We start from the raw sequence: 57,194 nt of genomic DNA on the forward strand, positions 1-57,194 counted from the left end.
AGCAGCGCCGCCTGCGCGTACGCGACGAACGACGGGACGATGTCCACTTCGGCCTCCTCGTCCTGGGCTGCTGCCTGATGCTCTTCCGTCGCCTTCAATCCTGACTTTTGTTAGGCGCTCTTAGAGGGAATTGCTGGGCATGCTCCCCACGAGCCGAGCATGAGCCAGGGGCGAGAGGCCTGGCATGGGCGGAAGGAGTCCCGGAGTGGGAGAGGCGTACAAATCGACCTGGGTCTTCCCTGGCGCAGTGCCTGAGTTGCACACCGTCACGGCCGCGATGAATGAGCCAGGAATCGTGCTCGGGGGCCCGCTCACCTCCGTCACCACGAAGTCCGGCCGCACGCCCAGGCCGAAGCGCCCGTCCACCTTGCTGTTGTTGTCCTCTTGAAGTTCGGGCGTGGTGTGGCCCGGATCTGCCACAGCGCCCAGGACGTACACCCCCGCGGCCACTCCACGCAGCCAACCCCTCACCGGTTGCGTCTGGCACTGTCCCGGGGGGAGGAACCCGATGGACAGGGTCGCGATGGGCAGGGAGGGCGACGAGGAGCCGCCCTGCTCCCAGGTCGCGTGCACCTCGACCTCGGTACTGCCTCCCACTGTCCCCTGGTTACACACGGTGACCGAGCCATTGAAGGGGCCCAGGCTCGTGCTCGGAGGCCCGGCCACCGCCTTCAGCAGCCCACAACCGCCACCAGTGCCACGACTCCGAGGATGCCCCGAAGGCTCCCGTCTCTTCGCTGCAGAATGTTCCACCTCACGGAGATATGCGATCCGCGCTCTCGAGTCTGGCATGCTCCGGGCCAGAGGGCGCGGACACCCTACGTCGAGCCAGGGCGAAGAAGCTGGTTGGAACCTCACTTGCTCTTGTGCTCAGTTCCCACTGTGGGGCCTGCTCATGCGGGAGGGCACGGTGCTGATCATTCGAGACGCTCAACGGGCCCGGTTCGAGCACGAGGCCTTGGACTCCTACAAGGAACACCTCGCCACGAGCCTCAAGAAACATTGGCCTCGCCACTGCTCGTCGCTTGGCGACGCGGAGCTGCGCTTCACCGTGGACAAGCTCATCAACCGGGCCCTCAGCTATGGCTTCACAGCCCGAAGGGATCTGTTCCGCTACCTCAATGTGGCCTTCCTGCTCGGCGCTGGCTTCGACACCGCGGAGGACTGGGCACGCGCCCTTCTGAACGACGCGAAGCTGAGTCCCGCGGACAAGATCGAGCGGCTCGTGGCACGCGCGCGCGCGGAGCGCCGCTGACCTGCCCTTTCGTGGCCTGGAGAGAGAGACGCCATGTACCAGGTGCCCAAGGACCTCGAGAGCTTCGAAAGCATGGAGTCCGCCGCCGTCAAGGAGGACACCACCTCCGCGAAGCAAGTGGTCGTGCCTTGCCAGACCGAGAAGCCCCGGGTGACGGCCCGGATCCTCGAGGCACCCCGGGCGACCTTGATCCTGCGGCCCTCTCGCGAGGGAGTCTCCACACTGGTGCTGCATTCGACCGCCGTGTCTCCCGCAGGAGGAACCTTCGAATGGAGGATCACCCAGGGGCGGATCGTCGATTGGGACAACATCGCCGGTGACAAGATCACCTTGAAGGCCCTGAAGCCCGGGGGCCTCGACATCCACCTGGTCTACACCTGGAGCGGTCAACAGGCCTCGGACTCCATCCATGTCGTGGTCCAGGGCCATCCGCAGATCGACGTTGTCGCGCCGGGTGACTTCGGCGACGTGCTCGTCGATGCGGCCTCCCCTGCTCAGAACATCCGCCTGAAGAACACCGGCACGGCGCCTCTCATCGTCGAGAACCTGGAGATGACCGGGGAGCATGCCGACTGCTTCTCGTTCGTGCCGAAGTACCCCGTCATCGAGCCGGATCAGGAGTCCACGATCGCCGTCCACTTCGCCCCGAAGAAATCATTCGGGAACAGGACCGCGGCGCTGACGATCACATCGAATGCCCAGAACAAGGCCGAGTGGCCAGTCAAGCTCACGGGCAAGGCAACCCAGCCGTTGATCGAGGTCACCTCCGGGAGCGCACCCGTCGAGAAGCTCTCGTTCGCGGACCTGCTCTGGAGCGAGGTGAAGGAAGGCCGCTTCGGCAAGGCCGAGCAGCTCCAGATCAAGAACACCGGCAACGCACCCCTGGAGGTGGAACTCGCGGTGCAAGCGCCGTTCTCGTTCGTGAAGGAAACGCAGCCCAAGCTCACGATCGGCGCGGGCTCATCCAAGACCGTGGGCCTCGAGTTCAGGCCCGACACGCCCGGCATCAAGGACGGCCGGCTCGAGATCTCCTCGAACGCGCACAACACCCCGAAGGTTGCCGTCGCCCTGCACGGTGAGCTGATCAAGCTCTTCGAGATCACTCCCACCTTGCAACCGGAGAAGGCCGTGGGCTGGCATGACACGGAGAGCGCACCCCACTGTGCGGCGGCGGTCCTGAAGGTGGGCTTGCAGGAGACGCCCGAGCGGTCGGCGTACAGCGGAAAGGGGCACGTGGAGGTTGTCGAGGGCAACCCCAAGCTCTACCGGGACGAGGCATGCACGATCGAGGCGAAGTCGTTCGAAGCGGACGAGCTCCGTGAGGGCAAGCCCCTCTATGTGAAGGGAGGCGCAGCCAGGAAGGGCAAGGTGCTCTTGCGGCTGGATCCTCCTACCGACCCGCGCATCACAGCCAAGGGTCCCGTCCAGGAACCCATCGAGATCAAGCCCGTCAACGTCGTCACGCCTCTCATCGAGCTGGAATACAAGGCCGTGCTGTTCGACAAGCAGTTGGCCAACCACCAGGATGGCGGAGAGACGAAGGTCCTCACCGACTTGACGCGCGTGGAGCTCAGCCTTCAGGAGACCATCAAGGGGCAGCCATTCCAGAAGGGCGCGTTCTTCACCGCCTCGCCCGGCGTCGAGATCTACCTCGACGACAAGGGCAAGGACCTGCATGACCCGCTGAAGGCGCTCACGTACCAGGAGCTCACGGGCCCCGAGAAGAAAAAGCTCTACCTCAAGGGCAAGACCGCCGGTGAGGTGGAGTTGACGCTCACACCCGAGAAGGCGGTAGGCCCTGGCTTCCGCGTCACGGAGAAGGTCACCCAGAAGATCATCGTCGTGCAGCTCGGTCTGGAGCCGTACACCCTCGCGGCGGCCAAGCCCCATGCGGAGTCCGTCATCTCGGACACCGACAAGGTGAAGCTCGGCAGGCTGCTTCACGCACAGGACGGGGGCAACTTCGGCCGCGCGAAGGTGGTCGTGAAGAAGCCCGACGACAAGCTGTGGAGCGTGGGCGGCGCCGACTACAAGGTCATGGTCAAGGTCCATGCGGACAGCGGAGGCGTGGAGCTCTGCCAGGCTGCGGCCGGCGGGGGCGGGGCGGCGGAGATCGCGCTCGATCAAGCCCGTTTCAATGCCGGCGACGTGACGCTCTGGGTGCAGGGCTCCACCGCGGGCAAGGCGCTTCGCCACGCTCGCGTCGACGTGGGACTCGACCGGGGCGCGGGCGGGCTCGCCAAGGAGATCAAGCGCAACGGAGACTGGGCGCGCTTCACCGTCGTGAAGCTCACCAAGGTGACGCCGGACACAGCGGGCTACAAGCAGAAGGTCAACGAGCCCGCAGCGCCGCTGAACCCCGAGAAGGGTCCCAAGTACAAGGCCAGCGCCCATCTCAGCGAGAAGCTCCAGGGGATCCGGCTCCACTTCCGCCTGGTCGCCCACGAGGACAACGCGACGACGCTTCCGGACGTGTGGAAACACGTCAACCCCGACACTCCTATCACCTGCCTCACGGATGTGAACGGGGTCGCCACGGGAGAGTTGGAGCTCTCCGGTGTCCATGCGCAACACAAGTCGGGCTACAACAAGAACATCTTTCTCGCGGCGGCCTATGTCGACGGGGAGCTCATCGCGGACGACCCGAAGCGCAACGATCCGTCACCGAAGTACAGGGTCGAGTCCAATCCCATCGAGATCGATGCGCCTGCACTGCCGTGTCCCTGCTGCGGCGTCAACCCCGGCCACTCGGCGGGATTCCCGATGAGCATGGACGACTGGTACAGGACCGTCGACTTCAAGACCCCGCCCACCGCCGCTGCACATGCCGGAACGTACAACACGCTCATGGCGGACGTTGGGAACCGGGTGGCTCGAGGCTGTACATGTGCTGGGGTCACTCACGTGATCCCCTACAATCCATGCAGCCGCTTCTTCCGCCCCGTCACCGATGCCGAGTACAACACGGTCATCTCCGAATGGAATGCACAGCGTAAGGCCGTGCAGAGGCGCCTCCGGATCCCGAAGGAGAGCGTCGTCCGCAACAGTCTGACACGGCATCTGGGCTACGCCCCCTCCCAGAAAGAGATCCAGGACGAGCGTCAGGTGAATCACCTGGTTCCCAAGGGAGCGGGGGCGTGCCCGGCCAATGTGGGCAATCTCCAGGCCCATGGCAGTCTCTGTGCTTATTGCAGGGGACTGGACGGCCGGTTCGGGCCGCTGCAGTTGAGGATCAGCAAATAGAAGGACCACGCGTTCACGAGGCGGCGACTGGTGACGAGCGAATTCGAGGAGCAGGGGATCGACTGGCAAGGGAAAGGGTACTTCGGTTGCCCCGAGCCGGTGGCTGGGGTGGCACCGGACGAACTCAGCGCTGACCCATGGCTGCGGTGGGCGGCCATCCAGGCCGCGGCCCGGAAGGGGGACTTTGCTCCCACGGCTCATCTGGTACGCATCTATGACGAGGCGCCTTCTCCCATCCTCGAGGGGCTGTGCGGCACGCTCCTGGGAGATGCCGCGCCCTCCTCGATCATCAATGATGTCGCCCTGATGCTCGATGCGACGGACAGCTTCGAGGCCACGCTGGACTTCAGTGACGTTGTGCAGTCACGCGGTCTGCTCGCGGACGTTCCACTCCTGCTCCGGGCCTACAAGCAGGTGGCGGAGTTCGAGGACGCGGCCATCCTGCCCATCCACCTCTCCTGGCTGCTCGAACCCAAGCCGGGGCCTCTCAGCCGCCCCGACTCCTTCGCCTCGCTCAAGGAGTATCTCGACGCGGTGACGCGGCGTTATCACGAGCGCACCGAGAAGTTCGGAACCGATAGGGTGCTGCTCCTCCGAGGAGAGCGGTTCGGCGTGGTACGGCTCGCCGAACGCCTCCTCCTCGAGCTGAGGGGGCAGCAATTCCCATTCACGCTGCGCCGCAAGTTCGAAGCGTCGACTGGGATCGACTGCTCGGCGTTCTACCGTGACCGCGTCATCCAGCCAGGAGACGCGGCGAAGATCGTGGAGCGCTTCCTCGAGAGTCACGAGTCGGAGCGCTACCAGGACGGCGCGCGCTACTTCTTCGGGCACGCCGTCCCAGAGTGAAGCACTCCCGGGCTCAGCGCCCCAGCGTCTGCGCCAGCTCCTCGTACAGGTGGATGGCCGCGCGGATCGCCTTCTCCCAGTCACCCACGTGCAGGCTCTCGTTCTCCGAGTGCGCGTTGGTGTACGGATCCTCCACGCCAATCAACAGCGCAGGCACTCCGCCCAGCTCCTTCGCGAACGGCTCCACGAACGGAATCGAGCCACCGCACCCAATCGTCACCGCGTCCTTCCCGTAGCCCTTCTTCAACGCGCGGAACGCCGCCTGGAACGCCGGGTGCCCCGAGTCCGTGTACCACCAGCCCGAGGGCGCATCCTGCTTGATGTTCAGCTCCAGCCCCCACGGCGTCACCTTCTTCAGGTGCTCCACCAGCTTCTTCTGCACGTCCGCCGCGTCCATGTCCGGCACCACCCGGATCCCCACCCGCGACCATGCCGAATCACAGACAATGTTACGCGCGTCCTTCCGGCTGCTCGCCTGGATCGCGTTGATCGAGATGGACGGCTGCCGCCAGTTCGTCTCCCACGGGTGCCGCCCCCCTCCCATCATCTGCACCCCCTGCAGCAACCCCACCTGCTGACGGAAGTACGCGTCGTCCCCCGGCAGCGACTGGATGCTCTGCTTCTCCGCCTCCGTCAGCGGCTTCACCTTGTCCAGCACACCCGGGATGGCAATCGTCCCGTCCGGGTTCGTCAGCGTCGCCAGCATCCGGCACAGCCCCATCACCGGATCCGGAATCGGCCCACCCCACATCCCCGAGTGCACCGCCTGCTTCAGCGCCCGCACCTCGACTTCGATCGTCACCAGCCCGCGCAGCGCCGTGGTGATCGACGGCAACCCCACGTCGAAGTTCGACGTGTCCGTCAGCACGATGGCGTCCGCCTTCATCAGGTCCTTGTGCTTCTGCAGGAACGCCGTGAGGTGATCGCTGCCCACCTCCTCCTCGCCCTCGATGATCACCTTCACGTTGAGTGGTAGTGAACCCACACCCTTGAGCCATGCGTCCACCGCCGACGTGTGCACAACAATCCCCGCCTTGTCGTCCGCCGCGCCGCGGCCGTAGAGCCGCCCGTCTCGCAACTCCGGCTCGAACGGCGCGCTCTTCCACGCCCCCGCATCCCCCGGCGGCTGCACGTCGTGGTGCGCGTACAACAGCAGCGTGGGCTTGCCCGGCGCTTTCAGCACTTCGCCGAACACGTACGGATGCGCTCCCTCGATTTCGAGGAGCTGCACATTTTCAAAACCACGGTCCTTGAGCAGCTTCGCGGTGGCTTCGGCACTCCTGCGCACCTGGGCCGGATCAAACCCCGAAAAGGAAACACTCGGGATGCGTACCAGGGTCTTCAGATCCTCCAAGTACGCGTTCTTCTGAGACTCGAAACGGGTCAACGCCTGGTCGATGGGCATGGAACGTTCCATATCGCAAAAGCGCGCCGCCGTGCGCTCACCCCGCTGGGCGAAGGCCGGGTTCTCCTGGTTATCATGGGGCCATGTCCGACGCTCCGACCCTCCTCCTCGTGGACGATGACAACTTCGTGCGGCGCATCCTCAAAGACACCCTGGCGGAAACCGGCATCGAGCTGAGGTTGCTCGAGGCCTCGGACGGCGAGGAAGGCCTCGCCATCGCCGAGCGCGAGCAGCCCGCGCTGATGTTCCTGGACCTGTTCATGCCCCGCCGCAGCGGCCTGGAGGTGCTCGCGGCGATGAAGAAGACGTCCCCCCGTACGCGGGTGCTCGTCATCAGCAGCATGGATGCCGAGCCCGTGGTGGAGCAGGCCCTGGCCGCCGGCGCGGTGGGCTTCGTGGGCAAGCCCTTCCACCCCTTGGAGATCGCCTCGGCCGTACGCCAAGCCCTTGCTCAGTAGGAGGCCTCCCCATGGCGAACTACTGGATTGGCGATACCGCCGGCCGTGTCCTCGGCCCCCTCACCCTCCAGGCGATGCGGGACTTGATCGGCTCGGGGCGCTTGAAGGCCGTCACCCGCGCCTCGCGGGACGGCAACACGTGGATCCCCCTCGCGGACTTCGAGGAGGTGAGGGATCTCGTCGCCGCCGCCAGGCCCGTGGCTGGCGCCGACAAGCAGCAGGCCGAGCAGATCCGCTCCCGGCTCCGGGAACTGCAGGCGCTCAAGACTCCGAATGAAGTCTTCGGAGTGAAGCCGGGCGCCTCCCTGGATGAGCTGCGCCTGGCCTTCTTCCGCATGGCCAAGCGCTTCTCGCCAGAGCACCTGCAGCCGGACACCTCGCAGGAGCTGCGCAGGGCCTCGCAGGAGATGTTCGACTTCCTCTCACAGAAGATGCGTGAGTCGGAGACGCGCCCCGCCCAGGGCACCCCGGTCCGCGGTACGCCCGTGCCGGTGCTCGCCCAGGGCACCCCGGTCCGCGGCACACCCGTGCCGGTGAAGGGCCCTGCGCCCGTGGCACCCGTCGCCCGCGGTGTTCCACCCCCCGGCTCCACGGCGCCCTTCCAGCCCGCCGCTGCCGTGGCGACGGCCGTCCGCAAGCACGTGGCCGCGCCGACCTACTCGAGCGAGGAGTTCGTCGGCTTGTCGGTGCGCACCCTCAACGATCAGGTGCACGCGGACATCCACGTCACCGATCGCAACCTGGGCATGTTCACCGATCACCGGCTGATCAACCTGGCCTCGGGCGGGCTCTTCATCACCACCCGCCGGCCCCTGAAGCTGGGCACGAAGGTGAACCTGCGGCTGCACTTCGAGCAGCCGTCTCGCTCCATCGAGCTGCGCTGCGCCGTCATCTGGGAGCACGCGCTGGATGACGGGAAGCAGCCCCAGGGCTACGGGCTGGGCCTCGCGGGCCTGCGCGCGGAGGAGAAAACCTTCCTCCAGGAGTACGTGCGCAGCCACGCCCCCAAGGTCTGAGGACGGCGCACAGCCCTCGAGCGTATCGCGCGGCACGCTTGCGCCCCGAGCGCGGGCCCTTCAGGATTGGGCCCGTGTCCGGCGCCTCCGAGTACCAGCCACTCGAGGGTCTCCCCATCCCGGTGGCCATCGTGCGCGCCGAGCGAGTGGTGTACGCCAACCCCGCGCTGACGGCCCTGCTGGGCGCCGCCACGGAGGAGCTGTCGCAGCTCTCCATGGCGGAGTTCATCCGCCAGTTCATGCCACAGGAGCACCCCTGGCTGGGGCCTCTCTACGAGACGCGAGCCCCCGGCGAGCGGATGCCCGACTCAGGATTCTGGCTGCGCCTGCGGAGCGCGAACGGGCGGGAGCGCATGTGCCACTTCCAGGCCACCCCCGGTCCCCGGCCGGACGAGCACCTGGTGGTGGTGCTCGACATGGAGCGGGAGGACAGCGTGCGCCGCCTCACCGAGACGCTGGTGAGCACCGCGGCGAAGATGATGCGCTGCCGGGACGAGCGGTCCGTGCTGGAGATGGCGGTGGAGGCCATCCACCAGCAGGGCTTCCACGCCTCGGTGCTGCGACTGGACGGTGACGCGTTCGTCAACTCCGCCGTGCGGCAGGATCCGGTGGTCCTCGCCTTCAGCGAGAAGCACTATGGCCGCCCCCTCCAGGAGGTGCGCCTCCCCCGTGGCAGCCTGCCCCACATGGAGGCCGTGCTCACGGAGCGCAAGGCGTCCTACGCCCAGGACATCCACCCCACGCTGGAGCAGTTCCGCGACTCGGAGCTGGCCGAGTTCCTCTGGCGCACCTTCCCCAACACGCGCTCCCTGGACGCGCCCATCTTCATTGGAGGCACGGCCTACGGCATCCTCGCGGTGCACGGCCAGGCGTTGACTCCCGCGAGCGCGAGCACGCTGGAGCTGTTCGCCAGCATCATTGGCAGCGCGTTGGAGAACGTGCGTCACCACCACGAGGCGGCGCACCGCCTGGCCGAGGTCTCCCGGCTCCAGTCCGATCGGGTGGAGCAGGAGCGGCTCACGGTGCTGGGCGAGGCCGCGGGTGTGGTTGCCCACGAGGTGCGCAACCCTCTGGGCGCGATCCTCAATGTGGCCACGGTGCTCAAGCGCGAGCCGCGGCTCAGCTCCATCGGCGCCAGCGCGGTGTCCATGCTGGAGGAGGAAGTGACCCGGCTCGAGGACATCGTCCGGGATCTACTGGACGTGGTCCGCCCCTTCGAGCTGCGCCCTCGGCCCCTGCACGTGGGAGAGGTGGCGCGGCGCTCGGTGGAGAGCCTGCAACCCGTCTCGGAGGCCACCCAGGCCCAGGTCGAAATCCTCGAGGAGCCAGAGCTGCCCCTGGTCCAAGCGGACGAGACGTTGGTGCAACTGGCGATGTCCAACCTGCTGCGCTACGCGCTCCGCTCCTCCCCCTTGGGAGGCAAGGTGCGGCTGGTGCTGGCGCGCGTGCCCGGCGGCGTCTCCGTCGTGGTGGAGGATCAGGGCGCGGGTCTGTCGGGCGTGGACTCGCAGCGTGTCTTCGAGCCCTTCTTCACCAGCCGCGCCACGGGGGCCGGGCTGGGCCTGGCCGTGGTGCGGCGCGTGGCCCTGGCGCACGGCGGCACCGTGGGCGTGAGTGAGCGCCCCGGAGGCGGAGCGCGCTTCGAGCTCAAGCTGCCCGAATCCCTGGACAGCTGACGGCGCGGGGCCGTGCGTTAGATCTCGATGCCGAGCGAGCTCAGGCTGCTGTAGATGCCGTTGTCCCCGGCCAGGTTGCCGTAGGCCCCCACGTCGAGGTTGAAGCCGGAGGCCTTCCCGGTCAGATCCCGCTGGATGCGCTCGCCCAGCGCGTCGACCGTCTTCTCCTCCAGCTGCGAGTCACCATCGCCCGTCGTGGCAGCGTGGCCCAGCTCGTGAGCCAACGTGTGGATCAGATCAGGGCTGCTGGGATCCGCGATGTCGATGCGCGTGCTCCCGTTGCCCCAGGTCGTCAGGCCCTCGGTGCCGGAGCCCCCGTCCGGGTTCAGGCCGGAGTCGGCGGAGATGCTGTTCAGCCCGTTGGCCTTGGCCGCCGCGAGCAGCTTGGCCCCATCCGGGTGGCTGGCGATCTTCTCGAGCGCGTCGCGCAGCCGCGGATCCGTGACCTTGATGCCCGCGACCATGTCCCCGCCCGTCTCGTTCGAGGAGTTGGCCTTCGAAGCCTTGGCCGGGCCACTGGAACCATCCAGCGAGGGCAGTCCACTCGGTGCCGCCTTCTGGCTGCTGGGGGTGAAGCTGTCCTTCTTGGAGCACCCCGACGAGCCGCCCACGGCCTTGGCCGAACCCGAGCCGGAACCCGACGAGCCGCCCGACTCCGAACCGCCCAGCGAGTTGACCTTCCCACCGCTCAGCTTCTGCACGAGCTGCTCGAGGATCTGCTCCAGCGAGCCCAGCACCTTCTGCAGGGACTCGGCGTCCTTCGAATCCAACCCCTTCGCCGCGCCGGCCTTTGCCTCTCCCTTGGGAGCCTGGCCTCGCGAGCCCAGAGACTGAATCGGGTTCGAACCAACGCGAGGGGAGATGGACGACAGCATGGGCAGCTCCTCTCCGACCACAATGTCGGAAACGACGGGGTATGACCCACATTATCGGACCATGTGCGAAGGAGTTGCGTGCTGTCTTACAAAAAGTGAGAAGCCATGAGGAGCCGACACCTCAGGCCACCGTTCCGCACTCGCAAGCTCTTGATCTCCTTGAGTCCCAGCTCGCGGATGAGCGCCTCGTCGTCGGGGACGAGCAGCGCCACACGCCAGCCCTGGAAGGACCGGCGCAGGGTGGCCCCCAACGCCCGGTAGAGCGCGGGGAGTTCACCGCCCTCCCCCACCCTCTTTCCATAGGGCGGGTTGGCCACCACCAGCCCCAATCCCGGCACGGGTGCATCGAGCGTCTTCACGTCCCGCCGCTCCAGCGCCAGCGTCAACCCGGCCCGCCTCGCGTTGCGCCGGGCCGTGCCCAGTGCCCCCGCGTTGATGTCAAAGCCATGGAAGGAGCCCCGGGGGGCCGTCAGCGACTCCGCCCGGGCGCGGGCCCGGCGCTGATCCCAGGCCGCCGCATCGAAGCGGGGGAAGTGCTCGAAGGCGAAGGTGCGCTCCAGGCCCGGCGCCCGGCGCATGGACTTCCACGCCCCCTCGATGAGGAACGTGCCCGAACCGCACATCGGATCCACCAGCGGCTCCACCCCGTCATAGCCCGCGAGCTCCAGGATGCCCGCTGCCAGCGTCTCCCGTAGCGGGGCCCGGCCGATCTCCTGCCGGTAGCCGCGCCGATGGAGGGACGCTCCGCTGGTGTCCGCGCTCACGGTGCACTCCACGCCCTCGAGCCGGAGCAGGAGCGTAAGGCCTTCGCTCTCCTCCTCCTCGTCCAGCGGGCCCGCCTTCCCCACACTGGAGAGCCGCCAGGCCCGCGCCGCCGCAGACGGCACCGCGTTCGTCGGCACCCGCGAATCGTGCGCCGCCACGGAGAGCCTGGGCGTCTCCTGGCCATTCCACACGCTCGACAGGTCCAGTTCCCCGAGCCCGCGTGTCAGGGCACCCACGTCCGGGGCGCGGAAGGTGCCCAGGCGCAGCAGCACCCGGCTGGCGGTGCGCAAGCGGAGGTTGGCCTCCTGGTGCAGCCCGGTGGGGCCTTCCAACTCCACACCGCCCTCCACGCGCCGGGGCGCCAGGCCCAGGGCCGCAGCCTCCGCCTCCAGCGCGGGTTCCAGCCCGGGAGGGGCTACGGCGAAGACCTGCTCCTTCTTTGGAATGCTCGTCACGCGCGGCCCATTGTGGGCGCCCGGCCCGAGGCCGCAATCCCTATCGGCGAACGCCCTGCTTTTGCGTTAAGGGGAGGGCCCATGAGCACCGCCGCCCCCACCGTCACCCCTGTCCGCAAGAAGCCCCTGGACTACGAAGTCACCGTCACCGAGGTGCGGCAGGAGACGCACGACACCGCCAGCCTCCTCCTGGACTTCGGGGGCGCGCCGGTGGAGTACAAGGCCGGCCAGTTCATCAACATCGACCCGCACCAGTTCCCCGCCCTGCGCTGCCTCACCGGATTCCTGCAGGAGCAGAAGGGCCGCCGGGAGCTGTTCCGCTCCTACTCGATGTCCTCGGCGCCCCACGAGTCCCAGGTGGCCATCACCGTGAAGGACGAGGAGTTCATCGCTGGAATTACGAAGTACCCGGCGCTGCTGGCGCCCTACCTCATCCACGGCCGGCTGAAAGGCGCTCGCATCAAGGTCCAGGGTTTCATGGGCCCCTACCACCTGCCGGACGACGTGCAGGAGCGCACGGACCATCTGGTCCACATCGTCGCGGGCTCGGGGGCCGTGCCCAACTTCGCCATCCTCAAGGACGCGCTGCACCGCGGGCTGAAGCTGCGCCACACCGTGCTCTGCTCCAACAAGACCTGGACGGACATGCTCTTCCGCGAGGAGTTGGACAAGCTGGAGGCCGCGAACCCGGACACCGTCCGCGTGTTTCACACCCTCACCCGGGAGACGGACGAGTCGCGGTTCGGCCCGAAGGTGCGCAAGGGGCGCATCAGCCAGGCCCTCCTGGAGGAGCTCATCCCGGACCGGCCTACGTGCCTGGTCTACGCATGCGGCCCGGCCATCAGCCCGTGGGAACGCAAGAAGGCCCTGGAGACGCGCACGCCCGCCACGCCCCGCTTCATGGAGACGGTGCTGGGCCACCTCCACACCGTGGGAGTGGAGGACAAGCGCATCAAACGGGAGACGTACGGGTAGCGCCCGCGGGCTCCACGCCCAGCAGCCGCGTCAGCTTGGGCTGCACCCCGAAGGAGCCCAGCAACGCCTCCAGCTTCGCCCGCGCCGGGCGGCTCTCCTTGTGCACGCGGCGGCCGAGGATGAGCTCGTTCTTCAGCGAGTGCTCCCACCCCGTCAGCTCCGTCACCGTCACCTGGTAGCCGAAGGCCTCCAGCGTCATGGCGCGGATGACATTGGTGAGGTGCGAGCCGAACTCGCGCCGGTGCCACGGGTGCTGGAAGAGCATCCCCAATGAGGTGTCCACCTCGGGCCGCTTGCCCTTGAGCTGCGCGGCGACCTCCGCCTGGCAGCACGGCACCACCGCCACATGGTCCGCTCCGTGTTGGATGGCCGCCGCCAGCGCGTCATCCGTCGCCGTGTCGCACGCGTGCAGTGCCGTCAGCAGGTGGATGCGCTCCGGCCAGGTGGCCGCCTCCAGGTGCGCCGTCTGGAACTGCATCCGCGTGAAGCCCAGGCGCTGGGCGCGCTCCCGGGCCCGATCGGTCAGCTCCGGACGACCCTCGATGGATAGCAGCGTCCCGGCCGGCGCGTCCTTGTCGGGCGCCGCGTCCTTGAGGAACAGCTCATAGAGGATGAAACCCAGGTACGCGTTGCCACTGCCCGCATCCACCACCACGGGCGAGGGATGCCGCGCGAGGATGTCCTCCATCGCTGGCCGCAGCAGGCCCATGAGGTGGTTGACCTGCTTGAGCTTGCGCAGGGCATCCGCGTTGAGGTTCCCCTCGCGCGTGAGCAGGTGCAGCTCGCGCAGGAGCGCCGGCGACTGGTCCGGCAGCAGCTCGCGCCGGACCTGCGGGGCCTTGACGTTGCGCCTCAGACGGACACCACCTCGGTCACCTCGGGGATGAGCTCCCGCAGGCGCCCTTCAATGCCCATCTTCAGCGTCGCCGTGGAGGACGGGCAGCCCGCGCACGAGCCCTGCATGTGCAGGTAGACGATGCCGCCGTCGAACCGGTCCAGGGTGATGTCCCCGCCGTCCTGCGCCACCGCCGGGCGGATCTCCGTATCCAGGATGTCGCGGATCCGCTGTTCCACCGAGCCCGCATCCGAGCTGCTGGCCACCGCCGCACGAGCCGCCGCCACCGCCTCCTCGTCCACCACGGGCTCGTTGGCCCCCAGGTGCGAGTCCAGCGTGGCCATCACCGCGTCATTGAGCTCGTCCCACTCGCCCTCATCGCCCTTCGTCACGGTGACGAAGTTGAGGCCCACCATCACCGCCGTGACGCCCTTGACGTCCATCAGCTTGGTGGCCAGCGGGGACTTCTTCTGTGCGTCGTCGCGGTGGGTGAAGTTCACCGCGCCGCTGGAGAGCAGGCGCCGGTCCACCACGTACTTCAGGGTGCTGGGGTTCGGGGTCCACTCGAGCTGGATGTTCACCGACATTCGGAATCTCCTATCCCTCTTCTCCTAAGGCGATCGCGGCCCCATAGCAACCCGGAGCCCAAGGAAGCAAACGGGCCGTCCCCTGCCACCCCTTTTCCGGGAATGGCTCGGTCCAGTGGGCCACATCCCGGATCCGAATGTAGTGCGAGGCGCAAAGATCGGTGTATGACAGCCCGTCCGAGGACTTTCACACATGGAGACGAAGCTTCCCACCCGCCCTCCGATCGAGCCCCGATCGCTGCCGCGCATCCCGGTCAGCGTGATGGAGGGGCTCTTCGTGCGAGGCCTCAAGGCCCAGGGGAAGCTGGCCGAACGGCTCCTGTCCTACGGCTATGACATCAAAAAGCCCGAGGTGAGCTACTCGGTGCTCACCTACCAGCGCTGCGTCAACGCGGCCCGCCAGGAAGTCTACGGAAACCTCAGTGATGACGAGGCGTACCGGCTCCTGGGCCGCAAGCTGGTGGACGGCTTCCTGGAAACGCTGGTGGGCAAGGTGGTGGCGGTGGCCATGCCGATGATTGGCCCCGCCCGCGTGGTGGAGCGGCTGCCCCGCTACTGCGCGATGATGGGCCGCGGAGAGATGGAAGTCCGCATCATGCCGGCCGGCGAGACGGCCCGGCGCATCTACTTCGGCGACATCTACAACCGCCCGGAGTTCCTCGCGGGCGCCCTGGAAGTTGGCCTGGAGCGGGCCCACGTCAAACCCATCGTCACGGTGGAGGAGCGGACCTCGGAGGGCTACCGGCTCTACCTGCGCTGGTAGGTGGCCGGAGCCGTCCCTGGCGAGTACCCGACCGGGCCGTTATAGGCTCGGCTTCGACCCGGCCCGCCCGATGTCCAGCTCGCTCCCTCTGACGCTGCGCGTCTATCGCTCCATCACCGAGCTCCCTCGAGGGGCCTGGGATGCGTTGCTCGACGAAGCGGCGGTGCCTTTCCTGGAGTGGGAGTTCCTGGCGGCGCTGGAGGAGAGTGGCTGTGCCGTGCCCGAGCGGGGCTGGCACCCGCGGCACCTGACGCTGTGGCGGGGAGCGCGCCTGGTGGCCGCCGCGCCCGCGTACCTGCGGGACGACAGTGACGGCGAGTTCGTCTTCGATGGCTCGTGGGCCACGGCCGCCGGACGCGTGGGGCTGCGCTACTACCCGAAGCTCGTGCTGGCCGTGCCCTTCACCCCGGCCATGGGCCGCCGCGTCCTCGTGGCGCCCGGAGAGGACCGGTCCGCTCGCGAGGCGGAGCTGTACGCCGCCGCCCTGGAGTACGCCCGCGCCGAGGGCGTCTCGGGCATTCACGTCCTCTTCCACACCGAGGACGAGGCCGCGGGCCTGGAGGCCGCGGGGTTCGCGCTGCGCATCGGCGTGCAGTACCAGTGGACCAACCCCGGCTACAGCACGTGGGAGGACTTCCTCGCTCGCTTCCACTCCAAGCGGCGCATCCAGCTGCGGCGCGAGCTGCGCACTCCGGAGCGCCAGGGCATCACCGTGCGCACGCTGCGCAGCGAGGAGTTGGCGGAGTTGGATCCGGACGAGCTCTTCCGGCTGTACGCCTCCACGGTGGATAAGTATCCGTGGGGGCGGCGCTTCCTCACCCCGGCCTTCTTCGCTCGGATGCTGGCTCGCTTCCGGCACCGCTGCGAGCTCGTGGAAGCCCGTCGGGGAGGACAACGCATCGCTGGAGCGTTCAACTTCACCGGCCCGGACGTCCTCTACGGACGCTACTGGGGCTGCTTCGAGGAGCATGCCTTCCTGCACTTCAACGTCTGCCTCTACCACCCCCTCCAGGAAGCCATCCGCCTGGGCCTCAAGCGCTTCGAGCCCGGCGCGGGAGGGGAGCACAAATTGACGCGGGGGTTCGAGCCCCGGCTTACCTACAGCGCGCACCTGCTCCTTCACCCTGGACTCGACCGGGCTGTGCGTGCCTTCCTGCTCCAGGAGCAGTCGGCCGTCCGCGCGGGCCTGCCTCGGTGGCAGGCGGAGACAGGTTTCAAGGAGGAGGGCTGAAGCGCTCGCCCCGCTTCAGCATCTGAGAGAGAGCCCATGGCCCAGAAGTTCGAAAACGACGAGAACGTCGTCACAGAGACCAAGCCGGAGAAGAAGCTCAAGAAGCCGACGCTCTACAAGGTGCTCCTGCACAACGACAACTACACCACGCGAGAGTTCGTGGTGGCCGTACTCAAGGAGGTCTTCCACAAGTCCGAGACGGATGCCGTGCAGATCATGCTCCACGTTCATTACAACGGCATCGGAGTGGCCGGCGTTTATACGTATGAAGTGGCCGAGACGAAGATCAAGATTGTGGAGGCTGCGGCGAAGGACAATGGGTTCCCGCTGCGTCTCTCGATGGAACCAGAGGAAGGTTGAACCGTGGCTGGACCGCTGATTGCCAAGGAGTTGCAGACGAGCTTCCGCAATGCGCTCGAAGAGGCGCGGAAGATGCGGCACGAGTACCTGACGCTGGAGCACCTGCTGCTGGCGTTGACGAAGGACACGCGGACACGCGAGGTGCTCAAGGCGTGTGGGGCCAACGTCAAGCGCCTCCAGGAGCGGTTGGAGACCTTCCTGGAGGAGACGGTCGAGCGCCTGCCCGAGGACGCGGAGGCCGAGCCCCAGCAGACCATCGGCGTGGAGCGCGTGCTGCACCGCGCCGCGATGCACGCGCTGTCCGCCGAGCAGAAGACCATCGACGGCGGAGACGTGCTGGTGGCCATCTTCCGCGAGGAGGAGAGCCACGCGCTCTACCTGCTTCAGCAGGAGGGCGTCACCCGGTTGGACTTGCTGAACTACATCTCGCACGGCATCACCAAGGACAATGAAGGCGGCTCGTCCGAGGGGGGTGAGCACAAGAGCGTGCCGGTCGGCGACGACGACGACGGTGAGTCTCCGCGCAAGAGCCCGTTGGAGGCGTACACCACCGAGCTGAACAAGGAGGCCAAGGCGGGACGGATTGATCCGCTGATTGGCCGCGAGAAGGAGCTGGAGCGGACGATCCAGGTGCTGTGCCGGCGGCGGAAGAACAACCCGCTGTACGTGGGCGAGACGGGCGTGGGCAAGACGGCGATCGCCGAGGGCCTGGCGCTGCACATCACCGAGGGCAAGGTGCCGGACGTGCTGAAGGGCGCCACGGTGTACTCGCTGGACATGGGCGCGCTGCTGGCGGGCACGAAGTTCCGCGGCCAGTTCGAGGAGCGGCTCAAGGGCGTGCTGAAGGAGCTGCAGGATCACCCCAACGCCATCCTCTTCATCGACGAGATCCACACCATCGTCGGCGCGGGGGCCACGAGCGGCGGCTCGATGGATGCGAGCAACATCCTGAAGCCGGCGCTGGCCAACGGGCGGCTGCGGTGCATCGGCTCGACGACGTACCAGGAGTTCAAGGCGTCGTTCGAGCGGGACAGGGCACTGTCGCGGCGCTTCCAGAAGATTGAAGTGCCGGAGCCTTCGGTGGAGGACACGGTGAAGATCCTCGAGGGGCTGAAGAGCCGCTACGAGGCGCACCACGGGGTGACGTACGACACGGACGCCATCCGCGCGGCGGCGGAGCTGTCGGCCAAACACATCAATGATCGGTTCCTGCCGGACAAGGCGATCGACGTGATTGATGAGACGGGCGCGGCGGAGAAGCTGAAGCCCGAGGGCCAGCGCACCGGCAAGGTGACGATGGCGGACGTGGAGAACGTGGTGGCGAAGATGGCGCGCATCCCTGCCAAGAGCGTGTCGGCTCAGGAAGGCGTGCAGTTGCAGAACCTGGAGAAGGAGCTGCAGGGCGTCATCTTCGGCCAGGACGAGGCCATCAAGAACCTGACGAGCACGATCAAGCTGGCGCGCTCAGGCCTGCGTTCACCGGAGAAGCCGATCGGCAGCTTCCTGTTCTCGGGCCCGACGGGCGTGGGCAAGACGGAGCTGGCGAAGCAACTGGCGGCGGTGCTGGGGGTGGAGTTCCTGCGCTTCGACATGAGCGAGTACTCGGAGAAGCACACGGTGAGCCGGCTCATCGGCGCGCCTCCGGGGTACGTGGGCTTCGACCAGGGCGGCCTGCTGACGGATGCGATCCGCAAGCACCCGTACGCGGTGCTGGTGCTGGACGAAATCGAGAAGGCGCACCCGGACCTGTTCAACATCCTGTTGCAGGTGATGGACCACGCGACGTTGACGGACAACAACGGCCGGAAGGCGGACTTCCGGAACATCATCCTGATCCTGACGACAAACGCGGGAGCGCGGGAGATGAGCACGAAGTCCATCGGCTTCGGGGATGTGCAGGCGCCGGCGGATGGGAAGCGGGCGAAGAGGGCCATCGAGAACACGTTCACGCCGGAGTTCCGCAACCGGCTGGACGGGTGGATCCTCTTCAGCGGTCTGTCGCCGGAGGTCATCCTCAAGGTGGTGGACAAGGAAGTGGGCCTGCTCCAGAAGATGCTGGTGGAGAAGAACGTGAAGCTGGAGCTGACGCCGCGAGCGAAGGCCTGGCTGGCCGAGCACGGGTACGATCCGGCCTTCGGCGCACGGCCCATGGCGCGGCTGGTGGACAACGTCCTGAAGAAGCCGCTGGCCGAGGCGCTGCTGTTCGGCGAGCTGAAGAACGGTGGCGTCGCTCGGTTCGATGTGGAGGGCGACGCGCTCAAACTGCAGCCTGAGCCCAAGGTGGCGGTGACGGCGTAGGCGAGCGTTCGTTCCTCGCGAAGAGAAGGGCCTGGAATCGAGAGGGAAACCTCACCGATTCTGGGCCCTTCGTCTTTTCAGCCCCCGGAGCGTCATCGTCTCAATCCTATGAGGCCCAACGCCAATTCGGATTGCAGGCCATCGAAAATGCCCTGAAGGGAATTTGGGGAGTGCGGAAGTGAACCTCGACAAACTGGTAGAGGCATTCGCCCGACATGCTGCTGCCCAGACCGATGCGATCTGGCAAGGGAACGCGAAGACTGGAAACAAACACGCCAAACAGGTGAACGCGACGTTCGACAAGCTGTGCGCGCATGGCAACCCTGGGAGAGATGCACTCGCATCTCTGTTCACGCACCCTCGCATGGACGTTCGAGTCAAGGCGGCAGCATTCCTCCTCCGCCATAGGACAGAGGAGGCCGAGGCGGTTTTGAAGGAGGCGGCGCAGGGAGAAGGTCTTGTTTCCTTCGCAGCCTCCGAGGCGTTGAAGCGCTGGGAGGAAGGCACCTGGGCCTTGGATCCGGGGTAAGCATCAAGCAATCCAGACGAAGGGCATTGCACACACCGTGAACGGTAACACTCCGGCTATCGGAGGAAAGCACGGGCCATCGAGGCGTATGGCTCGTAATCGCCCCTGAGGCGCTTGAGCAGGCTTCTCGCATGCACTGCTTTAGGCCCTGTCTGGCCGGCGATGACTTTCAGGGCCTCCAACTTCTCAAGGTGGTCCCTCCGGCGCTCCGCCAGCGCTGCTCGCTGGAGTCCGAGGTGCTTGATGGTGGCTCTCCCTCTGGCGTTCCCTCCCACCGCGTAGGGGACTTCCTTCCGGAAGGAGATGAAGGTCTCGGGATCGTCCGCAGCGGGATCCAGGAGCAACGGCTCCTCCTGTGAGACCCGCTGGAGATGATTCGTGGCCCGGCGCGAGGGTGTTCTCAACGGGAAGAGATTCTTCTTGAACTGCTGGTTGCAGATAGCGCAGGCCAGGAAGAGATTGCCCCAATCATAGGCCAGCCAGTAGTAACCGGGCCGATGCAGCGGTCCTTTTTCTGCCTGCCGCCAGCCCGCCTTGGGCCGAAAGTGTTCAACGTCCCCGTACGCGATGTGAGAGATCTTCGACTCACAGAACGCACACTTGTCATGCTGTGCTTTGCGAAGAGCGGCCTTGACGCTCGAATGTCCGTAGATGGCTGAGTTGAAGGCGAAGACCTTCATGCCGCTGTCGTAGCCAAGCGGATCGCTGGCGTACGTGCGCTCAAGCACCCGTAGTTCAGGGCGTCCCTTCGCGCGGAGCACGGCAGGGAGCCGGAGTGGTTTGCGAAAGCGAATCATTTCCGCGTCCTGAGTTCCGTGGCGAAGCCCTTGATGAGTTCGATGGCTTCCTGCTCGGCCTTGGTTTCTCCCGCCGGGAGATGACCTATCTCGGCCTCGAGTTCATCCAGACGCTTCTGGTCCTTCTTCGTGAGGCGCGGCTTGGACAGAAGCCGAGTTCGCTCCGCCAGCAAGGCATCAAACTGAGGGGGACGCGCCGAGATGAGATTGAATAGATCGCTCGTGAGGATCTGGTCCACCCGCCATCCACGGATAGCGTCCACGTCATTGTCGATGACGACATGGTCGCCCTCACGTCGAAGGACGACAATGTTGGCATCGGGAGCGCTCTGCACGATGAGCGGACTATGGGCCGTCACAATGAATTGCGTGTTGGGAAACCGCTCGCCCAGATAGTGCATGAGGATGCGCTGCCACTGAGGATGAAGGTGGAGATCGATCTCGTCGACGAGCACTACCGCGGGCTCGGCCAAGGGGTCGGGACTGTCGGGGTAGCGTTCAAAAAGACGGCTGGCCAGGTCCACCATCCAGGCGATGAGCGTCTTGTATCCCAGGCTCAGCGCTCCCATTTCCACCCAGCCGTACGGAGTTTGAACCTCGACCCGTGCGGTTGGGATCTCCAAGTCGGGAGCAACCCAGCGAATGCCGCTGACCTCGGGAAGCAGACTGATGAGGAGGTCCTTGACGCGCTCTCGCCGGGCGATGGCAGCAGGTTGCGCTGCGGACTCCTTGCTCGCGGCATAATCTGCCTGCAGTAGCCACTCCTCTGCATTTCGGAGAGGCACATCCTCTCGAAATAGACTGTCGTTGGGTCCTGACTCCTTCAAAGTGGAAAGAGAGCCTGCGCCCATGCGGCGTGTCGCGCCGTAGCCGTAACAAACGAGGCTGCGATAGGGCTCGGCGATTGCTTCTCTTACAACCCCTTCGTCCCGATATAGTTCCATGGCGTTCTCGGCAGAAGATGGGGAAGAACCGGATCCTTCACCCAACCTGCCAGCAAAGAACCTCGCCCGGAGACGTGTTCGCTTCACTCCTTGGCGTAGGGGCCTCCAAGTGATTAAAGGATGGCGTCTGCTCCGAGGCCCTTTCGGAAACCACCGATAGGGAGTGTCTTTGGGAAGCTCAGAAAGTTCCTCAGGTTCAAAGAGCGTCAAACACTGCAGGAGCGTGGTTTTACCAACACCGTTGTTGCCGAGAATCACGGTCCAGTGCGCCGGTCTCCCGTGACCATCCGAGAGATCCAAGGTCTGCCTGGGCCCGAAAGAGCGAATGTTCTCCACGGTCAAGGAGAGGAAATACGAGCCGGAACCTGCAGCCACCGGCTGCTTGCCGGTAACAGCTCGTTCACCGTGGGACTTTGTCGCCTTGCTCCCGGTCACTTTCTTCGCGGCCATGACGCTCCTTCGGCCCTATCCTGCGATTTCGAGGAGACAACGTCACGTAGAACCGGAAGAGGGGCGCTGCCCCGTGTACTCCGCGGTAGCGTCCCACCGGTTCTCACGCACAACATGGAGCACCGCGCCTCTTGTAACCTGGAAGCGCGGTGCTCCTGTGACGAAGTCAGGGCTTACGCCGTCGGCGGCGCTGCTTCCATCGGCTCAGCCTTGATCTCCATCGGGACTGCCAACCCCAGCGCCTTGATCAACGTGTTCACCTGTTCCACCGGGATGCCCGTGATGTCGAGCACCGCCTTGCCCTTCTGGTTGCGCACCTCCACCTTGACCACCACTCCCTTGGGGAACACGGTGCTCACCGAGCTCTGATACAGGCCCGCCAGTGCCACGTGCTCCGCCGGCAGCGGCTTGCTCGAAGAAGGCTTGCGCTTGCGCTGAATCGCCTTGCGCATCTCCTCCACGCTGCACGCCGAGAACGGCTTGCTCTCCACCGCCCCGCTCGCTCCCGGCACCTCGATGAGCGTACCTCCCGGCTCATCGTGGTTGATCTCCAGGTCCGCCACCTCCTTGTACGTCAGCAGCAGGTACGAGCACGTCACTCCGAAGCGCACCGCGTTTGCTTCGCTGAACGACGCCGCCACCGAGCCGTACATCCTCAGCGCGCCGTAAGACACATCCGGCAACTTCTGGGTGATGTAGTCCTGGGCGTTCTTGTACCCGGCGGCCTCGGCCAGCTTCTTCTCGACCGCCCGATTGTAGAGCCGCCCCATCCGGTAGTGGTTGGCACTCTCACTGCCCATCAGCTGAATCATCTCGGAATGAAACTTCTCGAGCGTCAGCTCCTCCTCCAACGCACTCTTCACTTCCTTGAACTTGTCCCAACTAAACATACATATTCCATCTCTGTGCCCGGCTCGTCATTGAGTCCGGGGCCACTGACTTCTGGCGAGACGGAGGCATTGCACCCGGCAGGCCAACTCAAAGTGCCTCCAAGAAACGGGCACTTGCGTGCGTGGTACAACCCAGAAAGCCTGCGGGAGGGCTCTTCACCGTCCACGGACGGAGACTGGACAGTCCATCTTTGAGACGGGTCAGCATGGACCTCCTCCCTGAGAGCCCACTGCGAACCAGTTCGCACTGAGCCTCAACCCCTGCCGCCACTGCGAACCAGTTCGCACTGAGCCTCAACCCCTGCCGCCACTGCGAACCAGTTCGCACTGGGCCTCGACCCGACATCAACGGGCATCAACGGGTGATATGGCGGGTGAGGGACCAGTGCTCGCTGGTCCAGTCCGCCGCGGTTCCCTGATCCGCGCTCCAGGTACCGGGAGTGGGGCCGGGTTTTGCCAAGGGAGCTCCCCCCTCAAGGCAAACCGGGTACTTGCTTCCATCGGGGAGCGTCGCCTCGTTCCAACGGTAGAAGATCCCGCTGCGAGACTCTCCGTCAGGCGCATGGAACACCCTGCCGGACAGCAGCGAGCCTTCCACCAACTTGCCTTGGGTATACCGCACCTTGCTGGTGATGACCTGACCGACTGTGACGATCGCTCGACCCTTGCACATCCGTCCTCCTTGAGTGTCGCACGGTGCCTTGGCGTCCAGCGCCAAGTTCAGCGCGTATTCCTCAGGCGGAATCTCGAGCAGCTTCATCGCTTCCACCGACTCGGTACGGCACTCGCTCGTGATCGACTGTCGCACCTGAGCAGCCGGGCATCCCGCCTGGGAAGCGAGGACGGTGCCTGCAATCGCCACGCACCTGCACCACTCCCACCAGTTCTGAGTGCCACGCGCAGGCGGTGTCTTCTGAGAGCACAGGGGAGAGACAGCGGCGGTACTTCGGCGGGTATTCACGGGGGGGCCTTTCTCCGAGGGGGCAACGGGCTGTGAGGGGGCGGGCTGCGGCAGCGGCGGATGCGCCGGCGACGGAGAGGTCAAGGGAAGCGCTGGAGGCCGTGCTGGCGCTGCGGGCGTGGGGGACATCTGAGAGGGAGCTTCTTCGATCCTGGGCTCGGAGGGGATCTCCTGCCCCGGCCTCCCTCCTCCCAGCATCAGGTATGTGCCACACACCACAAGGGCTCCCAGGCCCACCGTGGCGAGGGCCACCCTGCTCGCTCCACGGCGCTTCATGGACACGGGATTGACGCGTGGAACCTCAGCCGGGACTGCCGCGAGGGCAGGCTTGGGCGGAGCCGCCTCTGGGAGGGACTGGGGTGGCAGCGCCTGTAGCGGCCGCTTCATCCAGGAGTCCGCTTGGAGCGAGAGCAGCTCCGGCAGGTCCCTCCGTGCGGCCTCCGCATTCACAGGCCGTTGCTCCGGCTTGAGCGCCACCAACCGGGCGACGAAGTGGCTCAGCGGCACGGGCACCCGCTCATTCACCTCATGCGCGGGTGGAAAGCCCAAGGGGCTCAGCGGCTGAGGCTCCGGGTGGCTGTGCGGCCGCAGGTCCGTCAGCAAGTCATACAGGGTGACTCCCAGCGCGTACAGCTCATCGGCCACCTTGAATACGTAGCGCGCCGCTTTGTCATGCCGGTGCTCGGCTTCGAAGTGCCCCGCTTCGGGCGAGGTGTAGCGAGGGGTGCCTGGCGGCAGGCGTGTGCCCGTCAACTGCGGGGCTGCGGGGATCGGGAAATGCGCTACCCCGTAGTCCACGATCACCGGCTCCCCGGTCTGCGCTCGCACCACGATGTTTCCGGGCTTCAAGTCCCGGTGGAAGATGCCCTGGCCGTGCATGTAGGCCAGCGCCTCCAGCAGCCGGTCGGCGAGCACCACCGCCTCATGGGGCGTCATGCGCGAGCGCTCGGCCCATTCGTCCAGGGTGTAGCCCTTCACGAAGTCCATCACCACGTAGAAGAAGCCCTCGCGGGCGTGAGGCCAACGGCCATGGGCCCACACCCGGGCAATGTAGCGGTGGCGCAGCGACAGCATGCACGACAGCTCGCGTTGGGCGCGCGCATCCGTGTGCCGCGCATCCTGGCTCTGCTCGAGGTAGCGCGCCATCTTCAGAGCGTAGGACTCGCCGCCTTTCTCCACCTCGTACAACGTGCCGTAAGCGCCGCCGTCTACCCGGCGCACCACCCGCCAGCTGTCCACCAGCGTGCCCACCGGAAGGTTGTCGGGATCCACCTCTTCCATCATCGCCCTGCACGCTCCTTTCCTGGGACCAGCGGGATCTCCACATCCTCTACCTCCAGGCTTCGGCCCCCCTCGTCCCGCAGTTCCAAGTTGAGAACGGAGTTTTCAGGGGTTGGGGGCAGTTCCACCTCCACCACAATCGTGCCCCATTCCCCAGGCATCAGCGGGTCCTGCCTCGCGTGCACGGCTCGCGCTCGTACCTCCGTAGGCTTGCGAGTCTGGCTGCACAGCGTTGCAGCGGTGGGGGTCCACGGCTCCGGGCCTGCGGCATTCGTCAGCGTCAGCACCAGGAACACCTGGGTCCCAAGCCGGTAGACCCAGCCACGCACCCTGGGATCCTTCTTGAAAGGGGCGGCCTGGACGGAGTTTCCTGCAAGCCAGTCCACCAGCACCCACACCTCCGCGCGTGTGCTCGCGCAGCGAGCCTGCGCCTCTGCGAGCGAAGCCTGGCATGACGCCAGAGTCTGCCGCTTCCTCACGGCGGTGACCTGGAGATCCACTTCCCCAGGCTGCGACACGAGCGCGAAGGCAGCCCACTCCGGCTGGGCTCTGTCCGCGTACCGCACGCGCAGCACCCAGCGTTCCTTCGGGGCGGGTGTCACTATCGGTTCCAGCACGAGGGTGCGCTCGCCTACGTCCACGAGCCGGATGCGCGTCGTGTCGAGTTGCACCGAAGCCTTGTCCACGGGCGCGTCCAGGAGGATGAGGGTCGTGCTCCCCGCAACCACCCGAACCTCGGGGAGCGGCTCACCAGCCTGGGCGGCGATGGTGACGTGCCGTCCACGTGTCACCGGAGGCTGAGCCGTGGCTTCGGTCAGCACCAGCAACCCTCCCAACGCCCAAGCACATGTGACAGGTCGGAGCATTCAGCGGTAACCTCCCAGGTCACACGTTACCATTCTCCCTTCGACGGAGAGGCACAGGCTGGCCTCTGCTCCTATAGACCTCAGATTCCTGGGGCTTCTCTCACGGTGCCTCACCCCCGTACGATCTCGATGCCCGCGAGCCTGGTGTGTAGACGGCCTTGTCGAGCAGTGGCTGTCCCTCCGAGGGGCTGCTGGGAGAACCCGCCTGCACCCGCTTGGCCGTTGTCGGAAGCACCCTCGTCATTTCCCTGCCTGCAACAGCGGTCGCCATGGCGGCCCAGAGCATGGGAGGAGGAGACTCCACAGCCGAGGACAACCCTACCTTCAAGTCCTGAGGCTCATTCAGCACACCCTGAACGTCCAGTGCGGCAGTGGCTGAGCACTCGGTCATACGAGGCCCAACGCAAGTTCGGGCTTCTGGCGATCGAGAACGCCACGAAGAGGATCTGGTAATGAAGTTGGAGGAACTCGTCGAACACTTCGCTGAAGACGTTGTTGCGCAGACCGACGCCATCTGGAGGGGAGGCGCCAAGACAGGGAACAAGCATGCCCGCCGGTACAGCGCCGCGTTCGACAAGCTGCGGGCCCATGGCGATGCTGGACGAGATGCACTTGCTGTTCTTCTGAAGCACCCGCGCATGGATGTCAGGGTCACAGCAGCTGCCTGCCTGCTCCGCCATAGCACGGCGGAGGCCAAGGCGGTTCTAGAAGAGGCCGCCAAGGGCGAAGGAATGGTCCCCTTCGAGGCTCAACAGGCCTTGCTGCGGTGGCAGGAAGGAACATGGGCGTTAGACCCGGAGTAGATCGCTTTACCCCTTCTCATGCCTGGTGTGATCAGGGCCATTGGGAGTGAGGTCCCACGGCTCGCGGGTCCATCACAGCACCTCACCCCCGCACGATCTCGATGCCTGCGTGCCGAAGGACCTGGAGAACCGCGTCCGGTGCGGCGCTGTCCGTCACCAGCCGGTCCACGAGCGAGAGTGGCCCAACGATGAACGGGGCGGTGGTGCCCAGCTTCTCTCCCGCGGCGACAACCATGACCTCTGCCGCCGACCCCACCATGGCGCGTTTGACCTCGGCATCCTCGTGGGCGAAGACGCCCAGGCCGATGTCCGGGTGCACGCTCGCCGTCCCCAGCACGCACAGGTCCGCGCGGATCCGGCGGTAGCCATCCACCGTCTCGGCCCCCGCCATGGCGAGCGACTCCTTGAGGAGCCGTCCCCCCAGCATGAGCACCTCCACCGTCGGGTGCTCCGCCAGGACCGAGGCCACCGGCAGGCTGTGGGTGACAACAGTCAGCGCCAGATCCCGAGGCATGTGCGTGGCGACCGCTGTGGCCGTAGTCCCCGCGTCGAAGAACACCACCTGTCCCGAGCGCAGGAAGCGCGCCGCAGTGGCGGCGATGGCGCTCTTCGCCTCCACTGACTCGCTCCGCCGTCCCGCGTAGGTGGGCGCGACAGGCGTCCGAGGCACCGCACCCCCGTACACCCGCCGCAGCAGTCCCTCCTCGGCCAGCTCCCGCAGGTCTCGCCGGATCGTGTCCTCCGACACGCCGAACTCCGCCGCCAGGGCGCTGGCCACGACCCGCTGGTCGCTCTCCAGGGTCTCCAGAATCTTCCTGCGCCGCTCCTCGGTGAGCATCCGGCCAACCTACCATCCCCATTCGGGCTTGAATTCGCCCGATCATGCCGATTACTTCATGAACATGCACGATTCGGCGCAAACAGGTACCCTGACTTCACGTTCTTACCCGTTTGCAGCGGTTCTGTTCGACCTGGACGGCGTCATCATCGACACGACCGAGCTGCACTACCGGGTGTGGGAGGAGTTCGCGCGAGCGCACGGCCGTGTCCTCTACCGGGACGAATTGCAGGCCACCAACGGGCGCAGGGCCGGGGAGGTGATGCGCGCCTGGTTCGGCGAAGGGCTGAGCGATCAGGAGATCTCCGCCCTGGTGCAGGAGCGCGAAACGCTGTTCAACCGGCGGCTCGCGACCGAACCGGTCTCAGAGGTGCCCGGCGTACGGGAGTTCCTGGAGGACCTGCGACGAGCAGGAGTGCCCCGAGCGGTGGGAACGAGCGCAGTGCCCATGAACGCCGAACTCGCCCTGTCGCGCCTGGGCCTGCAGGAGATGTTCGACGCGCGGGTGACAGCGGCGGATGTCTCCCGGGGCAAGCCGGATCCCGAGGTGTATCTGAAGGCGGCCTCGGCGCTCGGAGTGGCGCCCACCGAGTGCCTCGTGGTCGAGGACGCAGTGCTCGGAGTCCGTGCCGCCCGAGCCGCGGGCGCCCGCTGCGTCGCGTTGACCACCACGTTCCCGCGCGACGTGTTGCTCCAAGAAGCGCCGCAGTGGCTCGCGGAAGACTTCCGAACCCTCCCCGCCCCCGTCGCCCTCTAGCGCGCCCCTGGATTTCCCATGCATTCCCCTGTTGCCACCTCCACCTCCGTCTCCCTGTCTACCGTGTCACGGGCCCAGGCCCGCTGGACCGAGTTCGCGCTGGCGCTCGGCGGCTTCGCCATCGGGACGAGTGAGTTCTCGATCATGGGCCTCCTGCCAGACGTCGCCCGGGAAGTGCATGTCTCCGTGCCCCGGGCGGGGTATCTCATCAGCGCCTACGCGCTGGGGGTGATGATCGGGGCGCCCCTGCTCGCGGTGGCCTGCGCCCGGGTGCCAAGACACCGCTTGCTGCTGGGCTTGATGGCGGCCATCTCGCTCGGCAACGTCCTGAGCGCGATGGCTCCTTCGTACGAGAGCCTGCTCGTGCTGCGCTTCCTCACCGGCCTCCCCCATGGAACCTTCTTCGGCGTGGCGGCGTTGGTGGTGGCGGAGTTCGCAGGCCCTGATGCGCGTGCGCGGGCAGTGGGGCGGGTCATGCTCGGGCTGACGATCGCCTGTGTCGTGGGCTCGCCCCTGGCCACCGGGATTGGCCAGGTCGCGAGCTGGCGCACCGCCTACCTGCTCATCGGTGCGCTCGCGGCATGCTCGTGGGTGCTCACGGTGGTGCACATTCCACGGATGCGTGCCATTGAGGGCGCCAGTCCACTGCGCGAGTTGGGCGCACTCAAGCGCGTGCAAGTCTGGTTGACGTTGGGCGTGGGCTCGGTCGGCTTCGGTGGGCTGTTCGCCGTGTATACATACATCACGCCGACGTTGACCGAGCTCTCGGGCATGCGGCTGGCCCTCGTGCCCCTGGTGCTGTCAGGCGTGGGCCTCGGCATGGTGGTAGGCAATCTCGTGGGCGCTTCTTTCGCGGACCGCTCGTTGCCCAGAACGATCGTCGCGGCGCTGCTGTGGAACGTCGCCACGCTCGTGGCCTTCTGGTTCACCGCGCGCAATTCCTGGGCGGTGTCACTGTCCGCATTCGCGCTCGGCATGGGCTTCGCGTTGGTTCCGGCGCTGCAAACGCGGCTCATGGACGTCGCCGCAGGCGCACAGACGCTGGCCGCGTCGCTCAATCACTCGGCCTTCAACCTCGCCAACGCGCTCGGTGCCTGGTTCGGCAGTCTGGTGATCGCGGCCGGCTGGGGCTGGAACTCCACCGGCGCGGTGGGCGCCGCCATGGCTGTCGCGGGACTGCTCCTGTTCGGGGTAGCAGTCAGCCTGGAGCGACAGCAGCGCGCCCATGGACTCGCTTGAAGAGGGCTGGAGCCCCAGGTGTCTGGGACTCCGAAACCCCACCAGCGACTACTGCTTGGAGATGCCTCCCCTGCGGCAGTATCCGCCCGGGCCGTCCACACAGTAGAACCCCGCCGGGCAATTCCCCTCCTCGTCACACTGCGGCAGCATCGCATCGACAACACCCTTGCGGCAGTATCCGCCCGGGCCGTTGACGCAGTAGAACCCCGCCGGGCAATTCCCCTCCTCGTCACACTGCGGCAGCATCGCGTCGACAACACCCTTGCGACACGTTCCGCCAGGGCCGCCCACGCAATAGAACCCCGCCGGGCAATTCCCCGCTGCGTCACACTGCGGCAGCATCGCGTCGACCTCTCCTGGCTGCGCCACTCCCTTCTCGGGCGACAGAGAGGAATCATCCGCATCAACCGTGCCGCCACAGGCACTCACTGCAAAGGCTACCGCGAGGAAAGCAGCACTCAGCCAACGCTTCATCATGTTCAAGCTCCTTGGGGAGTGAGGCGCGCGCCATCTTAGCGCCAACAGAGCGTCTGTCATTTTGGCTGAACCCGAAGAACGCCCAGCCATGGAAAAGACTGCTGAGCGCGGAATGGCCAGACTGTCTTTCGAATCAACTAGACAGCCAGCGGAAGGCAAACGGTGAACTCCGCCCCCCGGCCGGGCCCCTCACTGGCGGCATGGACCTCGCCCCCGTGGAGCTCCACCAGCCGCCGCACCAGCGTCAGGCCCAATCCCAGACCTCCGGTGGTCCGATCTACCGAGGGAGTCACCTGCACGAAGAGCTCGAAGATCTGCTCCAGCATGTCCGAGGGGATTCCCCGCCCGGAGTCACGCACCCGAAGGACGCCCCACCTGCGCCCCTCTCGAACCTCCGTGCTCAAATCGACCCACACCCGCCCTCTCTCGTCCGTATAGCGCGCGGCGTTGGTGAGCAGGTTCACCACCACCTGCTCGATGCGCGTGGCATCCGCATGCAATGGCAGCGGCGAAGTCGGCAGGCGCACCTCCAGCTCGTGGCCCAAAGCCTCCAACGCCGGGCGGGCCGCCTCCAACGCGTTCTCGACCAGCTTCACGAAATCCACGTCGCGCTTCTTCAGCTCCACCCGCCCCTGGGTGATCCGGGCCACGTCCAACAGGTCCTCCACCATCCTCGTGAGGTGTGACAGCTGGCGGCGAGCCATGTCGCGATGGTGGCCCATCCGCTCTGGGCGCGTATCCGGGCGCTCCAGCAACGTGAGCGCCAGGCTGATGGCAGCCAGGGGATTCCTCAGCTCGTGGGCCAGCATGGCGAGGAACTCGTCCTTGCGGCGAGCCGCCAGTTGGAGCTCCGTGGTCAGGGTCTCCGCGCGCCGCAGCGCCTTCACCTGCTCCGTCACCTCGACCGCCACGGTCAGGACGGAAACCACCTCCCCCTGCTCGTCCAACAGCGGCTGGCAGGTGAAATGGAAGTACACGTCCTCCAGCCTGCCCCCGCGAACCAGGGCGATCTTGTCGGCCTCCGCGACAAAGGGTTGCCGGCTGGAGACCACGCCGCGCAGCATCGCGAAAACCGGCGCGTCCTTCGCGAGCTCGGGGAAGACGTCGCGCACGGGACGCCCGAGGGTCTGCGCCTCGGTGCGGCCCATCATCTCCAGGTAGCGGGGATTGGCCAGCTGGTACGTGAAGTCGCCCGGAGAGACCAGGGAGATCGCCACAGGCGCCTGGCGGAAGAGCGCCTGCAACTGGATCCGGAGCGCCTCCTCCGCTCGCCTTCGCCGGGAGAGCTCGAGGTGGACGCCCACGCGCGCCAGAAGCTCGGTCGCGGCGAAGGGCTTGACCAGGTAGTCGTCAGCGCCGGCCTGCAAGCTGCCCGTGCGCTCTTCCTCACCTGCGCGCGCCGAGAGCATCACCACCGGCACACTTCGCGTGGCGGGCTCCTTCCGGAGCGCCTGCAGCAACGCAAAGCCATCCATCACCGGCATCATGGCGTCGGTCAGCACCATGTCGGGCGTCCGGGCGCGCACCCGCTCCAGCGCGGCCGCGCCGTTCGGCACCGTCTCCACCTCCAGGCCCTGCGCCTCGAGCAGTCGCCGCATGTAGGCACGCATGTCCGCGTTGTCGTCCACCAGGAGGACGTGACCCGCCATCCCCCCGGGGGAGGCTCCTTCCTCAGCCGGAGCTGTCCGCGGCGGATCCAACCACTGCGTCGCCTCACCGATGAACTGCGCCGCGGTCAGACGCGTGGTGGGCTGGGCCGCGTCGCTGCGGACCCGCTCCGGCGGCAGGTGCGCCGCGCCCAGGGGGAGCGTGATCTCGAACCTCGAGCCTTGCCCGACCTCGCTCTCCGCCGTCACGGCCCCGCCGTGCAGCGCCACCAGATCCCTCACCAGCGCCAGACCAATCCCGCTGCCCTCGAAGCTCCGTCCCTTGGCGCTCTCCACGCGGTGGAAGCGCTCGAAGACATGAGGCAGCTCGGAGGCCAAAATCCCCACGCCGGTGTCCTCCACGCGGATGCAGGCGCCTCCACCCATCTCCCGCGCTGTCACCCGGACCTCGCCCTTCAGCGTGAACTTGAAGGCATTGGAGAGCAGGTTGAAGATGATCTTCTCCCACAGCCCGGGATCCACGTAGGCGGGCTGCGAGAGCGGTGGACAGTCGATCGACAGCCGGAGCCCACCCTGCTCCATCAGCGACTGGAAGCTGCTGGCCAGCTCCGTGGTGAAGGAGGAGAGATCCGTCGGCTGGAAGGTGGCCTGAATCCGGCCGGACTCGAGCCGCGCGAAGTCGAGCAGGTTGTTCACCAGCCGCAGGAGGCGAAGCTGGTTGCGGTGGACGGTGCGCAGCGCTTCGCCTTCGAGACGGGGGTTCGCCGAGCGGAGCGCCTCCTCGGTGGGGCCGAGCATCAGCGTCAGCGGCGTGCGGAACTCATGGCTGACGTTGGAGAAGAAGGCCGTCTTGGCGCGGTCCAGCGCCGCCAGCTCCTCGGATCGGGCCTTCTCCCGCTCCCAGGCCCGAGCCCGGCTCAGCGCGCTCACCCACTGCACGCCGACCAGCTCCACGAACTGCCGAAGCTCCTCGTCCACCGGCCGCCGAGGGCTCAGCCCCGCCACCAGCAGCGCGGCGATCCGGTCCTGGTGGCCCTCGCGCAGCGGCAGGACGAGGGCGCGCTCCGTGGGCTCCGGCCAGGGTGTCCCGGGCAGGAACCCCAGTGACTCGCGCAGGCCCTCGCGCAGCTGCGGCTGGCCGGTGGCGATCGCCGCAGTGAAACCCCAGGGGTCCGTGGCGCCACCTCGTCCGACCGGGATGCTCACTGGCGCCCCCGTGCCGCCAGGCTCCAGCCCGGTGTGCGCGATGAGCGAGGCGGCCTGACGCTCGTCGTCGTACATGTAGAGGAGCGCAAACGGCAGATCCTCGCGATCCTGCTCCAGCACACGGGCCGCCATCCGCGACACCTCGAGATCATTGGTCGCATGGGTGGTCTGCGAGGCCAGGTCCGAGAGGACTCGGAGGCGGCGCTCGCCCACGTAGCGGCGCGTCGTCTCGGTGACCGCGGTGAAGATGCCCGACACCCCGCCGTGCTCATCCGTCACCGGGCTCAACGAGTACGAGAAGTAGCACTCCTCGGTGAAACCGTAGCGGTTGAGCAGCATCAGCTGATCATCCGACCACGTCGCCTCGCCCGTGGAGTGCACGCGCTCGAGCATCTTGCCGAACACCTCCCGGATCTCCGCCCAGACGATGCCCGCGCGGGTCCCCAGCGCCTCGGGGTGCTTGTTCCCAATGAGGGGGCGCCATGCATCGTTGTAGAGGAGGAGGAAGTCCTCTCCCCAATACAGGACGATCGGGTGCTTGGACGAGAGGCAGATCTGCACCGTGGTCCGCAGCTCACCGGGCCAGCGCTCGCGAGGCCCCAGAGACGTCCGCGACCAGTCGAAGTCGCGGATCCGCCGGGTCATCTCCGAGTCTCCGACAAGCCACTCCCGCGCGAGTGGGGACTCACGTGAGTCGCTCGCGGGGGGGCTCCGCGTGTCGTGTTTCAAGCCGTCTCTGCTCACTGGAAGGCAACCTAGCAACTGCCTTCGCGCGTGGCAGTCCCTCCCAAGGGAGCGTCCAGCAGCCCACAGTCAAGCCCGAGCGGAGTCCCCGCCGCTTCGTCTCTCGGGAGACCCTGATCAGGCCCCCCGGATGGAGTTGCCCTCACGCCCCGGCGCACCCAGGACCACGCCGAGCGCCGCCACGGCGGTGAGGCATGCAGCCAGGGTGAACTGCAGGGCGAAGTGCCCTCGGACGAGCGACATGGCCGCGACCGCCAGCGCGCCCCCGAGCAGCCGCGTGGCATAGAGGCTGCTGGTGATGATGCCTCGGTAGTGCCAAGGCGCGCGAGACTGCGGGCCGAGCAGCGAAGTGCTCGCGGCGGGCCCCAGCCCCATGCCCAGCACCGCCAGCGAGGCGAAGGTGGCTCCCGCGCCCCACCCCTGCGAGGCCGCCAGGGCCAGGAGCCCGGCGCCGCTGGCCGCCAGCACGAAACCCAGCCCCGCACTGAGGCGCATGCCGCCTCGCACCAGCAGCTTCACGCCAATGGTGGAACCCACCGACCACCCCACGAGCATGGGCACCAACGCCAGGCCCGCGCTGATGGGCGTGTGTCCGCCCTGCTCCGTCATCCACAGCGGCACCCAGGCGGACATGGTGTAGAGCAGCGCGCCGGCGAACAGTCCGCCGCCAATGCCGCTGAGCACGGTTCGATCCCGCAGCAGCTCCCTCGGCAGCACGGGCGAGGCTGTCACCCGCTGCTGGCGGACCAGGCCCACGCCCACCGCCACGGCGCCCAGCGCGCACAACTCCCGCGCCCAGGCGGCACCCGGCTCGAGGGCGAAGAGGAGCAGCGCCGCGCACGTTCCAAGCAGCACCGGGCCCCAGGCGCCCAGCGCACCCTCCGTTCGCCTCGGCGGATCCCGATATGAGAGGTGCAGCAACCCCGCCGCGAGCAACCCCACGGGCACGTTCACCAGGAACACCCACCGCCAGGAGGCGTGCATCACGATCCATCCGCCGATGAGGGGCCCCAGCGCGTTGGCGGCGCCCCACGCCCCGGTGAAGATTCCCTGGATCGCGGCGCGCTCGCGCAAGGTGTAGAGGTCCGCGCTGATGGTCAGCGTCGTCGGCTGGAGCGCTCCGGCGCCCAGGCCCTGGGCCACACGGAAGGCGATGAGCGCGGGCACCGACGTGGCCAGTCCGCACAGCGCCGAGCCCACCAGGAACAGGGCCATGCCGGTCAGGAAGATGGGCTTGCGGCCCAGGCGATCCGCCAGCTTGCCGGAGATGAGCACGCCCAGGGTGGAGGCGAAGAGGAAGGCGGAGAACACCCAGGAATACAGCTCCTGGTTGCCCAGCTCGCGGGTGATGACGGGCATGGCGCTCGTCACCACCGTGCCCTCGAAGGCGCTGACCACCAGGGCCAGCAGCACCGCTCCGGTGGCGACCCGCCTCGTGGCCCCCGTGTGCGTCCGGACCTCCTGCTCCACCGTCATCCCGCTTCCATCCATGCTCACCATATAAGCGGCCGGGTGCCATGCGGAAATTGCATGTTCCGCATACAGTGGTTGCGAGAACCGCATGACCTCTGATCAGCTCCGAGCCTTCCTCCTGGTGGCCCAGGAGGGTCGCTTCTCCACGGCCGCGCGCGGGCTGGGCCTCTCCCAGTCCGGGCTGTCGCGCCAGCTCCAATCGCTCGAAACGGAGCTGGGGACTCGCCTGCTGGTGCGCACTCCCACCGGCGCGGTGCTCACGGACGCCGGGGAGCGATTCCTGCCCCATGCGCGCCGGGCCCTGGACGCCATGGCCGCGGGCACCGCCGAGTTGGAGCAACTGTCGGGAACGCCTCGAGGCCCCATGGCGTTGGGAGCCCTGCACACGGTGGGCGTGTACCTCCTGCCCGATCTCCTCGTCGAGTTCGCCCGAGCCCACCCCGAGGTGCGGCTCCGACTGCGTGAGAGCCTGGCTGCCGAGTTGGAGGAAGGAGTCTCTCGAGGAGTGCTGGATCTGGCCATCCTCTCGCTGCCCATACGCCGGGCGGATCTGGTGGCGCAGAAGCTGTGGGAGGAACCGCTGGTGCTGGCCGTGCCGAAAGGCCATCCACTGACACGGCTGGGCCGCCCCGTGGCGCTCGCCGAGGTGGTCGAGGAGCCGTGGGTGATCATCCCCGGCATGGCTGGCACCCGCGCGCTGGAGGCGGCGTGCGAGGCCCGCGGCGTGACACCCAGGGTGGCGCTGGAGACCGACAACTCCGAGGCCATGCGCCGCATGGTGGCGCGCGGGCTGGGCGTGGCGCTGGTGCCGGAGTTGATGACACGCGATCGCCAGTCCCGGGACTTCGATGTCGTCCCAGTGGCCCCGGGAGGGCCCCGCCGGCAGGTGGCCCTGGTGCACCGAGGCGAGGGCTACCTCACCGCGGCCGCCCGGGCCTTCAAGGAGTTCATCGTGGAGCACCTGCGCAAGCAGCGCAGGCGCTCGTGATCACCCGAAGGTGGGGGCATGGTCATCACCATGCCCAGGCGCGCTACTCGACGCGGTAGCTCTTCACCGCGCTGCTGAGCTGCTCGGAGATGATCTGCAGCGTGGTGGCGGCCTCGCCCGTGGAGCCGATGCGCGCCACGGTCTCGTCCATCATCTTCGACAGCTCGTTGACGGCCTGGGTGATCTGGCTGATGCCCACGTTCTGCTGATTCACCGCGGCGGCGATCTGCCGCACCGCCGAGGCGTTGTCCTGGACGATGTTGGACAGCTCCTTGAGGTTCTGCCCGGAGGTGCGCACCTGCGCCAGGCCCGCCTCCATGCGCTCGGCGCCGCGCTCTGTAATGCGGACAGCCGCGGACACCGACGAGCCGATGTCATCCAGCAGCTCGCGCACGCGGCTGGTGGCCTGGATGGACTGGTCCGCCAGCGCGCGAATCTCTCGGGCCACCACGCCGAAGCCCTTGCCGTGCTCGCCGCTGCGCACCGACTCGATGGCGGCGTTGAGCGCCAGCATGTTGGATTGGTCCGCCAGATCCTTCACCGTCTGGGTGATGCCACCGATCTGCTGGGTGCGCTCGCCCAGCTCGACGATCTTCTGGGCGATCTCCCCCACCTGCTGACGGAGATCATTGAGCCCCGCCATGGTCATCTCGATGGCCGTGTCGCCATTGCGGGCCAGTTCGTCCGCGCGCTCGGCCACGGAGAGCACGGTGGCGGCCTTCTGCGAGGCCAGCAGGGACGTCTGCTTGATCTCCTGCGCCGTCACCTGCGTCTCCTGGAGCGCGGCGGCCTGGCGGGACACGGTCTGCGCCTGCTCGGCGGAGGACGAGTTGAGGTGCTCGGTGGACTGCTTGAGGGCCTCGGCCGCCTGCTGGAGGTTGATCGTCACCTCGCGCAGCTTCTCCACCACCTGGCTGAAGCTGCGCGCCAGCCGGCCCACCTCGTCCCCGCTCGTCACGTGGATGGGGCGCGTGAGATCTCCCGACTCGACGATGTGGGCCGCCACATCCGTGAGCTCGCGCAGCGGGCGGACGATGGTGCGCACGAAGACGGCTGCCACCGCCACGCTGGCGGCCACCAGCAGCAGTGCCAGGAGCAGCATCTCCTGCGGCAGCTGATCCGCCTTGCGCTCCACGTAGTCCCGCGCGATGCCCACGTGCACCACGCCGTGCCCGTCCGTCAGCGGAACAGCGACGTCGACGGCATGCGTCTGCCCCTGCACCGTGACCACATCCACCGGGAGGATGCGGCGCCCCTCCTGCTCACCGGCGAGGTCCGCCGGAGAGATCCGGACGGCATTGAGCAGGGCGGTGGGCGGAGGTCCCTGGAAGGTGTGGGCGATGACGCGACCCGAGGACTCCTCCACATAGATGTAGCGGACGCCCTCCTGGATGCGGAACGCCTCCATGAGGCGTTTGACGTCGCCCTCGGTGGCTCTCGAGGTGTGCTCGAGGGCGCGAGTGAAGCCGAGCGCCAGCGCGGCGCCCTCCCCCGCGTGAGCATTGAGCAAGCTCTCGTGGAGACGGCGCGTGGCCACCGTGGTGAGGATGAGCGCCAGGACGGCACTGATGCCACCGGTGACCAGGATGAACTTGACGGACAGGCCGAGCGACGGCCGAAACCGGAAGGGCAGTTTCACGAGCACTCCGCAATCAGGCGTTCAGAGTCTCACCCACGAGCGCCCGTGGGCAACAGGAGCACCACCCAGCGCGCCCCCAGGGAGCAACCCGGATGAAGGGAGAGCGAGCGGTCGCCAAGGGGTTCACCCGTCACCCCGGTGGAGCCGATCCAAAGGATGCTTCGTGCAACAGTGGCGGATGAAGTCCGCGATGGCCGACACGGGCAGGAGCTGATCGGTGCCACCGATGTCCAGCGCCGCCTTGGGCATCCCGAAGACGACGGAGGAGATTTCGTCCTGGGCGCAGGTGACGCCCCCGGAGCGGCGCACCTCGAGCAGGCCGCGCGCTCCATCATCTCCCATGCCGGTGAGCACCACCCCGCCCGCCCGGGCTCCATACGCGCGGGCCAGGGAGGCGAGCAGCAGATCCCCTGACGGGCAGGGCCCACCGCGCGTGCGGCTGAGCCGGGCCACGCCCCGCTCGATGGTGAGATCATGCCCGTCCAGCGGGAAGTAGATCTTCCCCGGCTCCAGGCGCTCGCCATCCTTGGCGATCGTCACGCCCAGCGGCGTCACCTGGCTGAGCCAGCGCACCATGCCCGGGGTGAAGCCCTCGGTGATGTGCTGGGCGACGAGCACGGGGACGGGCAGGTCCTTGGGCAGCCGCGAGAAGATCTCCGACAGCGCCGGAGGCCCTCCGGTGGAGGCGGCCACCCCGAAGATGTCCACGCGGGCGCCGGTGGAGGGCAGCGGCGGGGTGAACTCGCGCCGCGGGCGGCGGGAGATGACGGGCACCTCGGCCATGAGGCACACGGAGGTGACGAGCTCGCGGCCCCACTTGCGCAGCTCTTCTCCGTTGGCCACGTTGGGCTTGGCGATGAGCTCCAGCGCGCCGGCCCGGATGGCCTGGAAGCCCAGCTCCGCGCCCCGGTCCGCCACGGCGCTCACCACCAGGATACGGGCGGGCGCATCCGCCATGATGGCGGCGATGGCTCCGGGCCCATCCAGGCCTGGCAGCAGCAGGTCCATGGTGATGACGTCCGGCCGCAGCAGGCGGGCCAGCGACACGGCCCGGTTCCCATCTCCGGCCCGGCCGACGATCTCGATGCGCGAGTCCTGCGTGAGCAGGGTCGCCATCGTATTGACCATGGTGGGCGAGTCATCGACCACCAGCACTCGAATGGGCTTCGTCATGCTCATGAGCGCCCTCCCCGACGGCTCATGACGTCCAGCACCTCGGCCAGGAGCCGGCCCGAGGCGCAATCACGCTTGCTGAGAAAACCATCCGCGCCCGCCGCGCGGCCCCGCTCCCGCCCGGACTCATGCGTGGAGACGAGGATGACGGGCAGATCCCTCGTCTCGGGCCGCTCGCGCAGCTTCCGGATGAGGGCCTCGCCGTCCATCTCCTCCATCTCCAGATCACAGATGATGACGTCGTAGGTGTCCGCCATCACGCGCTCCAGGGCGCTCTTGCCACTCGAGGCCAGGTGCACGGTGAAGCCGCCCGCCTCGAGCATGGCACGATGCAGGGCGCGCGCGGTGAGCGAATCGTCCACCACGAGCGCCCGGCGGCTCTGCGGCGTATTGGCGGACAGGGCGGCGGGCTCGGACACCAGCCAACTGGGGCGGAGGATGAGCATCAGCTCGCCGCGGCTGAGTGTGGCGGCGCCCTGGTAGGAGGGCACATCTCGCACCTCCGCGGGCAGCGGGCGGATGACGAGATCCCGGTCTCCCACCACCGAGTCCACCGCGAGCGCCACGCGCTTGCCGCCGGCGCTGATGACCATGAGGGGCTGCCCCTCGGAGGGCATGTGGGCGGCGCGCAGGCCCAGGCGCGAGCCCAGGTCCACCACGGGGAGGATCTGCCCCTGGTACTCGAGCTGGGCGCGCCGCCGGGTGACGCGCAGGGCGCTCATCTTCGTAAGCTGGGTGGCCTCCACGGCGAGCATGGGCAGACCCATCATCTGATCGAACACGCGCACCACGAGCACGGGCGAACTGCCCAGCTCCACCGGCAGGGTGAGCATGAAGCGGGAGCCCTGGGTCAGGGTGCTGGCCACCTCGATGCGGCCCTGGAGCGTCTCCACCGCGGCGCGCACCGCGTCCAGACCCACGCCGCGCCCGGAGGTGTCCGTCACGTCCGTGCGGGTGCTGAAGCTGGGGCGGAAGATGAGGTCGCGGATCTGGTTGTCGTTCATCCGCGCCAGCTCTTCGGAGTTGGCCAGCCCGCGGGACTCGGCCACCTGGCGGATCTTCTTCACGTCGATGCCGCGCCCGTCGTCACTGGACTCGAGGAAGAGCAGGTTGCCCTGCTGCTCGATGCGCAGGGTGAGGGCACCCTCGTGGTGCTTGCCCGCGCGCTCGCGCTCAGCGGGCGTCTCCAGGCCGTGGTCCACCGCGTTGCGCAGCAGGTGCACCAGCGCGCCGTTGAGCTTCTCCAGCAGGCGCCGGTCCAGGGAGACTTCCGCCCCCACCACGGAGAGCCGGGCCTCCTTGCCCAACTGGCGGGACAGATCGCGCACCATGCGCTGCAGCGGCTCGAGGATGGTGCGCACCGGGCGCGTGGTGATGGCCTTGAGGCCCTCCTCCAGCGCGTCGACGATATCGGCCGTCTCCTCTCCGTCGGAGCGCATGGCGCGGCCCACGCCGGACAGCAGGGTGCGCGCCTCGGCCGTCTCGGCCAGCAGCCCCTGCCGGGCCAACAGCGCCACCACGCGCTCGAGCTCCCGGGAGCGCTCCTCCATGCGCAGGCGGACCTCGCGCAGGCGCTCCACCTCGCGCATCAGCCCTGTGACTTGCCGCGAGCCCACGCGCCAGCCGGAACTCTCGTTCTCGCCACTCTCGTCACGGGTCTGCTCGACGGGCGGAGCGGGAGCGACGGGCGGAGCCGAGACGACGGGCGGCGGAGGTGCCACGGGCGGCGGGGGTGGTGCCACCGGAGCAGCGGGAACCGGAGCGGATGCCGGGACAGCCACGGCCGCGGCCGCCTGGGCCGGGGGAGGCGCCTCGGCAACGAGCTGGGCGAGGGCGACGGTGTAGTCCGGCAGCGAGTCGCCACGGCCATCCGCGTGCGCATGGACGCGCAGCAGGAAGATGTCCAGGCCGTGCAGCAGCATGTCCACAACAGGCCGGGGCATCTGCTGAACGGAGGCGCGCAGGGGGGCCAGCGCGTCCTCCAGCTTGTGGGCGATCTCGCTCAGGTCCTGCAGGCCAAGGCTGGCGGCACTGCCCTTGAGCGTGTGCAGGTGCCGACCCAGCCGCACATAGGCCTTGTTGAGCGCGTCGGTGTCCAACACGCCGCGCTCCAGGTCCAGCAGGTCCATGGTGACCTTCTGGCAGACCTCCTGGGCCTCGGCGGCGAAGCCGGAGACGAGCCCTTGCAGGAGCGGATCAACGGCCATTGCGCGCTCCCGTATTGCCCCGCGCGAAGAGGCGCGGCGGATCGATGAGGTGGACGAGCTGTTGCTGTCCCGGCACCGGGCTGAAGAGCACCTCGAGAATGGGCCCCTCGGAGCGAGCGCGTGCCGCCTCCACGGCACCCACGGGGATGCCGATGGGGCGAGGGATGGCCTCGCAGTCCACCGCGCACAGCTCGTTGTCGCCGCGATTGAGCACCAGGAGCACAGCCGGATCCTGCCTCCAGCCATGGCCTCCCAGGAGCGACGCGAGGCTGAGGGCCGCGAGCACCTGTCCCTGGAAGCGCAGCACACCGATGACGTGGGGCGCGGACAGCGGCACGGGCGTCACCATGCGCAGCGGGAGCGCCGCACGCAGCGCCTCGAGCGGCAACGCATAGCGCTCCTCACCCAGCGGGAACTCCGCCACCAAGTGCACCGCCTCCTCGCGGTTGGCGTCGTTCTGCTCCAGGTCGCGCAGGCGCTTGGCGCGCTCCTCAAGCAGATCGCGGATCTCTTCTTCCTGCGCCTCGTCCGGAGCCCTTGGCGTGAGTTTCATTCAGCGACTCCCAGGTTGAGGTAGGCGTCCGCGGACGCCTTGTAGAAACGGGCCGGGAGGGACTCGGGCCCTTCGACAATCTGATCCGGAGGCATCTCCGCGGCCCGGGCATGCACGGCCCGCATCAGCGGATAGGCCGCGGCGCGAGAACCGTTGCGCTCGCGCAGCAGCGCCAGCTCCAGCAAGCCCGGCAGATAGTCCGGATATTGCTTCACCAAGGCCTCCAGCATGGAGGCGGCCCGCGTCACATCTCCCTGTTCGATGCGCTCGAGCGCCTCCAGGTGGAGCTGCGAGGGAGGACGCGGGTTGGGAGCGGGCCGGGGCGCAGCGGCAACGTTCGCGGCTCCTCGCTGAGAAGATGGAGCCCCATTCGGCAATGGCGCGGGGGTGATGGAGGGAATCCCCGACCTCGAGGGAGGCCTCCGTCCCTCGAGGGCCCCGGCCGGCAGAGGCACGGGCGTGAGGGAGGCGATCCCCGAGCGCGAGGGCGGCTTCCGCTGCGCGGCGGGCACGGCCTCGGAGTGCAACGGGCGCTGGAAGGCCTGCAGCTCGGGAGGCCCCACGCGCACCAGTCCATCGGGGGGACGATCCACCTCCACCGTGCCCAGGAACAGGAAGCCCCCGGGAGCCAGCGAGTGGGCGATGTTGGCCACGGCCTGCTCGCGCGAGGCCTGGGTGAAGTACGTGAGGACGTTGCGGCAGAGGATGACGTGGAACAGGCCCTGCGCCGGGTCCAACGGCAGCATCAGATTGGCCGCGACGAAGTGGGTGACGTTGCGCACCCCATCGAAGATGATCACCTGCCGCTCCTCGAGCGGACGGTAGAGCGGGAAGAGGTGCGGACCAGACTCCCGCCGGGACCAGGCGCCATAGATGGCGCGCCGCGCGGTGACCAGGCTGCTCTCGTTCAGGTCCGTCCCCAGCACCTCCACGGGGAGCCCCTGGGGCACCGAGGCCAGCATGCAGGCCGCCAGCGAGTAAGCCTCCTCCCCGGTAGCACAGCCGGCGCTCCAGCCCCGCAGGCGCTTCACTCCCGCCTTCAGCAGGCGCGGCAGCCCCTCCCGGTTGATGAAGCGGAAGTGCTCCGGGTGGCGGAAGAAGTACGTCTCCCCCACCAGCGAGGCCCGCACCACGGAGTGGGCGAACTCGCTGTCCGGCCGCTCCAGCTCCAACACCAGCTCGGTGATGGAGCGGCCTCGGGCAAGCTCGGCGCGCACCACCCGCTCCAGGGACTCTGGAGCGATGGCGTCATCGCGAAAGCCCGTGCGCTCGGTCACGAGCTGCCGCGCGCGGGCGTACAGCAGCGGATCGACTCCCCCCGTCATGCGCCCAGCCTCACCCCCCCCTGCCTCAGCATCTCAGGCAGATCTCGCAACAGGCCACGCGAGACGAAGACCTTGGGGTCGAGCAGGGGCAGAGCCCGCCCGCCGATGACACGAACCATGCCGATCAGCCCCTCTTGGAGGAGCCCATGCTCGGCGCCACCTACATTCCGATCGATCTCCGTGGCGCCGAACTCTTCCGGGTCCTGGACCCGGTCCACGCAGAGCGCCAGCGGCATGCCCTCCACGTGGATGATGACCAGCATGCGCTCGCGCAGCGAGACGCGGTGCTCCTGGCCCAGCCGGCGCGCCACATCCAGCACGCAGATGGCGGCGCCACGCAGCTCCACATACTCGCTCAGGTAGGCGGGCCCACCGGGCAGTGGCCGGAGCGCGGGCTGCAACAGCACCTCGCGCACCGACTCCAGCGGAAGGGCGAACTCCTGATCCCCCGCACTCATCCGCAGCACCAGCATGGCCCCGGCGCGGGCGCGGCGCCGGGCGTTCTCCAGCGTGGTGGCCACCTTGGACAAAAGGTCCTCGGCGCGGAAGGGCTTGGCCAGGAAGGCCTCGGCTCCCATCCCCAGACACGCCTCGGCGCGGGACTTCTCCGAGGAGATGATGATGACGGGGATCTCGGCCAGGACCGGATCCTTCTTCATCCTCTGGAGCACCTCGTCCCCATCCATCTCCGGCATCGACAGATCCAGCAGCACCGCCGCTGGCTGCACCTTCCCCACCTTCTCGAGCGCCTCCCGGCCATTGCTCGCGGTGTGCAGCGAGTAATGGCCCGAGAGAATCGCCTTCTCGAGGGCGAGGATGGCGTCGCTGTCGTCGACGAGGAGGAGGGACGGAAGGCTCACGGGGCGGCGAGAGGCAGGAACTGCCGAACGGTCTCGGTCAGGTCAGCATGGGAGACGGGTTTTTGGATGAAGGCGTTGGCTCCCGCCTCCGCTCCCCGCTGCCTCAGGTCCCCACCCTTCTCGGCCGTGAGAAGAATGACGGGGATGCCTCGCAGCTGGGCTTCTTTGCTGGCTCGGATCTCCTTGACGAAGGTAATGCCGTCCATCCCCGGCATGTTGATGTCCGCGATGACGACGCTCACCGGCACCAGCCTCAAGAGCTGCAAGGCCCGCGTCGCGTCCTCGGCCTCGAGAATGCTGAGCCGGAGATTCATCAAGTAGATCTTGATGATGTTGCGGACAGTCGGGCTGTCATCCACCACCAGGATGTTGTCGCTCACACCCACGGCTCCTCACGCGGGGCCCACCAGGGGCTCCGCCGAAAACGATGAGACTTTAGCGTGTCTGATTCCTCTGGAGAAAGCGGGGCCGGTCCGTTCTTCCGCGGTCGAGCGGTTGCTGGACAGGCTCACGCCTTCCCGGACTACTCGGCGGCGGGCGGTGCTTCTCCCGCTGCTTGCTCGGCGCTTGCATCCACGGGGGGTGCTCCAATGGCATGGTACCCCCCGTCTACATGGACCTGTTCCCCTGTCGTCGAGGGAAGCCAGTCCGACAGCAGGGCGCAGGCCGTCCGCGCCACACTGTCATGGCTGTTCTTGGAGCTCCAACCCAGGGGCGCCTGCTTGCCCCACCCCTGCTCCAAGGCCTTGAAGCCAGGAATTCCCTTGGCCGCAATGGTGGACAGGGGCCCAGCGGCCAGCGAGTTCACCCGGATACCCTTTGGACCCAGGTCCCGGGCCAGGTAGCGCACCGTGGCCTCGAGGGCTGCCTTGCACACCCCCATCCAGTCGTAGATGGGCCAGGCGATGGTGTTGTCGAAGTCCAGGGTGATGATGGAGCCCCCGCTCGTCATCAAGGGGGCCGCCGCCACGGCCAGTTCCTTGAGGGAGAACGTGGAGATCCGGAAAGCCGTCTGCACGCTCTCCCACGGGGTGTTGAGGAAGTTGCCGCCCAGCGCATCGTCCGGCGCGTAGGCCACCGAGTGGACCACGCCATCCACCCGGCCCCACTTCTGGCGCAGGGAGTCGGTGAGGGCGGTGAAGTGCGCGGGCTGGCTCACATCCAGCTCGAGCACCTCGGTGCCAGGCTTGAGCCGCTTCGCGCTCCGCTCGGTGAGGGAGCGGGCCCGGCCAAAGCCGGTCAGGATGATCTCCGCCCCTTGGGCCAGGGCGTGCTCGGCAATGCCGTAGGCCAGCGACTGAGGGGTGAGGACTCCGGTGATCAGGATCTTCTTGCCCTGCAACAGCATGGGGAGCCTTTCGCGAGAAGAAGAATGGGAGGCCGGGCGGTTTACCACTGATGACGGCAGGTGGGGCGCGAAACACGGGACGCCGCAGTGCGTAATCGGGCGTTTCATTCCCCTTGAAACGGGGTCTTCCCCCTGAAGTTTGGCTCACCAACCGCATGATTCTTGCTGCTGGCGGGCCCCCTTTCTTGCCGCTAGAAGCCCCCGTGGATCCAACAATTGGTGGCGAAAAACCCCCAACGGGGCCCCCATCCAGTAAAAGACCTCCCGCCATGCCGAATTTCCAGGACTCGTACCTCTCTGGCGCCAATATCGACTTCATCGAAGGGCTTTACGCTCGCTACCTCCAGGATCCCTCCAGCGTGGATCCGAGCTGGCGGGAGATCTTCGAGCGCAACAATGGCGCCGGGCGCCCCATCTTCAACAAGACGCTGCTGGAGGCGCCTGCCCCCGCCGCCCCACCCGCCCCGGGCAAGAACGGCAATGGCAAGTCGGCCGCGGCTGTCGTCCAGGCGCTCGCACCCGCCGCGGCGCCGGCTCCCGCCCCCGCCCAGGATGTCCGCCTGCAGGCCCGGGTAGACCAGACGATCACCGCCTTCCGGCTGCGCGGCCACCTGCGCGCCACCCTGGACCCGCTCGGCCGTCCCCGCCCGCCGCTGGAGCACGTGGCGGACATGCCCATGGTGGACGAGAAGCACTTCTCCTCCACCGAGTCCGAGCAGATCGTCGAGAGCGGCAGCGTCTTCCAGGAGCCGCGGGTGAAGCTGGCGGAGCTCGTCGCGCGCCTGCGCCGCACGTACAGCGGCTCGGTGGGCGTCGAGTTCATGCACATGCTCGACAGCGAGCGGCGCCGCTGGCTGATGCGGCGCATGGAGCACAACGAGAACCGGCTCCCGTTCCCCGTCGAGGAGCAGCGCCACCTGCTCACCAAGCTCTCCTACGCGGAGGGCTTCGAGAACTTCCTGCACACCAAGTATGTGGGCGTGAAGCGCTTCAGCCTGGACGGCGGTGAGAGCCTCATCCCCATGCTGGACACCATCCTCGAGGTGGGCGGCGGCATGGGCCTCAAGGAGGTCGTCATCGGCATGGCCCACCGCGGCCGCCTCAACGTGCTGACGAACATCCTCCACAAGAGCCCGGATCAGATCTTCAGCGAGTTCGAGGGCCCGGCGGACCCCAAGGCCTACATGGGTCGCGGCGACGTGAAGTACCACATGGGCTTCTCGTCGGACCACACCACGCGGGCCGGGGCGCAGATCCACCTGTCGCTGGCCTTCAACCCCAGCCACCTGGAGGCCGTCAATCCGGTGGTGGAGGGCCGCGTGCGCGCCAAGCAGGACCGCGGCAACGACACGGCTCGCACCGGCGTCATGCCCCTGCTCATCCACGGGGATGCGGCCTTCATGGGCCAGGGCGTGGTGGCCGAGACGCTCAACCTGTCGCGGCTCAAGGGCTACGAGACGGGGGGCACGCTCCACGTCGTCATCAACAACCAGGTGGGCTTCACCACGGATCCGAGCGACTCGCGCTCCTCCATCTACTCCACCGCCATCGCGCAGATGCTGGACGTGCCCGTCTTCCACGTGAACGGGGATGATCCGGAGGCCTGCGTCCACGTGGCGCGCCTGGCCGCCGAGTTCCGGCAGACCTTCAAGAGCGACGTGGTCATCGACCTCATCTGCTACCGGCGCTACGGGCACAACGAGGGAGACGATCCCTCCTTCACCCAGCCGCACATGTACGAGCTGATCCGCAAGCAGCCCACGGTGCGGACGCTGTACGCGCAGAAGCTGGCCGAGCAGCGCACCATCTCCGCCGACGAGTCCGAGGCCATCAAGCAAGCGTGCCTCAAGGAGTTCGACGACGCGCTCACCCGCATCAAGCAGGAGCGCCAGTTCAAGGAGCCCAGCGCCCTGGAGGGCCTGTGGAAGCCCTACAAAGGCGGCTTGCAGAAGAACGCGCCCGAGGTGCCCACCGCGGTGGACAAGGGCCGGCTGCGCGAGGCGCTGAAGAAGCTGTCCGAGGCCCCCGCGGGCTTCAACGTGCACCCGGTGGTGGAGCGCACGGTGCTCAAGAAGCGCCAGTCCATGCTGGAGACCGAGGAGCTGCTCTGGTCCGAGGGTGAGGCGCTGGCCTACGCCACGGCGCTCAACGAGGGCTACGGCGTGCGCCTGTCCGGCCAGGACTGCGAGCGCGGTACCTTCAGCCACCGCCACTCCGTGCTGCACGACGTGAAGACGGGAGAGAAGTTCACCCCGCTCAAGCAGTTCGCCACCGGCCGCGCCCGGTTCGAGGTCCTCAACAGCCCGCTGTCCGAGATGGGCGTGCTGGGCTTCGAGTACGGCTACAGCCTGGATGTGCCGGACGGCCTCACCATCTGGGAGGCCCAGTTCGGCGATTTCGCCAACGGCGCGCAGATCATCATCGACCAGTTCATCGCGGCCGGTGAGAGCAAGTGGCGCCGGCTGTCGGGCCTCACGCTGTTGTTACCCCACGCCTACGAGGGCCAGGGCCCGGAGCACTCCAGCGCCCGCCTCGAGCGCTTCCTCAGCCTGTCGGCCGAGGACAACATGCAGGTGTGCTACCCCACCACGCCCGCGCAGATCTTCCACCTGCTGCGCCGCCAGGCGGTGCGCCCCTACCGCAAGCCGCTGGTCATCATGTCGCCCAAGAGCCTGCTGCGCCGCCCCGAGGCGTTCAGCAAGCTGGACGAGCTGGCCACGGGCCGCTTCCAGGAAGTCATCTTCGACCGGCAGGAGGCGGAGCCCGCCGGGGTGACGCGCCTGCTGCTGTGCTCGGGCAAGGTGTACTACGACCTGGTGAAGGCCCGGGATGAGCAGAAGGCGTGGAACATCTCCATCGTCCGCGTGGAGCAGCTCTACCCGTTCCCCTATGACGCGCTGGCCGGCCTCGTGGCGAAGATGCCGAAGCTGACCGAGGTGTTCTGGGTGCAGGAGGAGCCGCGCAACGCGGGCGCGTGGTATTTCATGTTCCCGCGCCTGCACGACGTGGCATCTTCGCGCGCCAGTGGGCCGGTGAAGATTGGCTACATCGGGCGAGCGGAAGCCGCCAGCCCGGCGACCGGATTCACGAAGACACACGACTACGAGCAGCACCTGATCGTCGAGGAAGCCATCCTCCGAGGAACCAAGAATGGCCGTTGAACTGAAAGTCCCGCCCCTGGGCGAGTCCATCACCGAAGCCGTCGTCGGCAAGTGGAACAAGAAGAAGGGTGAAGCCGTTGCCGCCGACGAGCCCATCGTCGTGCTCGAGACGGACAAGGTCACCATCGACGTGCCCTCCCCCGCCGCGGGTGCGCTCGCGCAGATCGCCTTCAAGGAGGGCGACAAGGTCCGCGTGGGCGAGGTGCTCGGCCTCATTGACGCCAACGGCGCCACCGCTGCAGCTCCTGCCGCCGCCGCGGCGCCCGCTCCGGCCGCTCCGGCACCGGCCCCTGCGGCTCCGGCTGCTGCCGCCACGGACGCGCGCATCACCCCCACCGCCCGCAACGTGGCGGGGGTCCACAACGTGGACGTGAGCCAGGTCCAGGGCTCGGGTGCTGGCGGACGCATCACCAAGGACGACGTGCTGGGCCAGGTGAACCGGGGCACGCAGGCTCCGGCGCCCTCGGCTCCCGCAGTGCCCGCCGGTCCTCGTCCCAACTCCGCCCGCGAGGAGCGCGTGCGGATGACGCCGCTGCGCAAGCGCGTGGCCGAGCGGCTCATACAGGCTCAGTCCACCGCCGCCATCCTCACCACCTTCAACGAGGTGGATATGGGCGACGTGATGGCGCTGCGCAAGAAGTACAACGACAAGTTCCAGGCCAAGCACGGCGTGAAGCTGGGCTTCATGAGCTTCTTCGTGCGCGCCTCCATTGAGGCCCTCAAGGCCTTCCCGCAGATCAACGCGGAGATCGAGGGCGAGGACGTCGTCTTCAAGCACTACTACGACATCGGCGTGGCGGTGTCCGGCTCGCGCGGCCTGGTGGTTCCGGTGGTGCGGGACGCGGACAAGCTGTCGCTGGCCGAGTTGGAGAAGCAGATCGGCGACTACGGCGTGCGCGCGCGCAACGACAAGCTCACCCTGGCCGAGCTGCAGGGCGGCACCTTCACCATCTCCAACGGCGGCATCTTCGGCTCCATGCTGTCCACGCCCATCCTCAACCCGCCGCAGTCGGGCATTCTGGGCATGCACAACATCGTCGAGCGGCCCGTGGTGAAGGACGGACAGATCGTCATCCGGCCCATCATGTACGTGGCGCTCTCCTACGATCACCGGCTGGTGGATGGCCGGGAAGCAGTGCAGTTCCTCGTCCGTGTCAAGGAGTGCATTGAGGATCCGGAGCGGTTGCTGTTGGAAGTGTGATGGCGGCAACTCCGTAATTCCACAGAGGCATCTGGACTTGGAGTGCGTGGCCCCACTACAACTGAGGGGCCTTCCGGTAGTCGGGGGGCTGAAGAACCGGGGGGCTCCGGCGCCGCCCGTCAAGAAGGACGCAAAATGGCAACTGGTACCGTGAAGTGGTTCAACGATGCGAAGGGCTTCGGCTTCATCACGCAGGACGGAGGTGGCGAGGACGTGTTCTGCCACCACACCGCCATCAACATGGATGGCTTCCGCACCCTGCAGGAGGGGCAGAAGGTTCAGTTCGACGTGACTCGCGGCCCGAAGGGCCTGCAGGCACAGAACGTTCGCCCTGCATAACCGCACCGAGCCACTCCTCACGGACTGGCGGGTGAAACGAGGCTCGGTCCCCTTGGCGGGCGCCGAGCCTCTTTCTTTTGCGGGTTACAGGTGCTTCTGGAAGTAGTCCAGCACCCGCTCGTACTGGCGCTGGGTGACGATCGGATCGGGCACCATGTGCGTCAGCCCGCTGAGCGGCAGCAGATCGTGCGGCTTGCCGGCGAGGAAGAGCGCGTTGGACAGCTTCAGCGTGTGGAAGAAGTAGACGTTGTCATCCGCGGTGCCGTGGATGAGCAGCAGCGCGCCGATGGGCTTGCTGGGATCCTTGGCATAGGTGAGCAGCGAGCTCTTCTCGTAGGCCTCGGGGTGCTCCTGGGGGAGCCCGAGGTAGCGTTCGGTATAGTGGGTGTCGTAGTCGAGCCAGTCCACCACGGGCGCGCCGGCCACCGCGGCCTTGAAGACATCCGGGCGCTTGAGGGCGGCGAGCGCGGCCATGTAGCCGCCGAAGCTCCAGCCGTACATGCCCACGCGGGAGAGATCCAGCTCGGGGACCTTCTCGGCCAGGGCCTTGAGGGCGGCAATCTGATCGTCGAGGGTGGCGGTGGCGAAGTCGTACTTCACCGTGCGCTCCCAGGAGGTGGTGCGCAGCGGGGTGCCGCGCCCGTCGAACTTGACGATGAGGAAGCCCTTGTCGGCCATCCACTGGTTGAGGAGGTTCTCGGCCAGGCCGTGGCGCACCACGGTGGCGGTGGGCCCGGCGTACACGCTGACGATGACGGGGAGCTTCACGCCGGGCTTCGCATCGCGGGGACGGTTGACGGAGGCGTGGAAGCCCTCCTTGCCCACGACGAAGTACTGCGTGTTGGGAGTGAAGGGGGGATCCGCGGCCACGGAGGGCAATTCACCCACGCGGGTGCCATCCGGCCGCAGCACCGAGTAGCGCGGCATGGTGGTGTCCGTCTGCGAGACGGCGACGATCAGCCCGCCCTGCTTGGACACGGTGGCGGGCACCTCGACGGCGGGAGCGGGCGTGCCGGTGGCGAGCTTCTCCGGGGCGCCGCCGTCCTTCGAGCGCCAGATGTAGCTCTCGGTGGGGTTGGGATCGCCGACGAAGTAAAGGGTGCGGTCCTTGTCCACGAAGCGCGCCATGCTGCGGAAGCCGGCGTCCGGCTTCACCCACGTGCGAGCGAGGCTGCCGTCCGCGTTGCGCAGCTCCACCTCGGGGCCGCCGTTGCGCTCGGTGTACCAGAGGAAGGCACTGCCATCCTCGAACCAGTGCGGGAAGTCCTGATCCAGGTTCACCCAGGCATCGTCCTTCTCGGTGAGCAGGAGACGCGTCTTGCCGGTGCGGGGATCCACCGCGAGGAGCTGCTCCTCCGTCTGGCTGCGGTTCTGCACGAGCACGGTGAGCGGGCCGCCCTTCTGCCACGTCACGGTGGCCAGGTACGGGTACGCCTTGGCATCCCACTCGACCCACACCGTCTTGCCGCCGGTGACGGGGATGACGCCCAGGCGTACGACGGCGTTGGCCTTGCCCGGACGCGGGTAGGAGAAGATGTTGCCGCCCTTCTCGGGGTGCATCACGTCGACGATGGTGAGCTTCTCGACGGCGGAGGTGTCGGACTCGGTGTAGGCGATGAACTTCGCATCCGGGCTCCACCAGAAGCCAGAGAAGCGGTGCATCTCCTCCTGGGCGACGAACTCGGCCAGGCCGTGGGTCTTCTCCTCCGAGCCGCCCTGGGTGACGCGCTGCTCCTTGTTGGTGGCCACGTCGATGCGGAACACGTCGTGCTCGCGCACGTAGGCGATCTGCTTGCCGTCCGGGGAGAAGTGCGGGTCGATGACGCCGGGGCCCGTCTTCAGCTCGGTGGATTTCCCGGAGGAGCGCTCGACGACGTAGAGCTTGCCGGAGAGGCTCACGAGGATGCGCTCGCCGTCCTCGGAGAGATCGTAGGTGGTGAAGCCGCGGGTGCTCACGCGCATGCGCTCGCGGCGGGCCTTCTCCTCGACGGAGAGTGTCTCCTCTGCGCCCTTGAGGATGGACTCGGGGGTGAGCAGCTCCTTGGAGGAGCCGGTGGCCACATCGAAGGCGTAGAGCGTCTGGGTGGCGGAGGTGGGCTGGGCGCGGAGGAAGAGGAGGGTCTTCTCATCCGGGGTGATGCGCGGCTTGACGGGACGGCCGCTCATGAATTTGCGGGTCTCGGAGTACTGGCGGAGGAAGGTATCGGGCTTCCGATCGGTCATGGGCTTGGCGGGAGACGGCTGAGCAAGAGCCGAGAGGCTCGAGAGGAGGAGCACGGCGGCGGCAAGGTTGCGCATGCGATGCTGGGGCCTGGAAGGGCCCACTCCTTTCACGACAGGGGGGCGCGAAGCCTACACTCCCCGGCTTCACGCATCCGGTGGGAAAGCACGGACCCAGGAGGTTATTCCCCAGATGGAACAGGAAGCGCCGCAGCACCTGCGCCTGGCGGGAGTCATCCGCCTGTCCCTGGCGGGCGGGCAAGGCCCGAGGGATGCCTATGTCTTCGATCCGCATCGGCTCGCGCTCCCCTCGTGGGCCTGTGCGCTCGGAGAGGGCGGGGCTCCGGCGTTGCTGGTGAGCCTGGATCGGCACTTGGACGTGGTGCCTCCGCGCCAACCGGAGGCAGTACCGGACCGGAGCGCGGGGCTGCGGGCGCTGGACGAGCACGCGCGGTGGGCACTGGACGTGCGCAACTACGATCACATCCTGGCGGCGATGGAGGCGGGACTGGTGGGAGACGCGCTGCTCATCGCGCGTGCACGGCCTCGGGGCGCGTTCGAGGGCGGCACATATAAGGATACGCGCGGGCGGGAGCACCGGCTGGTAACGGTGACCACAGTGGACCGGGCGGCGGAGGCCTTTCAGAGTCCGGCGCCGGGAGACGTGGTGCGCGAGGTGCTGGAGCGAGCGGAGCGGGTGCTGCTGGACGTGGACCTGGACTGCTTCACGACGCCGAGCGACGCGGATCCGACGACCGTGCTGCCGTGGCCGCGGAGCATCATCCGCGAGTTCCTCTTGCCGGAGGGTTCAGCGCCCTTCTGGGACGCGGTGCTGGGAAAGGCCGTCGCGCTCACGCTGGCGCGGGAGCCGCACCACTGCGGTGGGCTGTTGGCCTCGGGGGAGCTGTTCCGGGAAGCAGCCGAGGTGCTGTTCCGGGAGCTGCTCCACGCCGAGCCCCCGTGAGGATGGGGCATGAAGCGCACAGGCCTCCGCTTACTGATACTGGTCCTTGATGAATCCCTTCCACTGTTTGGCCTGCTCGAACACGAGCATCCTCCGGGTGTCGGTCGTCGCATCCCGGGTGCCGGTCGTCACCTCGATGCGATGAAGCCCTGTGGGGAACCGGCTCCGCCGCAGTCGGATGCGGTCGAGAAGGGCCTGCCAGTTCTGGAAGGCCTTGGCATCCAGCGGGGCAAACGGCAGGTGGAAGACGATGACCCCGGGAGTCCGCGGGTTGATCTGCCCATGGAAGATCTTCCTCTCGATGGCGCTCTCAGAGAGCACCAGGGGCTGGTTTTGAGCACCGTTGCCGGGCTGCTGCACACGGATCTGGCGCTTGGCCTGGGTCAGGGTGCGGACCTCCACGTGCTCGGAACGCGACACCTCGCGCCCCAGGTACACGAGGACGACGAAGTCCGGCGTACGGCTCCCGCTGACGTTCACCTCGGGCACGAAGCGGATGCAGATGTTGCAGCGCTCTTCTTCCGGAACCTCGCGGGCGTAGCGAATGACCGTGTGGAGTTCGCCTCCCGCCGCCCGTTTGTGGGTCCACAGCGCGTCGGAGCCCGAACCGAAGTTCAAGCCCCCACTCCGGTAGTAGATCTCATTGACCTTCTCGAGAGTGTAGGAGTCGGACAGGTCGAGGCAGTACTTCCCGATGAGGCTGAGCCAGGCCGAGCACAACCCGGGGGCGATCCGCCACCCTCTCCTGTCCCTGGCGGGAGGAGTGGTCACCGAATGCGCCGGGTTGAAGCACTCCCCCTGCTGGCAGACCGAACACACCATGGGACAGGCCTCCGAAGCGGACAGAACACCCGGGAACATACACGGACAGTGAAGACCGGCACAGCCACAGGGACACCTACACAGCCCGGCGAGCCTGCCCCGATGATCCGTTGACCGTCGGCCCGCCCGAGCCTTCTCTCATGGAAGCTTGACGCTCAAGCGCACCATGTATCCATTGGGCCTCCCCATCAAGGTATCGAGCAGGCGCTCTTCAACATGGCGCTGTTCCCAAACAACTGCAGGCTCGATCCCCACGCACTCTTGCGGTTGAGCAACCCGCTCATTTCCAGCCGTGTCGAAGATGACGCAGCGGCGGAAATCCCCAATGTCCTGGGTGAATGCAACAATCGGTTGAGCCATGTGTGACTCGAGATTCCTCCACCCGATATGTTTCCAGCGCTGTTGGGAAGCATGGCGGACAGCAATCCTGAAGAGGATTGCATGGGGGGAAATCCTGCCCAGGTCCGTATCTGGCTCAGTGGTTCTGAAATCATAGAAAGCGCTGTAGGGCGCTTCAAGAACCCGCCCATAACCGAATGAGCCATCGCCGAGAGGTATTCTCAAGAACGTTCCCGGCTTGATGTCGTCCATATTCCTCCCTCCCTGCTCCCATGAGAAGTAGCTGTCCGATGATGGAAACGTATTACGCTGGCTCCTACTGGCTCGCCCGGCATGAATCCTATGAGGCGTGCGCAAGCCGCGCGGAGCATTTCTTCCACCTCCTGGGGCACTGCGATCCGGCATGGGTCCGCTGGTATGAGGCGGCAGACTCCTTCGCGGAGGCGCGCACACTCCAGTTCGAGACAGACGCGGCGAACTTCCAGAGGATGTTCGCACAGGAGGAGAATCACTTCGGTGACCGCGTCTCGTACCACCTGTGGACGGGCGATAACCTGGACGAGACATCCAGCGTTGACGGCAACTGCGGCTCATCCTCGCTGCGGCTTCCGTCCACCTGCGTGCTCAAACCTTACGATGAGGGGTCCCTCGGAGATCGGGTACTAACCGCTCCTGTCATGAACAAGGTGCTGCGCGCCATGGCCCTGGCCTGGGATCCAGAGTGGGGAGTGGCTACATCGGAGGCACATCGAGAGACGGTGGTGACGGGATTCCCATATGCAGGCACCTTCGTAGGCTGGGCGATGTACTTCTCGAAACTGCGCGGCAAGGTGCCCCCTCTTCTTGCTCCCGTGCGCATGGAGCCCGTGGAGGACAAGGGCACTCTCGTCATCCTCACCCCTGAACGCTTCACCGCTTCCAACCCGGAGCACGTTGCCCTCGCCGCTCGCGTCTACGAGTTGCTGGACCGAGCCGGGTTGCTGCGAAGGCTACAGCCATGGCCGTCAAAGTGACGGTGCTTGGAACCCAAGGAGGCCTTCCCCGGTCACGCGCCGCCCGCGTCCGGATCCAGTTCCCCAGGCTGTCGCGACGGTGGAGCGAAGGAAGAACCTGGAAGGGCGGATGAAGCCAGCGCGGAAGAGGTACGCCTTGGCCACCACCCCACCTCACGATCACCGACGCGGGAGGTAGAGCCCCTCTGGAGGGCCTGTTGACCCGACGCTGATCACTCACTCAAAGTGATGCTCTCTTCACTTTGCTTGGGGGGACTCTCATGTCGATCAAGAACCTGCTGTCCGCGATTCGGGCGCCGCAGCGCGCTTCCGTCACGCCCGCGAACCCTCAGCCCGCGAGCCCTGCACCCACGCCGGGTGTGCAGCCTTCGGCCCCCCGAGCCAGCGCCAACCAATTCGAATCGGCGCGCTCTCAGCAGGTCGCCGGCGTGAATGGGGGACTCTTCCCCACGGTGGGCGGGTTGAAGCCCCTCGCTCAGGGACAGACGGTGGCCGAAGTGAACCTCTCCGACGGATACACCACCTGCCTGGAGAACGCGTACCGGACGGCAAAGCCCGGAGACAAGGTGGTGTTCCTGGAGGACCTCAAGGACAACTCCGAGCACGTGGTGGTGGTGCATCCCGGCCAGACTCTGAAGGAGGCGGGAGCGGATCCCATGCGCTACCGGCTCATCGGCACGCCGCTGGACGCCAGCCAACTGCGCGGTGTGATCGAGGCTCCGGCCAACCAACGCGCCGGGAAGCTGGCAGCGGCGCTTGGGGTGGACGTAGCGAGCGTGGCCACCAAGAAGTGGGCGGATCCTTCCACGGATCCACGCATCCCCGTATTCCAACAGAACGCCACGCAGGCCGCGGCCACGGCCACCGCGATGCAACCGGAGGCGGCGGCCATCTGGCTGCTGACCGGCAATGGCATCGACCAGGCCCTGGGACAGGCGAGCGTGACGGGCAACGCGGTGAAGGATCAAGTGCTCTTTGGGCTGTACGCCACCTCGAACAACCAGGGGGGATTCTTCCCGCCCACGCATGACGGGACGCTGGACATGTGGGCGGATCAGATCACCCAGGGTGCGGACTTCACCACGTACCTAACTTCGAAAACCATGGAGCACTTCAGCAACATCCCGACGGGGGCCGCGGGATTCCATCCGATGGTCAATGACAGCCAGTGGCCGGGCTCCAACAACCAGGTGGGCCACTTCTTCACCGCCATCCACATGGGAATGCTCCGCGAGGGCGCCACCGGCAGCCAGCGGTTCCTCCTGGATGCCGCGGCGTACGGCCACGAGCTGATCGGCGACAGTGCCACCGCCATGGCTCAGCTCAACGCGGGAGCGGGAGCGCTGCTGGGCCAGCAGGTGGACGTCTCCACGGGACAGATCCCCTCGGAGTTCCGGCCCCAGAACAACTTCTTCGACAACGCGGTGTCCTGGGCGCTGTCCACCAACGGCCAGCCACTGACCTCCCGGGAGCTGGCGGAGATCGATGCCTCGGCACGCTTGCTGATGCCGGGGGTACAGGATGGGCAAGCGATTCCCGGGAGAGATGGCAACAGCCTGGAGGACATGCGGCTCACGCTCGTCGGAGTGGCCTTCGGGCAGCTCGTTTCCCGGGGAGCTTTCGCCACACCCGCGGATGCCCAGAGGTGGCTCGAATCGGCCATCGGGCCGAATGCCCAGTGGCCCTCGGCACCGCCGGGCTCCGTGATGGCCTGAGGTCCGGGGAGCCACGCGAAAGCACGCGGGCGGAGCCCGCTTCACCTCTCGAGCTGCTCGATCCAATGCTTCGCCTTCAGGTGGAGCTCATCGTCCGGGAGCGTGAGGGCCATCACCTCCCGAAACCGAGGGATGGCATCCTCCGGGTTGCCGTCCCTGTTCCCGAGATCCAAGAAGTGAAGCTCCTTCGCCTTCTGGCGCAACTCCTTGATGAGGCGAGCGGCGCCGTCATGCTTGGGATCCGCCACGAGGACGTGCTGCGCGAACTCGATCGCCAGGGCCCACCGCTTCTCGCCCCGCGCCTTCCGGGCGCTCTCGTAGAGGGCCTTCACCAAATCCGGACTCACGCGCGCAAAGAGCTTGCTCGGGTTCTTCGGCCCGGTGATGCGCCCCTCGGAGTGGATGACCGCCGAGACATTCTC

General features: G+C 67.2%; 49 protein-coding genes (1 of these 49 running past the window's edge). 22 read left to right on the forward strand and 27 right to left on the reverse strand.

The window, feature by feature from the left end:
- Positions 1-120: 120 nt before the first annotated feature.
- On the reverse strand, positions 121-666 hold the full coding sequence (locus KY501_RS32905) for a hypothetical protein (RefSeq protein WP_224367640.1): 546 nt from the start codon (positions 664-666) through the stop codon (positions 121-123).
- A gap of 244 nt (positions 667-910) precedes the next feature.
- Here KY501_RS32905 and KY501_RS32910 point away from each other — a divergent pair, with 244 nt between their 5' ends.
- Genes KY501_RS32910 through KY501_RS32920 form a run of 3 tightly spaced genes read left to right on the forward strand, consistent with a single transcriptional unit; the run spans position 911 to position 5,344 of the window.
- Positions 911-1,255 carry a hypothetical protein gene (locus KY501_RS32910; RefSeq protein WP_224367641.1) on the forward strand — a complete coding sequence of 115 codons (345 nt, stop codon included), beginning with the start codon at positions 911-913 and terminating at the stop codon, positions 1,253-1,255.
- A gap of 33 nt (positions 1,256-1,288) precedes the next feature.
- Positions 1,289-4,498 (forward strand): choice-of-anchor D domain-containing protein, encoded by a 3,210-nt coding sequence (locus KY501_RS32915; RefSeq protein WP_224367642.1) that lies wholly within the window; start codon positions 1,289-1,291, stop codon positions 4,496-4,498.
- A gap of 30 nt (positions 4,499-4,528) precedes the next feature.
- On the forward strand, positions 4,529-5,344 hold the full coding sequence (locus KY501_RS32920; protein ID WP_224367643.1) for a hypothetical protein: 816 nt from the start codon (positions 4,529-4,531) through the stop codon (positions 5,342-5,344).
- 13 nt (positions 5,345-5,357) lie between these two features.
- Here the strand turns inward: KY501_RS32920 and KY501_RS32925 are convergent, their stop codons facing one another.
- The gene (locus tag KY501_RS32925; RefSeq protein WP_224367644.1) at positions 5,358-6,749 is read right to left on the reverse strand and encodes a M20/M25/M40 family metallo-hydrolase; all 1,392 of its coding nucleotides are present in this window, start codon (positions 6,747-6,749) and stop codon (positions 5,358-5,360) included.
- An 83-nt stretch (positions 6,750-6,832) separates the two neighbouring features.
- Between KY501_RS32925 and KY501_RS32930 the strand changes: the two genes are divergently transcribed.
- From KY501_RS32930 to KY501_RS32940, 3 genes are all read left to right on the forward strand, one after another.
- Positions 6,833-7,207 carry a response regulator transcription factor gene (locus KY501_RS32930; RefSeq protein WP_224367645.1) on the forward strand — a complete coding sequence of 125 codons (375 nt, stop codon included), beginning with the start codon at positions 6,833-6,835 and terminating at the stop codon, positions 7,205-7,207.
- Between the two features lie 11 nt (positions 7,208-7,218).
- The gene (locus tag KY501_RS32935; RefSeq protein ID WP_224367646.1) at positions 7,219-8,223 is read left to right on the forward strand and encodes a PilZ domain-containing protein; all 1,005 of its coding nucleotides are present in this window, start codon (positions 7,219-7,221) and stop codon (positions 8,221-8,223) included.
- Positions 8,224-8,297: 74 nt separating this feature from the next.
- Complete coding sequence (locus tag KY501_RS32940) at positions 8,298-9,899, forward strand: sensor histidine kinase (protein ID WP_224367647.1); 1,602 nt, start codon at positions 8,298-8,300, stop codon at positions 9,897-9,899.
- Between the two features lie 17 nt (positions 9,900-9,916).
- Here the strand turns inward: KY501_RS32940 and KY501_RS32945 are convergent, their stop codons facing one another.
- Positions 9,917-10,774: a hypothetical protein gene (locus KY501_RS32945; protein WP_224367648.1), complete on the reverse strand. Its 858-nt coding sequence runs from the start codon at positions 10,772-10,774 to the stop codon at positions 9,917-9,919.
- 86 nt (positions 10,775-10,860) lie between these two features.
- On the reverse strand, positions 10,861-11,994 hold the full coding sequence (locus KY501_RS32950; protein WP_224367649.1) for a THUMP domain-containing class I SAM-dependent RNA methyltransferase: 1,134 nt from the start codon (positions 11,992-11,994) through the stop codon (positions 10,861-10,863).
- An 81-nt stretch (positions 11,995-12,075) separates the two neighbouring features.
- Here KY501_RS32950 and KY501_RS32955 point away from each other — a divergent pair, with 81 nt between their 5' ends.
- Complete coding sequence (locus KY501_RS32955) at positions 12,076-12,969, forward strand: ferredoxin reductase domain-containing protein (RefSeq protein ID WP_224367650.1); 894 nt, start codon at positions 12,076-12,078, stop codon at positions 12,967-12,969.
- On the opposite strand, the gene KY501_RS32960 is transcribed toward KY501_RS32955, so the two are convergent.
- Together KY501_RS32960 and KY501_RS32965 are read right to left on the reverse strand one after the other, a co-directional pair.
- The gene (locus tag KY501_RS32960) at positions 12,947-13,708 is read right to left on the reverse strand and encodes a class I SAM-dependent methyltransferase (RefSeq protein WP_255637054.1); all 762 of its coding nucleotides are present in this window, start codon (positions 13,706-13,708) and stop codon (positions 12,947-12,949) included. The genes KY501_RS32955 and KY501_RS32960 overlap by 23 nt on opposite strands.
- Positions 13,709-13,821: 113 nt before the next feature.
- Positions 13,822-14,391: a NifU family protein gene (locus KY501_RS32965; protein ID WP_224367651.1), complete on the reverse strand. Its 570-nt coding sequence runs from the start codon at positions 14,389-14,391 to the stop codon at positions 13,822-13,824.
- A gap of 193 nt (positions 14,392-14,584) precedes the next feature.
- Between KY501_RS32965 and KY501_RS32970 the strand changes: the two genes are divergently transcribed.
- The 5 genes from KY501_RS32970 (at position 14,585) to KY501_RS32990 (ending at position 19,572) form a co-directional block, all read left to right on the forward strand.
- Positions 14,585-15,154, forward strand: a complete 570-nt coding sequence (locus tag KY501_RS32970; protein ID WP_224367652.1) for a DUF2378 family protein — start codon at positions 14,585-14,587, stop codon at positions 15,152-15,154.
- A 70-nt stretch (positions 15,155-15,224) separates the two neighbouring features.
- Positions 15,225-16,385, forward strand: a complete 1,161-nt coding sequence (locus KY501_RS32975; RefSeq protein ID WP_224367653.1) for a GNAT family N-acetyltransferase — start codon at positions 15,225-15,227, stop codon at positions 16,383-16,385.
- A gap of 36 nt (positions 16,386-16,421) precedes the next feature.
- On the forward strand, positions 16,422-16,745 hold the full coding sequence (locus KY501_RS32980; protein ID WP_224367654.1) for an ATP-dependent Clp protease adaptor ClpS: 324 nt from the start codon (positions 16,422-16,424) through the stop codon (positions 16,743-16,745).
- Positions 16,746-16,748: 3 nt separating this feature from the next.
- Positions 16,749-19,043: an ATP-dependent Clp protease ATP-binding subunit ClpA gene (clpA, locus tag KY501_RS32985; RefSeq protein ID WP_224367655.1), complete on the forward strand. Its 2,295-nt coding sequence runs from the start codon at positions 16,749-16,751 to the stop codon at positions 19,041-19,043.
- A gap of 178 nt (positions 19,044-19,221) precedes the next feature.
- Complete coding sequence (locus tag KY501_RS32990) at positions 19,222-19,572, forward strand: DUF2019 domain-containing protein (RefSeq protein ID WP_224367656.1); 351 nt, start codon at positions 19,222-19,224, stop codon at positions 19,570-19,572.
- A 56-nt stretch (positions 19,573-19,628) separates the two neighbouring features.
- On the opposite strand, the gene KY501_RS32995 is transcribed toward KY501_RS32990, so the two are convergent.
- The 5 genes from KY501_RS32995 to KY501_RS33015 all read right to left on the reverse strand — a co-directional run bounded on the left by KY501_RS32995 (position 19,629) and on the right by KY501_RS33015 (position 25,761).
- Complete coding sequence (locus KY501_RS32995; RefSeq protein ID WP_224367657.1) at positions 19,629-20,369, reverse strand: HNH endonuclease family protein; 741 nt, start codon at positions 20,367-20,369, stop codon at positions 19,629-19,631.
- The gene (locus KY501_RS33000; RefSeq protein WP_224367658.1) at positions 20,366-21,763 is read right to left on the reverse strand and encodes an AAA family ATPase; all 1,398 of its coding nucleotides are present in this window, start codon (positions 21,761-21,763) and stop codon (positions 20,366-20,368) included. The genes KY501_RS32995 and KY501_RS33000 overlap by 4 nt, the downstream gene beginning before the upstream one ends.
- 173 nt (positions 21,764-21,936) lie before the next feature.
- A complete protein-coding gene (locus KY501_RS33005) occupies positions 21,937-22,653 on the reverse strand; it encodes a hypothetical protein (protein WP_224367659.1) in 717 nt (238 codons plus the stop codon).
- Between the two features lie 355 nt (positions 22,654-23,008).
- Complete coding sequence (locus KY501_RS33010; RefSeq protein WP_224367660.1) at positions 23,009-24,898, reverse strand: serine/threonine protein kinase; 1,890 nt, start codon at positions 24,896-24,898, stop codon at positions 23,009-23,011.
- Positions 24,895-25,761 (reverse strand): DUF2381 family protein, encoded by an 867-nt coding sequence (locus KY501_RS33015; protein WP_224367661.1) that lies wholly within the window; start codon positions 25,759-25,761, stop codon positions 24,895-24,897. The genes KY501_RS33010 and KY501_RS33015 overlap by 4 nt, the downstream gene beginning before the upstream one ends.
- 452 nt (positions 25,762-26,213) lie before the next feature.
- Between KY501_RS33015 and KY501_RS33020 the strand changes: the two genes are divergently transcribed.
- Positions 26,214-26,564 carry a DUF2019 domain-containing protein gene (locus tag KY501_RS33020; RefSeq protein ID WP_224367662.1) on the forward strand — a complete coding sequence of 117 codons (351 nt, stop codon included), beginning with the start codon at positions 26,214-26,216 and terminating at the stop codon, positions 26,562-26,564.
- 82 nt (positions 26,565-26,646) lie between these two features.
- On the opposite strand, the gene KY501_RS33025 is transcribed toward KY501_RS33020, so the two are convergent.
- Positions 26,647-27,402, reverse strand: coding sequence for a DeoR/GlpR family DNA-binding transcription regulator (locus KY501_RS33025; protein ID WP_224367663.1), 756 nt, complete (start codon positions 27,400-27,402; stop codon positions 26,647-26,649).
- A 58-nt stretch (positions 27,403-27,460) separates the two neighbouring features.
- On the opposite strand from KY501_RS33025, the gene KY501_RS33030 reads away from it, so the two are divergent.
- Together KY501_RS33030 and KY501_RS33035 are read left to right on the forward strand one after the other, a co-directional pair.
- Positions 27,461-28,159 carry an HAD family hydrolase gene (locus KY501_RS33030; protein ID WP_224367664.1) on the forward strand — a complete coding sequence of 233 codons (699 nt, stop codon included), beginning with the start codon at positions 27,461-27,463 and terminating at the stop codon, positions 28,157-28,159.
- Positions 28,160-28,177: 18 nt separating this feature from the next.
- Positions 28,178-29,398 (forward strand): MFS transporter, encoded by a 1,221-nt coding sequence (locus KY501_RS33035; RefSeq protein WP_224367665.1) that lies wholly within the window; start codon positions 28,178-28,180, stop codon positions 29,396-29,398.
- A gap of 48 nt (positions 29,399-29,446) precedes the next feature.
- On the opposite strand, the gene KY501_RS33040 is transcribed toward KY501_RS33035, so the two are convergent.
- The 3 genes from KY501_RS33040 to KY501_RS33050 all read right to left on the reverse strand — a co-directional run bounded on the left by KY501_RS33040 (position 29,447) and on the right by KY501_RS33050 (position 34,908).
- Positions 29,447-29,875 (reverse strand): hypothetical protein, encoded by a 429-nt coding sequence (locus KY501_RS33040; RefSeq protein WP_224367666.1) that lies wholly within the window; start codon positions 29,873-29,875, stop codon positions 29,447-29,449.
- Between the two features lie 137 nt (positions 29,876-30,012).
- On the reverse strand, positions 30,013-33,333 hold the full coding sequence (locus KY501_RS33045) for an ATP-binding protein (RefSeq protein ID WP_224367667.1): 3,321 nt from the start codon (positions 33,331-33,333) through the stop codon (positions 30,013-30,015).
- 216 nt (positions 33,334-33,549) lie between these two features.
- Positions 33,550-34,908, reverse strand: a complete 1,359-nt coding sequence (locus KY501_RS33050; RefSeq protein WP_224367668.1) for an MFS transporter — start codon at positions 34,906-34,908, stop codon at positions 33,550-33,552.
- Between the two features lie 85 nt (positions 34,909-34,993).
- Between KY501_RS33050 and KY501_RS33055 the strand changes: the two genes are divergently transcribed.
- Positions 34,994-35,893, forward strand: coding sequence for a LysR family transcriptional regulator (locus KY501_RS33055; RefSeq protein WP_224367669.1), 900 nt, complete (start codon positions 34,994-34,996; stop codon positions 35,891-35,893).
- Positions 35,894-35,936: 43 nt separating this feature from the next.
- Here the strand turns inward: KY501_RS33055 and KY501_RS33060 are convergent, their stop codons facing one another.
- The 8 genes from KY501_RS33060 to fabI form a co-directional block, all read right to left on the reverse strand.
- A complete protein-coding gene (locus KY501_RS33060; RefSeq protein WP_224367670.1) occupies positions 35,937-37,532 on the reverse strand; it encodes a methyl-accepting chemotaxis protein in 1,596 nt (531 codons plus the stop codon).
- A 123-nt stretch (positions 37,533-37,655) separates the two neighbouring features.
- The gene (locus KY501_RS33065) at positions 37,656-38,711 is read right to left on the reverse strand and encodes a chemotaxis protein CheB (RefSeq protein ID WP_224367671.1); all 1,056 of its coding nucleotides are present in this window, start codon (positions 38,709-38,711) and stop codon (positions 37,656-37,658) included.
- Positions 38,708-40,912: a hybrid sensor histidine kinase/response regulator gene (locus KY501_RS33070; RefSeq protein WP_224367672.1), complete on the reverse strand. Its 2,205-nt coding sequence runs from the start codon at positions 40,910-40,912 to the stop codon at positions 38,708-38,710. Before KY501_RS33070 ends, KY501_RS33065 begins: the two co-directional genes overlap by 4 nt.
- Entirely contained in the window at positions 40,902-41,465 is a 564-nt protein-coding gene (locus KY501_RS33075) for a chemotaxis protein CheW (protein ID WP_224367673.1), read from the reverse strand. The genes KY501_RS33070 and KY501_RS33075 overlap by 11 nt, the downstream gene beginning before the upstream one ends.
- Positions 41,462-42,790: a CheR family methyltransferase gene (locus KY501_RS33080; protein WP_224367674.1), complete on the reverse strand. Its 1,329-nt coding sequence runs from the start codon at positions 42,788-42,790 to the stop codon at positions 41,462-41,464. Before KY501_RS33080 ends, KY501_RS33075 begins: the two co-directional genes overlap by 4 nt.
- Positions 42,787-43,650, reverse strand: a complete 864-nt coding sequence (locus KY501_RS33085; RefSeq protein ID WP_224367675.1) for a response regulator — start codon at positions 43,648-43,650, stop codon at positions 42,787-42,789. Before KY501_RS33085 ends, KY501_RS33080 begins: the two co-directional genes overlap by 4 nt.
- Entirely contained in the window at positions 43,647-44,030 is a 384-nt protein-coding gene (locus KY501_RS33090) for a response regulator (protein WP_224247279.1), read from the reverse strand. The genes KY501_RS33085 and KY501_RS33090 overlap by 4 nt, the downstream gene beginning before the upstream one ends.
- Positions 44,031-44,173: 143 nt before the next feature.
- Positions 44,174-44,998: an enoyl-ACP reductase FabI gene (gene fabI / locus KY501_RS33095; protein ID WP_224367676.1), complete on the reverse strand. Its 825-nt coding sequence runs from the start codon at positions 44,996-44,998 to the stop codon at positions 44,174-44,176.
- Positions 44,999-45,267: 269 nt separating this feature from the next.
- Here fabI and KY501_RS33100 point away from each other — a divergent pair, with 269 nt between their 5' ends.
- The 3 genes from KY501_RS33100 to KY501_RS33110 all read left to right on the forward strand — a co-directional run bounded on the left by KY501_RS33100 (position 45,268) and on the right by KY501_RS33110 (position 49,699).
- Positions 45,268-48,159, forward strand: coding sequence for a 2-oxoglutarate dehydrogenase E1 component (locus KY501_RS33100; RefSeq protein ID WP_224367677.1), 2,892 nt, complete (start codon positions 45,268-45,270; stop codon positions 48,157-48,159).
- Entirely contained in the window at positions 48,149-49,360 is a 1,212-nt protein-coding gene (gene odhB / locus KY501_RS33105) for a 2-oxoglutarate dehydrogenase complex dihydrolipoyllysine-residue succinyltransferase (RefSeq protein ID WP_224367678.1), read from the forward strand. The genes KY501_RS33100 and odhB overlap by 11 nt, the downstream gene beginning before the upstream one ends.
- A gap of 135 nt (positions 49,361-49,495) precedes the next feature.
- A complete protein-coding gene (locus KY501_RS33110; protein ID WP_224367679.1) occupies positions 49,496-49,699 on the forward strand; it encodes a cold-shock protein in 204 nt (67 codons plus the stop codon).
- A gap of 84 nt (positions 49,700-49,783) precedes the next feature.
- Here KY501_RS33110 and KY501_RS33115 read toward each other — a convergent pair whose 3' ends face one another.
- Positions 49,784-51,997, reverse strand: a complete 2,214-nt coding sequence (locus KY501_RS33115; protein ID WP_224367680.1) for a S9 family peptidase — start codon at positions 51,995-51,997, stop codon at positions 49,784-49,786.
- Positions 51,998-52,112: 115 nt separating this feature from the next.
- Between KY501_RS33115 and KY501_RS33120 the strand changes: the two genes are divergently transcribed.
- Complete coding sequence (locus KY501_RS33120) at positions 52,113-52,883, forward strand: UPF0489 family protein (RefSeq protein WP_224367681.1); 771 nt, start codon at positions 52,113-52,115, stop codon at positions 52,881-52,883.
- Between the two features lie 30 nt (positions 52,884-52,913).
- On the opposite strand, the gene KY501_RS33125 is transcribed toward KY501_RS33120, so the two are convergent.
- Complete coding sequence (locus tag KY501_RS33125) at positions 52,914-53,705, reverse strand: hypothetical protein (protein WP_224367682.1); 792 nt, start codon at positions 53,703-53,705, stop codon at positions 52,914-52,916.
- Positions 53,706-53,843: 138 nt separating this feature from the next.
- A complete protein-coding gene (locus KY501_RS33130; protein WP_224367683.1) occupies positions 53,844-54,296 on the reverse strand; it encodes an Imm26 family immunity protein in 453 nt (150 codons plus the stop codon).
- A 38-nt stretch (positions 54,297-54,334) separates the two neighbouring features.
- On the opposite strand from KY501_RS33130, the gene KY501_RS33135 reads away from it, so the two are divergent.
- Together KY501_RS33135 and KY501_RS33140 are read left to right on the forward strand one after the other, a co-directional pair.
- A complete protein-coding gene (locus tag KY501_RS33135) occupies positions 54,335-55,057 on the forward strand; it encodes an immunity 52 family protein (protein ID WP_224367684.1) in 723 nt (240 codons plus the stop codon).
- Positions 55,058-55,317: 260 nt separating this feature from the next.
- Positions 55,318-56,772 (forward strand): hypothetical protein, encoded by a 1,455-nt coding sequence (locus KY501_RS33140; protein WP_224367685.1) that lies wholly within the window; start codon positions 55,318-55,320, stop codon positions 56,770-56,772.
- A 41-nt stretch (positions 56,773-56,813) separates the two neighbouring features.
- Here the strand turns inward: KY501_RS33140 and KY501_RS33145 are convergent, their stop codons facing one another.
- On the reverse strand, positions 56,814-57,194 hold the 3' portion of the coding sequence (locus tag KY501_RS33145; RefSeq protein ID WP_224367686.1) for a hypothetical protein. Its footprint extends 732 nt past the window's final position; only the last 381 of its 1,113 coding nucleotides appear in the window; the start codon falls outside the window, past its right edge — the gene reads right to left on this strand; it ends in the stop codon at positions 56,814-56,816.

Source organism: Hyalangium versicolor (genome assembly GCF_020103695.1).
Taxonomy (GTDB): domain Bacteria; phylum Myxococcota; class Myxococcia; order Myxococcales; family Myxococcaceae; genus Hyalangium; species Hyalangium versicolor.

Coding starts and splice junctions, on each gene's coding strand:
- KY501_RS32915 (WP_224367642.1), top strand. CDS start 1,289: ATGTACCAGGTGCCCAAGGACCTCGAGAGCTTCGAAAGCATGGAGTCC.
- KY501_RS32925 (WP_224367644.1), bottom strand. CDS start 6,749: ATGCCCATCGACCAGGCGTTGACCCGTTTCGAGTCTCAGAAGAACGCG.
- KY501_RS32930 (WP_224367645.1), top strand. CDS start 6,833: ATGTCCGACGCTCCGACCCTCCTCCTCGTGGACGATGACAACTTCGTG.
- KY501_RS32935 (WP_224367646.1), top strand. CDS start 7,219: ATGGCGAACTACTGGATTGGCGATACCGCCGGCCGTGTCCTCGGCCCC.
- KY501_RS32945 (WP_224367648.1), bottom strand. CDS start 10,774: ATGCTGTCGTCCATCTCCCCTCGCGTTGGTTCGAACCCGATTCAGTCT.
- KY501_RS32955 (WP_224367650.1), top strand. CDS start 12,076: ATGAGCACCGCCGCCCCCACCGTCACCCCTGTCCGCAAGAAGCCCCTG.
- KY501_RS32965 (WP_224367651.1), bottom strand. CDS start 14,391: ATGTCGGTGAACATCCAGCTCGAGTGGACCCCGAACCCCAGCACCCTG.
- KY501_RS32970 (WP_224367652.1), top strand. CDS start 14,585: ATGGAGACGAAGCTTCCCACCCGCCCTCCGATCGAGCCCCGATCGCTG.
- KY501_RS32975 (WP_224367653.1), top strand. CDS start 15,225: ATGTCCAGCTCGCTCCCTCTGACGCTGCGCGTCTATCGCTCCATCACC.
- KY501_RS32980 (WP_224367654.1), top strand. CDS start 16,422: ATGGCCCAGAAGTTCGAAAACGACGAGAACGTCGTCACAGAGACCAAG.
- KY501_RS32995 (WP_224367657.1), bottom strand. CDS start 20,369: ATGATTCGCTTTCGCAAACCACTCCGGCTCCCTGCCGTGCTCCGCGCG.
- KY501_RS33000 (WP_224367658.1), bottom strand. CDS start 21,763: ATGGCCGCGAAGAAAGTGACCGGGAGCAAGGCGACAAAGTCCCACGGT.
- KY501_RS33005 (WP_224367659.1), bottom strand. CDS start 22,653: ATGTTTAGTTGGGACAAGTTCAAGGAAGTGAAGAGTGCGTTGGAGGAG.
- KY501_RS33010 (WP_224367660.1), bottom strand. CDS start 24,898: ATGATGGAAGAGGTGGATCCCGACAACCTTCCGGTGGGCACGCTGGTG.
- KY501_RS33015 (WP_224367661.1), bottom strand. CDS start 25,761: ATGCTCCGACCTGTCACATGTGCTTGGGCGTTGGGAGGGTTGCTGGTG.
- KY501_RS33020 (WP_224367662.1), top strand. CDS start 26,214: ATGAAGTTGGAGGAACTCGTCGAACACTTCGCTGAAGACGTTGTTGCG.
- KY501_RS33025 (WP_224367663.1), bottom strand. CDS start 27,402: ATGCTCACCGAGGAGCGGCGCAGGAAGATTCTGGAGACCCTGGAGAGC.
- KY501_RS33030 (WP_224367664.1), top strand. CDS start 27,461: ATGAACATGCACGATTCGGCGCAAACAGGTACCCTGACTTCACGTTCT.
- KY501_RS33035 (WP_224367665.1), top strand. CDS start 28,178: ATGCATTCCCCTGTTGCCACCTCCACCTCCGTCTCCCTGTCTACCGTG.
- KY501_RS33040 (WP_224367666.1), bottom strand. CDS start 29,875: ATGATGAAGCGTTGGCTGAGTGCTGCTTTCCTCGCGGTAGCCTTTGCA.
- KY501_RS33045 (WP_224367667.1), bottom strand. CDS start 33,333: ATGACCCGGCGGATCCGCGACTTCGACTGGTCGCGGACGTCTCTGGGG.
- KY501_RS33050 (WP_224367668.1), bottom strand. CDS start 34,908: ATGACGGTGGAGCAGGAGGTCCGGACGCACACGGGGGCCACGAGGCGG.
- KY501_RS33055 (WP_224367669.1), top strand. CDS start 34,994: ATGACCTCTGATCAGCTCCGAGCCTTCCTCCTGGTGGCCCAGGAGGGT.
- KY501_RS33065 (WP_224367671.1), bottom strand. CDS start 38,711: ATGAGCATGACGAAGCCCATTCGAGTGCTGGTGGTCGATGACTCGCCC.
- KY501_RS33070 (WP_224367672.1), bottom strand. CDS start 40,912: ATGGCCGTTGATCCGCTCCTGCAAGGGCTCGTCTCCGGCTTCGCCGCC.
- KY501_RS33075 (WP_224367673.1), bottom strand. CDS start 41,465: ATGAAACTCACGCCAAGGGCTCCGGACGAGGCGCAGGAAGAAGAGATC.
- KY501_RS33080 (WP_224367674.1), bottom strand. CDS start 42,790: ATGACGGGGGGAGTCGATCCGCTGCTGTACGCCCGCGCGCGGCAGCTC.
- fabI (WP_224367676.1), bottom strand. CDS start 44,998: ATGCTGTTGCAGGGCAAGAAGATCCTGATCACCGGAGTCCTCACCCCT.
- KY501_RS33100 (WP_224367677.1), top strand. CDS start 45,268: ATGCCGAATTTCCAGGACTCGTACCTCTCTGGCGCCAATATCGACTTC.
- odhB (WP_224367678.1), top strand. CDS start 48,149: ATGGCCGTTGAACTGAAAGTCCCGCCCCTGGGCGAGTCCATCACCGAA.
- KY501_RS33110 (WP_224367679.1), top strand. CDS start 49,496: ATGGCAACTGGTACCGTGAAGTGGTTCAACGATGCGAAGGGCTTCGGC.
- KY501_RS33115 (WP_224367680.1), bottom strand. CDS start 51,997: ATGCGCAACCTTGCCGCCGCCGTGCTCCTCCTCTCGAGCCTCTCGGCT.
- KY501_RS33120 (WP_224367681.1), top strand. CDS start 52,113: ATGGAACAGGAAGCGCCGCAGCACCTGCGCCTGGCGGGAGTCATCCGC.
- KY501_RS33125 (WP_224367682.1), bottom strand. CDS start 53,705: ATGGTGTGTTCGGTCTGCCAGCAGGGGGAGTGCTTCAACCCGGCGCAT.
- KY501_RS33130 (WP_224367683.1), bottom strand. CDS start 54,296: ATGGACGACATCAAGCCGGGAACGTTCTTGAGAATACCTCTCGGCGAT.
- KY501_RS33135 (WP_224367684.1), top strand. CDS start 54,335: ATGATGGAAACGTATTACGCTGGCTCCTACTGGCTCGCCCGGCATGAA.
- KY501_RS33140 (WP_224367685.1), top strand. CDS start 55,318: ATGTCGATCAAGAACCTGCTGTCCGCGATTCGGGCGCCGCAGCGCGCT.